The 53,071-nt window shown below is 54.7% G+C and carries 50 protein-coding genes, 3 pseudogenes and 1 riboswitch (2 of these 54 running past the window's edge); of the genes and pseudogenes, 23 read left to right on the top strand and 30 right to left on the bottom strand.

The window, feature by feature from the left end; translation table 11 throughout:
- Positions 1–377, bottom strand: partial view of a serine hydrolase gene (locus tag BA6348_RS08625; RefSeq protein WP_122953339.1) — the beginning only. It extends 424 nt beyond the left edge of the window; the window shows 377 of its 801 coding nt (coding positions 1–377); it begins with the start codon at positions 375–377; its stop codon lies beyond the left edge, outside the window.
- A 177-nt stretch (positions 378–554) separates the two neighbouring features.
- Between BA6348_RS08625 and BA6348_RS08620 the strand changes: the two genes are divergently transcribed.
- Positions 555–1,667 carry a GerAB/ArcD/ProY family transporter gene (locus BA6348_RS08620; RefSeq protein WP_122953338.1) on the top strand — a complete coding sequence of 371 codons (1,113 nt, stop codon included), beginning with the start codon at positions 555–557 and terminating at the stop codon, positions 1,665–1,667.
- A gap of 36 nt (positions 1,668–1,703) precedes the next feature.
- Here BA6348_RS08620 and BA6348_RS08615 read toward each other — a convergent pair whose 3' ends face one another.
- The gene (locus BA6348_RS08615; RefSeq protein ID WP_007784340.1) at positions 1,704–2,399 is read right to left on the bottom strand and encodes a copper homeostasis protein CutC; all 696 of its coding nucleotides are present in this window, start codon (positions 2,397–2,399) and stop codon (positions 1,704–1,706) included.
- A gap of 79 nt (positions 2,400–2,478) precedes the next feature.
- Positions 2,479–3,486: an asparaginase gene (locus tag BA6348_RS08610; protein WP_174768835.1), complete on the bottom strand. Its 1,008-nt coding sequence runs from the start codon at positions 3,484–3,486 to the stop codon at positions 2,479–2,481.
- A 285-nt stretch (positions 3,487–3,771) separates the two neighbouring features.
- A riboswitch (PreQ1 riboswitch) is annotated at positions 3,772–3,815 on the top strand.
- Positions 3,816–3,911: 96 nt separating this feature from the next.
- Between BA6348_RS08610 and queC the strand changes: the two genes are divergently transcribed.
- The 7 genes and pseudogenes from queC to BA6348_RS08575 all read left to right on the top strand — a co-directional run bounded on the left by queC (position 3,912) and on the right by BA6348_RS08575 (position 8,781).
- Positions 3,912–4,580 carry a 7-cyano-7-deazaguanine synthase QueC gene (gene queC / locus BA6348_RS08605; protein WP_005830383.1) on the top strand — a complete coding sequence of 223 codons (669 nt, stop codon included), beginning with the start codon at positions 3,912–3,914 and terminating at the stop codon, positions 4,578–4,580.
- Positions 4,580–5,068: a 6-carboxytetrahydropterin synthase QueD gene (gene queD, locus BA6348_RS08600; RefSeq protein ID WP_007784345.1), complete on the top strand. Its 489-nt coding sequence runs from the start codon at positions 4,580–4,582 to the stop codon at positions 5,066–5,068. Before queC ends, queD begins: the two co-directional genes overlap by 1 nt.
- A gap of 47 nt (positions 5,069–5,115) precedes the next feature.
- Positions 5,116–5,787, top strand: a complete 672-nt coding sequence (queE, locus tag BA6348_RS08595; RefSeq protein WP_242507495.1) for a 7-carboxy-7-deazaguanine synthase QueE — start codon at positions 5,116–5,118, stop codon at positions 5,785–5,787.
- 72 nt (positions 5,788–5,859) lie between these two features.
- A complete protein-coding gene (gene queF / locus BA6348_RS08590) occupies positions 5,860–6,354 on the top strand; it encodes a preQ(1) synthase (RefSeq protein WP_007784349.1) in 495 nt (164 codons plus the stop codon).
- Positions 6,355–6,551: 197 nt separating this feature from the next.
- Positions 6,552–7,021, top strand: a pseudogene (locus tag BA6348_RS08585) (DinB family protein).
- Positions 7,022–7,375: 354 nt separating this feature from the next.
- On the top strand, positions 7,376–7,789 hold the full coding sequence (locus BA6348_RS08580; RefSeq protein WP_005830393.1) for a DUF6173 family protein: 414 nt from the start codon (positions 7,376–7,378) through the stop codon (positions 7,787–7,789).
- A 221-nt stretch (positions 7,790–8,010) separates the two neighbouring features.
- Entirely contained in the window at positions 8,011–8,781 is a 771-nt protein-coding gene (locus tag BA6348_RS08575) for an ANT(4')-I family aminoglycoside nucleotidyltransferase (RefSeq protein WP_122953334.1), read from the top strand.
- A 230-nt stretch (positions 8,782–9,011) separates the two neighbouring features.
- Here BA6348_RS08575 and BA6348_RS08570 read toward each other — a convergent pair whose 3' ends face one another.
- The 5 genes from BA6348_RS08570 to BA6348_RS08550 all read right to left on the bottom strand — a co-directional run bounded on the left by BA6348_RS08570 (position 9,012) and on the right by BA6348_RS08550 (position 14,857).
- Positions 9,012–9,890 (bottom strand): pentapeptide repeat-containing protein, encoded by an 879-nt coding sequence (locus BA6348_RS08570; RefSeq protein WP_122953333.1) that lies wholly within the window; start codon positions 9,888–9,890, stop codon positions 9,012–9,014.
- A gap of 362 nt (positions 9,891–10,252) precedes the next feature.
- Positions 10,253–12,001 (bottom strand): stage II sporulation protein P, encoded by a 1,749-nt coding sequence (spoIIP, locus tag BA6348_RS08565; RefSeq protein ID WP_026558176.1) that lies wholly within the window; start codon positions 11,999–12,001, stop codon positions 10,253–10,255.
- A gap of 343 nt (positions 12,002–12,344) precedes the next feature.
- On the bottom strand, positions 12,345–12,557 hold the full coding sequence (locus BA6348_RS08560) for a hypothetical protein (RefSeq protein ID WP_129552181.1): 213 nt from the start codon (positions 12,555–12,557) through the stop codon (positions 12,345–12,347).
- A 111-nt stretch (positions 12,558–12,668) separates the two neighbouring features.
- Positions 12,669–14,285, bottom strand: a complete 1,617-nt coding sequence (locus tag BA6348_RS08555; protein WP_005830400.1) for a peptide ABC transporter substrate-binding protein — start codon at positions 14,283–14,285, stop codon at positions 12,669–12,671.
- Positions 14,286–14,371: 86 nt separating this feature from the next.
- The gene (locus BA6348_RS08550) at positions 14,372–14,857 is read right to left on the bottom strand and encodes a GNAT family N-acetyltransferase (RefSeq protein WP_122953332.1); all 486 of its coding nucleotides are present in this window, start codon (positions 14,855–14,857) and stop codon (positions 14,372–14,374) included.
- Positions 14,858–14,953: 96 nt separating this feature from the next.
- On the opposite strand from BA6348_RS08550, the gene BA6348_RS26565 reads away from it, so the two are divergent.
- A complete protein-coding gene (locus tag BA6348_RS26565; RefSeq protein WP_165328981.1) occupies positions 14,954–15,130 on the top strand; it encodes a hypothetical protein in 177 nt (58 codons plus the stop codon).
- An 88-nt stretch (positions 15,131–15,218) separates the two neighbouring features.
- Here the strand turns inward: BA6348_RS26565 and BA6348_RS08545 are convergent, their stop codons facing one another.
- From BA6348_RS08545 to BA6348_RS08535, 3 genes are all read right to left on the bottom strand, one after another.
- On the bottom strand, positions 15,219–18,134 hold the full coding sequence (locus BA6348_RS08545) for a WG repeat-containing protein (protein WP_122953331.1): 2,916 nt from the start codon (positions 18,132–18,134) through the stop codon (positions 15,219–15,221).
- A gap of 68 nt (positions 18,135–18,202) precedes the next feature.
- A complete protein-coding gene (locus tag BA6348_RS08540; RefSeq protein WP_007784363.1) occupies positions 18,203–19,978 on the bottom strand; it encodes a sensor histidine kinase in 1,776 nt (591 codons plus the stop codon).
- Complete coding sequence (locus BA6348_RS08535) at positions 19,975–20,655, bottom strand: response regulator transcription factor (protein WP_005830406.1); 681 nt, start codon at positions 20,653–20,655, stop codon at positions 19,975–19,977. Before BA6348_RS08535 ends, BA6348_RS08540 begins: the two co-directional genes overlap by 4 nt.
- 130 nt (positions 20,656–20,785) lie before the next feature.
- On the opposite strand from BA6348_RS08535, the gene BA6348_RS08530 reads away from it, so the two are divergent.
- Positions 20,786–21,847 carry an AI-2E family transporter gene (locus tag BA6348_RS08530; protein WP_007784367.1) on the top strand — a complete coding sequence of 354 codons (1,062 nt, stop codon included), beginning with the start codon at positions 20,786–20,788 and terminating at the stop codon, positions 21,845–21,847.
- A 98-nt stretch (positions 21,848–21,945) separates the two neighbouring features.
- Here BA6348_RS08530 and BA6348_RS08525 read toward each other — a convergent pair whose 3' ends face one another.
- Positions 21,946–22,860 carry an NAD(P)-dependent oxidoreductase gene (locus tag BA6348_RS08525; protein WP_235694667.1) on the bottom strand — a complete coding sequence of 305 codons (915 nt, stop codon included), beginning with the start codon at positions 22,858–22,860 and terminating at the stop codon, positions 21,946–21,948.
- Positions 22,861–23,033: 173 nt separating this feature from the next.
- Here BA6348_RS08525 and BA6348_RS08520 point away from each other — a divergent pair, with 173 nt between their 5' ends.
- On the top strand, positions 23,034–23,732 hold the full coding sequence (locus tag BA6348_RS08520) for a cyclic nucleotide-binding domain-containing protein (protein ID WP_122953330.1): 699 nt from the start codon (positions 23,034–23,036) through the stop codon (positions 23,730–23,732).
- A gap of 27 nt (positions 23,733–23,759) precedes the next feature.
- Positions 23,760–24,188, top strand: coding sequence for a DMT family transporter (locus BA6348_RS08515; protein WP_007784372.1), 429 nt, complete (start codon positions 23,760–23,762; stop codon positions 24,186–24,188).
- A 23-nt stretch (positions 24,189–24,211) separates the two neighbouring features.
- Here BA6348_RS08515 and BA6348_RS08510 read toward each other — a convergent pair whose 3' ends face one another.
- Positions 24,212–25,192, bottom strand: coding sequence for an aminopeptidase (locus BA6348_RS08510; protein WP_122953329.1), 981 nt, complete (start codon positions 25,190–25,192; stop codon positions 24,212–24,214).
- Between the two features lie 121 nt (positions 25,193–25,313).
- On the opposite strand from BA6348_RS08510, the pseudogene BA6348_RS08505 reads away from it, so the two are divergent.
- From BA6348_RS08505 to BA6348_RS08495, 3 genes and pseudogenes are all read left to right on the top strand, one after another.
- Positions 25,314–25,994: pseudogene (locus tag BA6348_RS08505) on the top strand (response regulator transcription factor).
- Positions 25,991–27,352 (top strand): sensor histidine kinase, encoded by a 1,362-nt coding sequence (locus BA6348_RS08500; RefSeq protein ID WP_122953328.1) that lies wholly within the window; start codon positions 25,991–25,993, stop codon positions 27,350–27,352. Before BA6348_RS08505 ends, BA6348_RS08500 begins: the two are co-directional and overlap by 4 nt.
- Before the next feature lie 126 nt (positions 27,353–27,478).
- On the top strand, positions 27,479–28,864 hold the full coding sequence (locus tag BA6348_RS08495) for a DJ-1/PfpI family protein (RefSeq protein WP_122953327.1): 1,386 nt from the start codon (positions 27,479–27,481) through the stop codon (positions 28,862–28,864).
- Between the two features lie 217 nt (positions 28,865–29,081).
- On the opposite strand, the gene BA6348_RS08490 is transcribed toward BA6348_RS08495, so the two are convergent.
- From BA6348_RS08490 to BA6348_RS08460, 6 genes are all read right to left on the bottom strand, one after another.
- Positions 29,082–29,732 carry a VOC family protein gene (locus BA6348_RS08490; protein ID WP_025845356.1) on the bottom strand — a complete coding sequence of 217 codons (651 nt, stop codon included), beginning with the start codon at positions 29,730–29,732 and terminating at the stop codon, positions 29,082–29,084.
- 678 nt (positions 29,733–30,410) lie between these two features.
- The gene (locus BA6348_RS08480) at positions 30,411–30,947 is read right to left on the bottom strand and encodes a hypothetical protein (RefSeq protein ID WP_005830426.1); all 537 of its coding nucleotides are present in this window, start codon (positions 30,945–30,947) and stop codon (positions 30,411–30,413) included.
- A gap of 153 nt (positions 30,948–31,100) precedes the next feature.
- Positions 31,101–31,793: a DUF2306 domain-containing protein gene (locus tag BA6348_RS08475; protein ID WP_025845359.1), complete on the bottom strand. Its 693-nt coding sequence runs from the start codon at positions 31,791–31,793 to the stop codon at positions 31,101–31,103.
- A 19-nt stretch (positions 31,794–31,812) separates the two neighbouring features.
- Positions 31,813–32,403: a TetR/AcrR family transcriptional regulator gene (locus BA6348_RS08470; protein WP_005830430.1), complete on the bottom strand. Its 591-nt coding sequence runs from the start codon at positions 32,401–32,403 to the stop codon at positions 31,813–31,815.
- Between the two features lie 140 nt (positions 32,404–32,543).
- Positions 32,544–33,062, bottom strand: coding sequence for a GNAT family N-acetyltransferase (locus BA6348_RS08465; RefSeq protein ID WP_122953325.1), 519 nt, complete (start codon positions 33,060–33,062; stop codon positions 32,544–32,546).
- 142 nt (positions 33,063–33,204) lie between these two features.
- On the bottom strand, positions 33,205–33,597 hold the full coding sequence (locus BA6348_RS08460; protein WP_007784390.1) for a hypothetical protein: 393 nt from the start codon (positions 33,595–33,597) through the stop codon (positions 33,205–33,207).
- Between the two features lie 156 nt (positions 33,598–33,753).
- Here BA6348_RS08460 and BA6348_RS08455 point away from each other — a divergent pair, with 156 nt between their 5' ends.
- Complete coding sequence (locus BA6348_RS08455) at positions 33,754–34,722, top strand: MraY family glycosyltransferase (RefSeq protein WP_025845362.1); 969 nt, start codon at positions 33,754–33,756, stop codon at positions 34,720–34,722.
- A 115-nt stretch (positions 34,723–34,837) separates the two neighbouring features.
- Here the strand turns inward: BA6348_RS08455 and BA6348_RS08450 are convergent, their stop codons facing one another.
- The 3 genes from BA6348_RS08450 to BA6348_RS08440 all read right to left on the bottom strand — a co-directional run bounded on the left by BA6348_RS08450 (position 34,838) and on the right by BA6348_RS08440 (position 37,322).
- A complete protein-coding gene (locus BA6348_RS08450) occupies positions 34,838–35,704 on the bottom strand; it encodes a GNAT family N-acetyltransferase (RefSeq protein WP_005830437.1) in 867 nt (288 codons plus the stop codon).
- A gap of 36 nt (positions 35,705–35,740) precedes the next feature.
- Positions 35,741–36,460, bottom strand: coding sequence for a 3'-5' exonuclease (locus tag BA6348_RS08445; RefSeq protein WP_005830439.1), 720 nt, complete (start codon positions 36,458–36,460; stop codon positions 35,741–35,743).
- A gap of 187 nt (positions 36,461–36,647) precedes the next feature.
- On the bottom strand, positions 36,648–37,322 hold the full coding sequence (locus BA6348_RS08440; RefSeq protein ID WP_005830441.1) for a tetratricopeptide repeat protein: 675 nt from the start codon (positions 37,320–37,322) through the stop codon (positions 36,648–36,650).
- A gap of 184 nt (positions 37,323–37,506) precedes the next feature.
- On the opposite strand from BA6348_RS08440, the gene BA6348_RS08435 reads away from it, so the two are divergent.
- Together BA6348_RS08435 and deoD are read left to right on the top strand one after the other, a co-directional pair.
- Positions 37,507–38,676, top strand: coding sequence for an MFS transporter (locus BA6348_RS08435; protein ID WP_122953324.1), 1,170 nt, complete (start codon positions 37,507–37,509; stop codon positions 38,674–38,676).
- 65 nt (positions 38,677–38,741) lie between these two features.
- A complete protein-coding gene (deoD, locus tag BA6348_RS08430; protein ID WP_005830445.1) occupies positions 38,742–39,449 on the top strand; it encodes a purine-nucleoside phosphorylase in 708 nt (235 codons plus the stop codon).
- 150 nt (positions 39,450–39,599) lie between these two features.
- Here deoD and BA6348_RS08425 read toward each other — a convergent pair whose 3' ends face one another.
- The 7 genes and pseudogenes from BA6348_RS08425 to BA6348_RS26990 form a co-directional block, all read right to left on the bottom strand.
- On the bottom strand, positions 39,600–39,794 hold the full coding sequence (locus tag BA6348_RS08425) for a biotin/lipoyl-binding protein (RefSeq protein WP_479722892.1): 195 nt from the start codon (positions 39,792–39,794) through the stop codon (positions 39,600–39,602).
- 58 nt (positions 39,795–39,852) lie between these two features.
- Positions 39,853–41,916 carry a sigma 54-interacting transcriptional regulator gene (locus BA6348_RS08420; protein WP_242507464.1) on the bottom strand — a complete coding sequence of 688 codons (2,064 nt, stop codon included), beginning with the start codon at positions 41,914–41,916 and terminating at the stop codon, positions 39,853–39,855.
- 186 nt (positions 41,917–42,102) lie between these two features.
- Complete coding sequence (locus tag BA6348_RS08415) at positions 42,103–43,488, bottom strand: putrescine aminotransferase (RefSeq protein ID WP_005830451.1); 1,386 nt, start codon at positions 43,486–43,488, stop codon at positions 42,103–42,105.
- Between the two features lie 24 nt (positions 43,489–43,512).
- Positions 43,513–44,985: an aldehyde dehydrogenase family protein gene (locus BA6348_RS08410; RefSeq protein WP_005830453.1), complete on the bottom strand. Its 1,473-nt coding sequence runs from the start codon at positions 44,983–44,985 to the stop codon at positions 43,513–43,515.
- Positions 44,986–45,144: 159 nt separating this feature from the next.
- The gene (gene speB, locus BA6348_RS08405; RefSeq protein WP_007784404.1) at positions 45,145–46,089 is read right to left on the bottom strand and encodes an agmatinase; all 945 of its coding nucleotides are present in this window, start codon (positions 46,087–46,089) and stop codon (positions 45,145–45,147) included.
- 115 nt (positions 46,090–46,204) lie between these two features.
- Complete coding sequence (locus BA6348_RS27665; RefSeq protein ID WP_255320452.1) at positions 46,205–46,327, bottom strand: hypothetical protein; 123 nt, start codon at positions 46,325–46,327, stop codon at positions 46,205–46,207.
- A 231-nt stretch (positions 46,328–46,558) separates the two neighbouring features.
- Positions 46,559–47,031 (bottom strand): annotated as a pseudogene (locus tag BA6348_RS26990) (Glu/Leu/Phe/Val dehydrogenase); the annotation flags it as partial.
- A gap of 422 nt (positions 47,032–47,453) precedes the next feature.
- Here BA6348_RS26990 and BA6348_RS08390 point away from each other — a divergent pair.
- The 5 genes from BA6348_RS08390 (at position 47,454) to BA6348_RS08365 (ending at position 52,380) form a co-directional block, all read left to right on the top strand.
- Positions 47,454–48,815, top strand: a complete 1,362-nt coding sequence (locus BA6348_RS08390; RefSeq protein ID WP_025845372.1) for an APC family permease — start codon at positions 47,454–47,456, stop codon at positions 48,813–48,815.
- 71 nt (positions 48,816–48,886) lie between these two features.
- Complete coding sequence (locus BA6348_RS08385) at positions 48,887–49,180, top strand: SAV0927 family protein (RefSeq protein WP_007784416.1); 294 nt, start codon at positions 48,887–48,889, stop codon at positions 49,178–49,180.
- A gap of 309 nt (positions 49,181–49,489) precedes the next feature.
- A complete protein-coding gene (locus tag BA6348_RS08380) occupies positions 49,490–50,377 on the top strand; it encodes a hypothetical protein (protein ID WP_051353959.1) in 888 nt (295 codons plus the stop codon).
- A gap of 78 nt (positions 50,378–50,455) precedes the next feature.
- Positions 50,456–51,520: a hypothetical protein gene (locus BA6348_RS27230; RefSeq protein ID WP_025845376.1), complete on the top strand. Its 1,065-nt coding sequence runs from the start codon at positions 50,456–50,458 to the stop codon at positions 51,518–51,520.
- 305 nt (positions 51,521–51,825) lie between these two features.
- The gene (locus tag BA6348_RS08365) at positions 51,826–52,380 is read left to right on the top strand and encodes a cupin domain-containing protein (protein WP_025845377.1); all 555 of its coding nucleotides are present in this window, start codon (positions 51,826–51,828) and stop codon (positions 52,378–52,380) included.
- A gap of 82 nt (positions 52,381–52,462) precedes the next feature.
- Here BA6348_RS08365 and BA6348_RS08360 read toward each other — a convergent pair whose 3' ends face one another.
- On the bottom strand, positions 52,463–53,071 hold the 3' portion of the coding sequence (locus tag BA6348_RS08360; protein ID WP_122953320.1) for an amidohydrolase. The gene runs 1,023 nt beyond the window's last position; only the last 609 of its 1,632 coding nucleotides appear in the window; the start codon falls outside the window, past its right edge; it ends in the stop codon at positions 52,463–52,465.

Genomic DNA, 53,071 nt, shown 5'->3' with positions numbered 1-53,071 from the left:
GTCCTGTCAATCTGTTCCTTTCCAACTAGATCAATCAGCATGTTCGTCGCCGTATTGTCGCTCTGAATAATCATCAAGGTCACAAGGTCGCGGATCGACAGCTTCAAGCCTGGCGAAAGCGCATATAAAAAGCCCGATCCTCCCACCAAATCCTCTTTGCGCAGCGCCAACTGTGCGTCGATGCGAGCCTTTCCCTGCTCACAGGCCGCATAGACGGCTGCCATAATCGGAACCTTGATGACGCTTTCGGCAATAAACAGCTCGTCCGGCCGATGCGCAAAATACGCGCCATTTTGCACAGCCAGCTCTTTTACCACGACGCCCCATGCCCCTTTCGCTTCCTGCAAGATCGCTGACAAGCTTTTCTCCAAATCCACCGCTCCTGATCCCTCCTGTAAAAGTCCGCCTCAACCGCCTGTCTATTATCATACAATTCAAAAAACGACTGTTACAAGTTTTGGATGACCATGACTACGACCGACCGCTGCAGGATGTTTTGGCTTTGCCGCCCTTTGGAAATAATAGGGGGATAAACGTACTGTAGGTGAAGCCACATGCAAAAGCCCGGAACGATCGGCATTCGTCAATTCACCATTCTCGTTACGCTGATTACGATTGGCGATTCCATCCTGATCCTGCCCGCAGCCGTAGCGAAAGAAGCCAAATACGACGGTTGGCTGTCTGGGATCATCGGCGTGCTGATAGGTCTGGCTATCGTCTACCTTTACTGCATCATCAGCCACCTCTACCGGGAGCATACGCTGATCGGGAAAAACATGCTCATTTTCGGCCGCTGGCTCGGCACCTGCCTGTCCATTTTGTTTCTGTTCACAGTGCTGATTAACGGCTCTGTCTACGTGCGGGCCATTGGCGATTTCATGACCTCGCAAATTTTAAAAGAAACGCCAAGCGTTGCCGTCATCTTTTTGCTCGTGGCGAGCGCTCTCTTTGGTGCGCGCCTTGGGTTGGAGACGTTCGCCCGCACCAGCGAAATTTTTTATGTTTGGTTCGTCTTTACCTTTCTCTCCTTTTTCTTCTTGCTGACGCCGCAGTTTTCCATCCATAACTTGCAGCCTGTTTTGGAAAACGGCATCGGCCCGGCCATTCACGGCTCCTTTTCTGTGATCGCCTTTCCGTTTTCTGAACTCATCATTTTTTTAATGATTACCCCTTTTGTTGATCCGTCGCAAAAACTTACCCCTGCTTTCTTGCGCGGGGCGACGTACGGCGGCATCTGCCTCATCGCAATCATCATACTGACGCTGTTGGTGCTCGGGCCTTCGATGACGGCACAGGACAATTTTCCGAGCTACTCGCTTGCGAAACGGGTGCACGTCGGGGAGTTTTTTCAACGACAGGAGGCGATGATGGCGCTGATGTGGTTCGTTTCGATCTACTTCAAGGTAGTCACGTACATGTACGGCTTTTGCCTGGGAATTCAGCAGCTTTTGAAGCTGCGAGAGTACAAGCTTCTTACTTATCCGACCTGTCTGTTATTTGTCGTCGGCGCGATCATCCTTTTGCCGAACGAGACGTTTTGGCTGCAGGCTTATACGTTTTGGCCGCTCTTTGATTTCACCGTGGCGGTCTTGTACCCGCTGCTACTGGTCGCCTGCTATTACATACGGAAGCGAATCCAAAACAAGCCGACACCTCTGCAAAAGTGAGGGCGTCGGCTTGTGTCTTGGGACAAAGGCAGGGGCTTATTTTTCTGCAAGCTGGCAAGCGCGCTTGATCGCGGCGACCCGCTCGGCATCCACGTAGCGCAGAGCCTGTCCGTCTTCTCTGGCGGCAGTGCCGAAGTGCACCGCTTTCACGCCTGTTTGCCTGATGAGCTCGGGAGCGTTCGCTTCTGACAGCCCGCTTCCTGCCAAAATGCCAAGCGGCGTCTGTGCTGTCATCCGAACCAGCTCGGCAATGCAGCTTGCTCCTTCTATGGCCGTCCGTTTTCCGCCTGAAGTGAGAATCGTGCGCACCTGCGGGTATTGCAACAAAATGCGGGCCGCCTCCCGTTGATCTGCTGCTTCGTCAAAAGCCCGGTGAAAGGTCACGGCCAAGCCATCCGCTTCCGTAAGCAGCAGCTCCAGACCGTGCCGATCAAGCTGCTTTTCCGGCGTCAGCATGCCAAAAACAACGCCTGCCGCCCCAAGCCCGCGAATGACGCGCACGTCTTCCTTCATCACGCGCAGCTCGTCTGCGGTATAGCAAAAAGATTGACTGTGCGGCCGCACCATGACATAGACCGGGATGGACACCGCCTTGACCACCGCCTCAATCAAGCCCCAGCTCGGCGTGAGGCCGCCCTCCAAAATGCCGGAAATCAGCTCCAGCCGATCTGCGCCTCCTTGCTCTGCGCGTCTGGCATCCTCTACCGAAGTCGCAATTACTTCCACAAGCATGTCGCACTCTCCCTTCGTCCGCAAACATTTACGGACATTGTACGAAGTGTTTCCGCCCCGGCGCAAGCGCGGCGCGCGGTCACTGTTTTTCCAATACAAAAACGGGCCGTTTCTCCCCGACGATCAGTCGGTTGTCGTTGGCGATTTCCTTTGACGACAGGGCGTGCAGTCTTGCGATCGTTTCTTTGTTGCTGTAAGCAATCTGTTCCAATATCCCGGCAATGACGAGCGGCCAGACTGCTTCAGAGCCGTCCAGCACCTTCAGCGAAAAGCTGATCCGCTCCTTTTTCAGCGCAAAGCCATATACGCCCATCGCTCCGCCTTTGGCAATGATGTTCGGATCGGTCAACAGCGCTGTACAAATGAAACGATGGCTGGCGATCATTTCCGGATGGGCCGTCATCCAGCCTGTAATTTTCTGAACAGCCTCCCGCGTCGGCTGGTCGGCGATCAGATCCGGGCAAGCGAGCTTCATGTACGCCACCGCCAAATGCTTGAGCGGCAAGGCGTAGACAGGAAAGCCGCAGCCATCGACGGCAAGGCGGATTTTCTCTTTCGGATAGTCCGCCAGGCTCGCAAAAGCGGCGAGCGCCTCCTGCTGGGCCGGATGCTCCTGCTTGTAGTAATCGTCGGTCGAAAAGCCGCGCTCTTTGGACAACGCCAAAAAACCCAGATGCTTTCCTGCGCAGTTGTGAAACAGCCTGCGCTTCGCTACGCCCCGGGACAAGCAGGCAAACTTCGGTTCTTCATTTAACGGGTACGTCGGGCACGTAAGCAGCTCGTCTTCCCGAATGCCTGTTTTGGACAAAATCGACTCCAAAGCTTCCAGATGATAGACCTCACCGCGGTGCGAAGCCGCAAACAGCGCCGCCTCCCGACTTGTCAGTCCGAATGTTTCGGCAATGTTTTGTCTGGCTACCGGAATCGCTTGAAACGGCTTGGCCGCCGAGCGCAATAAAGCGACGTGCTCCACATCTCCCGCCGCATAGATCACCTGTCCGTCTTCGCCCACCCCGCAGATCATGCCCGAATGAACGTTTTCCAAAATACCGCCGCGATACTCCTCCACTAATGGGACCTCTCGCATCTGAATCACCCGTTCCGCTCTAATCTTTTTGCTAATTATTCCATCGACAGGATAATATCGTGAATCACAATTGAAAAAACAGGAGTGAACCTGCGTAATTATAAATTCGAACCAGAGGATAATGGGAAATTTTCTCCATTGGTGTTATTAAAAAATACTAGCAGTACCACCATATTCCGTCAATCGTTTTTTCGCTCACCGTTTCCCATGACGAGCCGATCTGTAGTATAATGGCTCAGGGCGACAGCATGCCGCCCAACTGCATACGAAATCCGCGCGACTTGCGCGGGAGAGGTTCGCGAACTCCCTCTATAAAAAACTAAGGTGGACAACAGTACCGATCCCTTGGTATTGTTTTGTTTTTTTACAGGAGCAGGTTCAAGAACTCTCTTTCTTCCATGACTACGAATAAGGAGATGGAGAGCATGAAAAAGGAAAAAGCCGTCGTTGTGTTCAGCGGAGGTCAGGACAGCACTACATGCCTGTTCTGGGCCAAGCAGCAATTCGGCGAAGTAGAAACGATCACGTTTGACTACGGGCAACGGCACAAGCTGGAGATCGAATGCGCCCAGCAAATCGCCCGCGAGTTGGGCGTGGCCAACACCGTATTGGACATGAGCTTGTTGAACCAGCTCGCCCCCAATGCCCTAACCCGCACAGACATCGACATCACCCAGGAGGAAGGCCAGTTGCCTTCTACGTTTGTCGACGGGCGCAATTTGCTGTTCCTGTCTTTTGCCGGCGTGTTTGCCAAGCAAAAAGGAGCGCGGCATCTGGTCACGGGCGTTTGCGAAACGGATTTCAGCGGCTATCCCGACTGCCGCGACGCATTTATCAAATCGCTCAATGTGACGCTCAACCTGTCGATGGACTATCCGTTTGTGATCCATACGCCGCTCATGTGGCTCGACAAGGCACAAACGTGGAAGCTGGCCGATGAACTGGGTGCCTTCACCTATATTCGCGAGAAAACCCTCACCTGCTACAACGGCATCAAAGGCGACGGCTGCGGCGAATGCCCTGCCTGCCGCCTGCGCAAAGCCGGACTGGACGCGTATCTTTCCGAAAAAAATGAACAAGGAGCGCACGCCTGATGAGCGCCAACTTTGACTTTCGCATCGTTGACCGCATGCAGGAACTGGGCACCCATATTCAAAAATCGCAACTGCGTTACCATAACAAACGCGTGCTGGTGAGCAAAGAGTTTACGTTTGACGCCGCGCACCATCTGCACGCCTACGAAGGCAAATGCAAAAACTTGCACGGCCACACGTACCACGTCGTGTTCGGGATCAGCGGCTACCCGGATGAAATCGGGCTCGTCATCGACTTTGGCGACATTAAGCAAATCTGGAAGGAGCATATCGAAATCTACCTCGACCACCGCTACCTGAACGAAATGCTGCCTCCGATGAATACGACCGCTGAAAACATGGTGGTCTGGCTGTTTGAACAAATGGAAGAGCAGCTCCAGTCTGACGCCTATCGCGACCGCTACCGCGGCGCTCGCGTCGAATTTGTCCGCCTGTTTGAAACGCCGACAAGCTATGCCGAGGCGAGACGGGAGTGGATGATGGAGTGAGCATTCCCGTTCTGGAAATTTTCGGCCCGACGATTCAGGGGGAAGGCATGGTCATCGGCCAAAAGACGATGTTCGTCCGCACGGCAGGCTGCGACTACCGTTGTAGCTGGTGCGACTCCGCCTTTACCTGGGACGGCTCGGCGCAGGATGAAATCAGGCAGATGACGCCGGAGCAAATTTGGGCGGAGCTGGAGCGTCTGGGGAAGAACCGTTTTTCCCACGTCACGATCTCCGGCGGCAACCCGGCGCTGCTCGCAGGCATGGGCGAGCTTGTCTCGTTTTTAAAGGAACGCGGCATTCGCACGGCGCTGGAAACGCAAGGAAGCCGCTGGCAGGAATGGCTGCCCCTGATCGACGACATCACCCTTTCGCCGAAGCCGCCAAGCTCCGGCATGAACACCGACTACGCCGTGCTCGACCGCATCGTCCACGCTTTGCTTGAGCAAAAGCATCCGGGGCTGAACCTAAAGGTCGTCGTGTTTGACGACGCCGACTTCGCCTATGCGCGCGACATTCATCGGCGGTATCCGGCGGTTCCTTTTTTCCTCCAGCCGGGAAATAGCGATCTCGTCAGCGCAGACACGCAGGAACTGAGAGAAAAGCTATTGGAAAGCTTTGAATGGCTGATCGACCAGGCGATGGCCGCCCCCGATTTGAACGACGCCAAGGTGCTCCCGCAGCTCCACGCGCTGGTCTGGGGAAACAAGCGCGGCGTGTAGAGGTGTACGTGCAAGCGTGTAGATGAAAGGACAAACCAGGAACAGATAAACAGAAACGAGGAGGAAACATCCATGAGCGAACAACAACGCGATCTGTCTTCCCTCACCCTTTTGGGCAACCAGGGAACGACTTACAGCTATTCCTACGATCCGAGCGTGCTGGAGTCTTTTGATAACAAGCACCCGTACCGCGATTACTTCGTCAAATTCAACTGTCCGGAATTCACCAGCCTGTGCCCGATTACCGGACAGCCGGATTTTGCCACCATCTACATCAGCTACATCCCGGACATCAAAATGGTCGAGAGCAAGTCGCTGAAGCTGTACCTGTTCAGCTTCCGCAACCACGGCGATTTCCACGAGGACTGCGTGAACATCATCATGAACGACCTGATTAAACTGATGGACCCGAAATATATCGAGGTCTGGGGCAAATTCACCCCGCGCGGCGGCATCTCGATCGACCCGTACTGCAACTACGGCCGTCCAGGGACGAAGTATGAGGAGATGGCGAGCTATCGGCTGATGAATCATGATATGTATCCGGAGAAGGTGGATAATCGGTAAAAGGTATGTAAGTACCTATGCAAAAACCCTTATTTTATAAGGGTTTTTTCTTGTTTGCAGATGTAGCGATTTTCTGAAGCAATCACTTTTGGAAGACTGACTATGGATGAAAGCCGGTAAGGTACTTGTTCTTTACCGAAGAATACTACTATCAATCATGGCCAGCCACATGCATGATGCAAAAGGGAGAGTATCGAATGGAAAAGTTGATCGAAGAGTACCGCCAAGGCTGTGAGCTGTTGCGAGAAGCCGTGGAAGGATTGTCTGAGGAAGAGCTGCGTTTCCAGCCTGCACCGGACAAATGGAGCATCCACCAGCTTCTGATTCATGTAACAGATTCCGAGATTTTGTCTACGCATCGGCTGAGAAAAGTGTTGGCGGAGGAAGAACCGCTTCTGCTATCGTTTAATCAGGAAGCCTGGGTGGATCACCTTGGCTATGAGCGGTTGGACCGCGAGCAGCACATGCTCCTGTTCAAATGCTGCGGGCCAGCATGCTGCCGCTTCTGGAAAATCTGACTTCCGCGCAGCTTGATCGGGTCGGGCAATATCCCGATGGAGCGCGATTCACGTTCAAAGAGCTGCTGGAATATCGCGTCCAGCATGTCCGCGACCACCTCGCCCAAATTGCGCGGGTAAAGCAGGCATTTCGCGAGGATAAGGTGTAACTGACGAAGAAGCCAATCGTTGAATAAATGAACGAACACAAGCGGCATTCCAGGACGTCTTTCTCAATCCTGATTGCCGCTCTTTTTTGCTGTTTGCCCCAAAACAAGAACGTTCGTTTGTATTTTGTGCGAACGATCTGCCAACATGAAACTACATTTTTTGCTATCTCTTACAAATCCTTCAAACCCAAGAGCGCAGGCGTTGTAATCTTTGTCTGCTTTGGTCCAAGTGCCAATCCCCTCCCCGGATTAATCCGCAGGAGGGGATTGGCACTTATGCCTCTTCCCGTACCCACTTCCCCCTTTTTCAAAGCTTTTTCATAGTTTATAATTATCTGAAAAGGGGGTATGGCCATGGCAGTCAACGAATACAGCTTACCAACATCCCCACAGGCAGTAAAACTGAAAGACAATGAGCTTCCGGTATTCGAAGTGCAGCCGGATCAAAACCTCGCGAGCGAGTTTCACAAGCGATTGATCCAGATGATTGCGGAATTTGAGCTTGCGCTGGATGAACAGCACGAGGTCGGGATGCGGCTAGTCTCGTTTGGACAAAACGTCACACTGCGCGTCGAAGGGATCGGCTACTACAATCCGAGCCTGATCCGCTTCTTCGGAACGACAGAGACCGGCGCGCCGGTGGAGCTGATCCAGCATGTTACGCAAATCAGCTTTTTGTTAATGGCCGTCAAAAAAGCCGATCCAGCTAATCCTCCCAAGCGAATTGGGTTCAAGGCCCCAGAAGAAGATGAAAAAGAAGACGTGTGACAGCGTCTTCTTTTTTTGTCTGAATCAAGGCCATATAAAACGGATGGTAAAGAAGCGGAAAACTCGCTAAACTGAAAGAAATGAGAAACCGAACCCCCAACACATTACGAGGAGGAGCCTATTCATGCATCCAAAACACGTCCCCCGTTAATCCCGTGGCCCTCCGTTCCTGTCCGTTTGACCACTCACCCACCAACCACTGCAAAGGGAGATGTGTACAAATGAACATGAATGGACCTGAAAACATAACGCGCAACGAGCGACTGCAAACGTGCCAGGAAATCGCCGCCAGGCTGCATGAGGTGTACGGCGCGAAAATTTTGGCGCTCGGCGTCTACGGCTCGGTTGCCCGCGGGACAGACGGCCCTTTTTCCGATATCGAAATGTTTTGCGTGCTGGAGGAGTCGGACGAAGACGTCGATTTCAGCCATGAATGGTCAGCCGGGCCATGGAAGGCCGAAGTGAACGTGCTGAGCGCCAACGTGCTTTTGCACATGGCCGCCACGGTTGACGAAGGCTGGCCGCTGTCGCACGGCGCGTTTTTTGCTCCGCTCGCTCTGTACGATCCAAAGGACTTTTTTCCCACGCTGAAAAAGGCGGCGCAATCGCCTACCCAGGAAGCGTTCACAGAGGCGATCAACGGCGTGCTCGTCGGGGAAATGTACGAGTTTATCGGCAAGCTGCGCAATGCCCACCTGAACGGCCCGCACACCTACTTGCCCTATCTAGCCATGCAGTTTGCCCAATACGGAGCGATGCTGCTCGGGCTGCACCATCGCACCTGCTATTCGACAGGCGCCCAGGTGTTGCCGGAGTCGCTCCTGCTGACGGACCGACCGGATGGCTACGAGCAAGTGGCAAAGCTGGTGATGTCGGGCGAGTTGGCTGATCCGGCAAAAATCGTCGCGGCGTGCGAGCAGTTTTGGAGCGGACTGCACGTCTGGGCAGCCAAGCACCATTATGTGATTCATACGAAGCGCATTCCTTTTTAATCCGATCGGAAAAAGACCTCTTTTGGCGAGAGGTCTGCCCTGTCGGCAAAAGCGCAAAAGCCCCGCTATCACGCGGGGTTTTTCGTTTCGTTTTCGCTGGCTGACGGATGTCAAGCGGACAAGCCCGGCGATTGCTAGGCCGACAAGCCCGACGACTGCGAGACCGACAAGCCCGGCGGCTACTAGGCCGACAAGCCCGGCCGCTATTAGACCGACAACCCCGGCCGCTGCTAGGCCGAAGAGCCAGCCCAATGCGGCGGGCGCGTAAACGACGGGGGTATTTTCGTGGAGGCGTCCCCCTTTGCCGCGTTGAGCTGTGCCTGAGTGAGAAACAGGCTGTCGGTCAAATCGGCCCCGCGCAGATCGGTATCGCGGAAGTCTGCGCCGATCAGGTCGGCCCACCTGAGGTTCGCTCCGCGCAGATCAGCCGCGATGAGATACGCTCCGCGCAAATTGGCTCCCCTGAGGTCGGCGCCTCTGAGCTTCGCCCCCATGAGATCAGCGCCCCGGCCAACATGGTTCGCTTTTCCCCGCCCCCCTTTTTGCTGGCGACAGGCTTCTGTCCGGACGAGCTCGCTCACCTGCCGCAGCAGTTCGCCCACTTTTGCCCGCTGAGCGGCAACATCCACTTGCAACAGCGCTTCCGGGGCCAGCTCCGTAAAGCTCTCCGTCTCGCGCAGGACGCGCTTGATCTTTGCGTGCAGCGGACGGGCTGGCTGCAAAGTCGACGCTTCGGTCAAATACCAGAGCAGCTCATGCAGTTGCCACATGAGCGGAAACACCTCGTACATTTGCTTGGCCAGCTCCGGCGCCTGCCGCCAGTCGCGTCCGGCGTACGTTTCCTGTGAAACCTTTTGCCCTGCGCCAAAGCAATCGTACACGGTACAGCCGCGAAAGCCGAGCTGGCGCAAGCTCTGGTGAACCGCGCAGCGAAAATCGTCCTGCAAGTTGCGACAGGGGGTGCCTTTGTCCTTGGTTGCGGCAAAGTCGGAGGAAGCGGCAAAAGGCAGCGCCACACAGCACAGCCCGAAGCATTTTTCGCAGTCCCCGCGCAAGTCATGGCGCAACCTCCCCAGGCTCGACTCGCCTTGTTCTTGATGAGCAGTCATGTATGCCCTCCTGACAAATTCTCTTTTTTCCTATTGGCGTAAAGGCGATGAGCGCCCGATGAAGCCTGGCTGCTTGCCAAAGCCATTCCTGTTTCTTTTCGCACCGCGTGCAACTCCGAGCTCGCGGTGCGGCGGCATTGTCTCGCCCATGCACTGGTGTTCGCCTCAAAACAAGCCGTCCGCCAGCAGTACGAAAACTTGGATGCGCGCAAAACCAAGGCCCAAGCCAATTGGCAAAAGCCTCCGCCCCCAGGCGCACACGTCTTTGCTTTTCGCTTCGTTCATCGTCTCGCTATGCGCTTTCGCACGCAAAAGCCCGATCCGCTTTGCGCTGCGAGCGACACGGAACGGGCTGTCTGTCGTTACTTGAAGGCGATTTGCGATTCGAGCATGTGCTGCACGAACACCTCGGCAAAAGCCTCAGCGGTATTGTAGCATTCTTCCAGCGTATTGTTTGTTCCGCCAAATTCCAGCAGCAGGCTGCCCGAAGAAATCGACTGGTTGTACACGCCATTTCCTTCGTTTTTCCCTTTCAAAATGACGCCGCGCGACAAGCCGGGATAATATGCCTCGAGGCGCGCATGCAGGGCGTCGGCCAGCTTTTTGTTTTCCAGATAACCCGGGTTGGCTGTGCCGATCACGAACAAAATGCGTGAGTACGTCTTGCCGTTGATCGTGATTGCCACCTTGCTGCGCGGCTCGTCGCTGTCGCGGTGGATGTCGAAAATGTACTTCAGGTTCGGACTGGTCGTCGCCGCTGCCGCCACCGCCTTGTACGACTCAGTGTACGACATCGCATAGCTTTTCTTCTGCTCGGCCAGCTTCTGGGCGAAGTCATCCTGGTTGACCATCGCCGGGATGCCTTTTGCTTGCAAAATTTCCCCCAGCCGCTTGCCGACCAGCGTAATGTTGATTTCAGGGTCGTCGACGGAGCTGCCCTGGGTGTTGCGCGCGACGTTGCGCCACGACTCGCGGTTGTGCGTGTGGTAAATATAGACGGTTTCATTGCCGATCATGCCCTGGTTATAGCCGACGCCTGGTGTCCCTGCACCGACTGGCGACAGGTTGCCCGCCGCAGGGATGCGGTCGACGATCCAGCCTGCGATGTAGGCGAGCGAGTTGTCAGGCATGCGGATGACGTACCAGTCTCCCACGATTTGCACAATCGGGAAAGTCTGGCCCGGCTGCACGTTGCCCACCACAGGGTAGTTCGTGCCGGGACCGCTGCGCAGATTGGTATCGGCGTTTCTGACGCGAATCGACTCTTCTGCGGGAGCAGGTGCAGGCTGCACCGGATTCGCCGCGACGGGCGGTGTCGTCACCTGGCCTGTCTCATCCGGGACGATTGGCTTGAAAATATAGGCGTACGTGCCGTAGTAGTCAATCGTGTACCAGCCGTCCGCATAGCCGTAATGGGTAATCGTCGAGCCGCCATTGACCTGTCCGATCACAGTGCCCAAAAAGTCGGGAGCGGCGTACACCTCGTAGCTCTCGTTCAGTACGAGCGAGCCTGCGCCCAGCTCGATCGGCATTTCCGGCACGGTCGGAACGGGAGTCGGCTGCGGAACTGGCGCGGGGGCGGGAGTCGGTACTGGCGTTGGGGCTGGCGCAGGAGCTGGAGCTGGAGCGGGCTGTGGCGCCGTCGTTTCCACCAAAAAGCGTGCGTTGACCCAGCCGCTTGTTGTGTTGGACAGCTTGATCTGCGCCCACTCGCCTTGTTTTTTCACTTGCAGGAAAACTCCGTTCTTGTCGATGACTTGCAAGATTTGCGAAGTGGCATTTGGCTCTGCCCGCACGTTCAACATATCCACGTTGCTCTTGACGTATTTCAGTTGAGGAATCTCAAGCATTTTGACGTACTTGTTGTTGACCCAGCCTGTCTTGCCGTTGCTGAGCCTGACTTGCGTCCAATCTTTTTGTCCCTGCACGATCGGCAGCCGTGTCGCTTTCGAAATCGTGCCGACAATCTGGGAGGTTGTTCCGGGTGTACTGCGAATATTCAACTGATCGACTGTTACCTCGACATGTGTGGCTGCTTCCGCGAAGGAAGCCGGCAGCAGAAAAATCAGGCAGCAGGCAGCGATAACGCTGTTTTTTACGCGTGCAAGCAAGATTCTCTTTCCCCTTTTGTATAGAGATCGTCAGCAAGATTGGAAAATCCAGCCTATTCGTTAAAAATTCGCGACTCGCCAGCATTTTCCTTCATCTTCCGACATCTTTTCCTGTCAAAAAGGCACAGAATAAAAGCCGCTCGTCAGTGAGCACAAGGCTCCCTCGCGCTTCGCATAGCCAAAGCACTCGCGCCATTCCAACATTTTTGCACACAAAAAAACACTACAAGGGCGCGGCCTGTGGCGTTTTTTCTGCTGTCTCGCTCGAAAAAACCGATTATCTCACAGGGTCCCAGTCGCTATATCCGTTTTTGGACACACTTCTCCCTTGAGACTCCCACGGCTAAAGCCGCAAGCGCAGCAAGCATCTCGCGGATTTGCTCGGAACGGGGCGCCCGTGGGAGCCGTAGCTGACGGACGCTCGGACGCGCGACTGCAACGCCGCGAGCGTCTCTCCTGATTCGCTCGGCACGGAGCGCCCGTGGGAGCCGTAGCTGACGGACGCTCGGACGCGCGACTGCAACGCCGCGAACGTCTCTCCTGATTCGCTCGGCACGGGGCCGCCCTTGGGAACCGTAAGCTGCCACGCGATCCTTTTGCCCAGACAAAAGCTCCCCTTTCCAGCCGTCGAAAAGGGGAGCTTGCTCGTTTTATCAGCCTTCCTATGTTATTCCTTCGTGGCCCATTTGAAATCAAGGTAGCCCAACTCATCCATGACGACGCCCTTCAGCTTCTCGTCCTGCACCCAGTTGCTCGAATAAAAATAAATCGGAAGCACGGGCATTTCTTCCGTCAGGATGGCTTCTGCCTCCGCCAGCAATTGCTTGCGCTTGGCCGGGTCCGCTTCTGTCGCCGCTTTGTCGAGGAGCGACTGGTACTGCTTGTTTTCCCAGTTCGTATTGTTGTTACCGCCCTTTTTGTCGTAGAACAGTCCCAAAAAATTCGCAGGATCGCCGTAGTCCGCCAGCCAGCCCATCCGTCCAATTTGGTAATTGCCCTCGGTTATATGATCCAAAAAGACCTTCCATTCCTCTTCCACCAGCTTCACGTCAACACCCAGCGCCTCTTTCCACTGCTTTTGAACTTCAAGCGCAATCTTTCGATGGTTTTCCGAGCGATTCATGGACAGGGAGATCGGCGGGAGCTTGCCGATTCCCAGCTCCTTCATCCCTTCTGCCAAAAGCTTTTTCGCTGTCTCGCGATCATTGTCCTTGAAGTAGCCAGACTGCTTCTCGCCATTGGTCACAGGCACGATTGCCGTAGCGGGCACCTGGCTTCCCTTGGTCACCGTGTCGACAATCGCCTGGCGGTTCATCGCGTAGGCGAACGCTTTGCGGATTTTCGCATTGGTAAAAGGAGCCTGCTCCGTATTGAACTTGTACCAGTAGACACCCGCGATCGGCTTCGTGTGCAGAAGCCCTTTCTCCTTCAGCACTGGCAGAGCATCTGCCGGAAGCTGCCCGGGAGCACCCGCCCAGTCCAGCTCACCCGTATCGAACAAGGCCAGCTCCGTCTCTTCGTCCTCAACCATCGAAAAGGCGAGCTTGTCCAGCTTCACGGCTGCCTGATCCCAGTACGACGCATTTTTCACCAGCGTCATCTGTTCAGCGCGCGTCCAGGAAGCGAGCTTGTAAGGGCCATTTCCTACATGCGTCGAGACGGCATTGGCCCATTTCGGATTCGCGGCCACGACCTTCTGGTTGACCGGATAAAAGGTCGGGAAGGCTGTCAGTTGGGCAAAATAAGGAGTCGGCTCCTCCAGCACGACGCGCAACGTCTTCGCATCAACCGCCTTCACCCCTACGGCGTCCAGCTTCTCCTTGCCGCTGTTGGCTGCTTCGGCATTTTCGATCACGTAGAGCTGATGGGAGTAGATGCTGTCCGTTTTCGGATCGAGCACCCGCTTCCATGCGTATTCAAAATCGTAGGCCGTGACGGGATCGCCGTTGCTCCATTTGGCATCGCGCAAGTGGAAGGTGTACGTCTTCAAATCGTCAGACACCTCGATCTTGTGCGCCATGGATGGCTGCAGCTTTCCATCCGGGCCAACGCGAACCAGGCCGTCGTACATCGCCCTGGTCAACATGAACGATACTTCATCCTCTGCCAGCGCCGGGTCGACCGTGAGCGGCTCCGCGACCAAATTGAGCCGCAGTACTTTTTCCGTAGCGGCCGGACTGGCTGCCTTTGGCTTTGCTTCATTGGCTGCCGCGTAGCCAGCGCAAGAGGCAATCACTCCAGCGGCTACCAACACATTCAAAACGCTTTTGCTGCGTGATTTCATCGCGATTCTCCTTTGATTTCTAGTTTTCGAACTTTACATATAATACCAAATAACTAAAATAAACACAAACAAGCCACTATCCACCGCTACCGCGTCCAGCAGTAGTGCCAAAATCCCGCAGCGTCAGTCTCGCGAAAAACAAAGCCGTTTTTGAGCAGCACTTTTTGCGAGGCGATATTTTCGGCTGTCGTCTTGGCCTGTACTTCACGGATACCGAGCGGCTGTATGTATTCGGTAAGCAGGAGCTTGAGCGCCTGAGACGCCACTCCTTTGCCTGCGGCATCCGCTCCGACCCGGTAGCCGAGTTCGGCGCTTCCTCGTTCGTGATCGAGGTCGACCAGATTCATCCGGCCCAAAATGTCTCCCGCCGCATTTTTGATGAGCGTAAAGCAGGAAATACGCTGCTCTTGCTCTGCCAACAAAGCTTGCAGACTGTTTTGAAAATAATCGCAGTGATAGTACGCCTCCCCGCGGCTGGGGACTGTCCGCTCGAAAAACTCCCGATTTTTGCACTCGAAGGCAAAAAGCGCCGGGGCATCCTGCTGCTTCAACGGCTCGATATGGATGGACATGAAAACGACACTCCTTCACAAACATGATTGGTTCTTCATCCGCGGCCGAAATCCGCTAGAATAGGAGACAGGTACAAAAACGAGGTGAATGCGCAAATGGCTTATTTGGAAGAAGGCACGTTCATTGCCTTTCTCGCCTTTTCGATTTTTTTCCTGGTCGCCTACAAGCTGGATCAGATTTCGTTCGTCGCCTTCGTTGTTTCATTGATCGCGACAGCGGCGGTGCACGCTGCCTTTTACCTGCTCATGCTAAAATATTGGCCGATCTTTTAAACGCGCCGCCTGCTTGCTACAGCAGCAGATCACGCACCTGCGAAAACAAGCGCGGGCTTGATGCTCCCGCGCTTGTCTTTCGGCACGCTCAATTTCCGGCTTGCTTTTCGTAGGCGGCAAGAAGTCCGGCTGCCTGTTTTTGGTATGCTGTCAAAAATCCTTGAACGCCCCGGTTCCACTCCGCCTGCGGCAACGGCAGCGGCAACTGGTTCGCCTGCTTTCCGTTGACCAGCAGCATCGTCTCGACCAGCGCCTTCTGCTCAGGCGACAGCTCTCCAGCCTTCAGCACTTTCGGCTTCGCGAGCTTTTTCCCCGCCACCGATCGTAACAGCTCCGCAAAAAACATCTGGTGATACTCTTTGTACAAATCCATCGACATATAGTAGCTCATGCCTCCACGCTGCGGCACGATGCCCCGCTTTTGCGCCCATTCCGTCAACTCCTTGGCGGTCAGCGACTGGCTGCTTTTGCCTGTCGGCATGAAGTAGGCGAGGCTGTACATGTCTTCGTCGCTCATGTCAGCGCGTTTCGCATCGGGCTTGATCGCGCCTTTTGCTTCCAGTGCCGCGAACACCTCTGCTTTTCCTGCGCCCTGTGGCAGTCCCACATACAGCGCGAGATTCGCGTAAAACTTGCTCTCGCTGCTGCCCTTCCCGGACCAGCTATACGGCTTGCCGAAGTCGACAAGCTCCAGCGGGTTTTGTTTCATCAGTGTCGTATATGCCTCGAAGCTTTGCAACTGGAGCGGGCGATACGTAATCACAGGCTTTTTCGTCAGGAACTTGGTCGTAAACAGCTCTTTGCCGTCCTGATCGAGATAGCCGAACTGGTCCTTCGTCGCAAACGCAAATGGCGGCTGTGTGTCGTCGTGCAGCCAAAGTCCGGGAAAGACTTCGCCGGACGGCTTGATCGCTTCGTACCTGGGAGCAGTCAACTGTCTGCCGTCTGCTGCCAAAAGCCCGTACAAGCCCGTCTGCTTATCCTGGTAGACGACAACGCCTGGTCTTTTGTCGCTTTGCGGCAGCGGCTTCAACGACTGGTAGTTCCCTGTGGTGATGCGCTCCAGCGAAGAGGAGTACACATCCCAGCCATCTTTCGTTTGCACCAGCAGCTTGTCGAAAGTAGAGGCTGTCTCGTATCCGGTTGCGTTCGCCAGCTTTTGCACGAGCCGGCTGCCTTCCTGCGCCCAAACATCGAGCGTCCCGTCCGCCCGCATCGCAACGGCCGCTTTTTTCTCGCCCATCGCTATTTCCGCAGCCTCCCGATACGCAAACTCGCCTGCGACCTGCAACTGCCCGTCTGCGATCCGGATGAATGCCCGCTTGTTTGTGCCCTCCTTCACGCCCAATGTGTAGAAGGCGTCGCCCACCTGCATGATGGTGACGGGCGGAGCGTCGTAGCGCCCCTTCCACCGCGCCAGCTTGATCTCTGTCGTGAGCAGCGTGCCGTCTGGCGTGTACAGGTCAGCCGTCTGCCCATCTGCTGCGACGATCAGCTTGGAGGCATCGTCTGCGTAAAGCTGTTCATAATGCTTGCTGATCGGTTTATCGGTCGAACGGTCGACGATTACGCTCCCTTTGCCCGCTTCGTACACCGCATTCAACTGCTCGGACAACGGCTGGACGTCGTGTTCGCTCTCCGGCTTGCCACTAATGCCACCGAAGCGTAGCACTTTTCCATCCGGCTCGGTTACCACCACCTGTCCCGAAGCTTCCTCATAGCGAATGACCCGATTTTCTGCTGGTGTGAGCAGCAAACCTTCGCGCTCCGAATACAGCCCGATTTTGCTGCCGTCCTTGACGCTCTGCAGACCGTAACTGCCTAACGGCGTCAACGAATCGAACCAGAAGTCCGGTTCGCGGATCGGCTTTTCCCAACCGGGGAGAATCGTCTTTTTCCCGTCGCTGCGCACCAGCAGACGGGAGGCAGGCGCCCCTTCCACGCGCGGATGCACGAACGGGATCACCACTCCTGCGTCTACCTGCACAACGCCGTACATGCCCGTCTTCGGGTCCTGTCCCAGCACGTAGCTGTCGCGCAAATAGTCCGCGCCCTTTTTCAACGAATGAGCCGTTCCTTTGGCGATGGAATGGTAGGTCACAATATCTTTGGAGACGGTCCAGTACAAATCCGGGTTGCTATGCGCAAATCCCACCTCGGCATAGAGCGGCTCCGCCAAAAGCTGTCCGTCCTTCCACAAACCGACTCCGTTTGGCCCCACCAGTTGAAAATATCCATGGTTCCAGGTGTAGATCGCCTTGTATTGCGCAGGCAGCACGTACTGTCCATTCACATCGACCAGACCTTCCTTGCCGCCCGAGCGCACCTTGAGATAGGCAGTCTTTGGCCCGCCTTCATTGGGAATCAGCGCGGCCCCCGGCAAGGAAAATCTCGGCTTGAACGTCACCAGATCGTACAAGGTCATCGCCTTCGCGGTCGTCGCCACAACGTAGCGCGTCGCGTCTGCTTCCTGATCGCCCTTTACCTCTGGGGGAATCAGCGAGACGATGGACAGCTTGCCTGCCACGGGAGGAATCAGCACCTTGCCCGTTTTGTCCAGCAGCATGGAAGTCTGTCCGCCCAGCACAATGACTGGGTCATGGTCAGAAGACAGATAGTAGCTGTGCGCCCCTGCAAACTTCGTGGCTGACAGCTTTTTCGTCGTCAGGTCGATGTATTGAAACCAGCCGCCTTTTTGCACGATGGCGATGTTATTCGAGCCGGGAATTTCGATCTCGTCCCAGACGGCGGGAGTGATTTCCTTGCCGGTACGCACGTCGAGCAATCCTTTTTTTCCGGCCTTGGTGACGATCACCGCGTGCGCAGAGTAGTCGAATGCATCGTACTGGGCTTTCGTTACCAGCTCGTTGCCATTGGTGAAACCGATCTTGTAATCCGTCAAGTACGGCTGAACGGTTGCAAACGAAGCCGCTTGCACCGGAGCTGTCCATGCGCTCGCGCAGAGCAGCGCAGCCGCCATCAGACTGATCGCTTTATGTTTCATGGGCTTGTTGGCCTCCCCCTGTGCTTTTTGCTTGCTATCAGTCAGACGCGCAAACGGCCACGTTGGTTTCACTTTCCTTTTCCATGGGTGGGCAGCGAAAAGGAAAAAGCGACGCCTGTCTTCGTATTTCGCACACTGTAGGAGGCTTCATGCAGTTCCAGAATGTGCCGGACGATGGCAAGTCCGAGCCCGGTCCCGCCTGTCTTGCGGTTTCGCGAGCGCTCAATCCGGTAAAAGCGGTCCCAGACAAAAGCGAGTTGCTCCTGCGGGATTTGCTCGCCTTCATTTTCAATCGTGACGCGCAGCGCTTGCGCCTCGCCTTCGATCCGCACGGTAATCTCGCTGCCCGGATTCGCATGGCGGATGGCGTTGACCAGCATGTTGAGCAACACTTGCTCGATTTTCTCCTGATCGGCGTACAGCGCTTCCTCGTTGGCCAAAATCGTCACGGCCCGCAGCTCTTTTTCGCGGAAATGATGCATCAGCCGCTCGACGATTTCCTCCGTCAGCTCGCTTAAGAAAAACCAGCTCTTTTTCAGCTTGATCGTCTTCGACTCCAGCTTGGCCAGCTCCAGCAAATCGCGGACGAGTTCCTCCATTTTTTCCGTCTCGTCGAGGATGACCTCGATGTAGCGCTCGCGCTTGTTCTCGCCGACGCCGTCCCGCAGCCCTTCCGCGAAGCTTTTCACGATGCTCAGCGGCGTTTTCAGCTCGTGCGAGGCATTGGAGACAAACTCCTTCTGGATCAGCTCCATCCGCTGCTTGTGGTCCATCTCGCTGCGCAGTTGTTCGTTGGCTTGCTGCAACTCCCGCAGCGTCACATCCAGCTTTTCCGCCATCGTGTTCAGACTGCGCGCCAGGCTGCCGAACTCGTCGTTGCGGATAATCGGCGACTTGACCGAGAAGTCGAGCCGCGCCATGCGCAGGGCGCTTTTGTTTAAGGAAAGTAGCGGCTTGGTGACGATTTTGGACAAAAGCAGGGACAACAGCAGGATCAGCGCGAAGCCGCCGATTCCGATGTAGACGTAAAACAGCCGCAGTGCATCGTTTGCCTCGCTGATCTGCTGCAAGGAGGTGAGGGCGACGACCAGTTCACTGAGCCGCCCGTCCTGTACGATCGGGTGAATCGCAACCAGGCTGCGCACGCCGCTCCACGGCTCCACCCATTCCTCCTCCAGCACGCTTCCGCCCTCCAGCGCGCGTTTGCGTTCCTCCGATAACGGGAATAAGTCCTTCAGCACATGAAACAGAATCCCTTGCCGCAAATTCCACTGGTTGGGCGCAGGCAAAAACAGCTCGGTAATTTCGCCGGAGACAGTCGACAGCGTCAGAGTCGTGTCGCTCCCTCGCAACGTGCCGATATCGGCTGCCCCCGCTTTTTTAATGACGCGCGGATAAAACATCTCCTGCAGCAGCCCTTCCTCAAAGACGCCGATCGCTTCAATCCGGTCGCCTTTGTGCAGATTCGCGCTCAAAAGGGCGCTGCGGTCTTCCTCCGGGAGCAGGGACAGCGAGATTTTCACGTTTTTGCCTTCGCGATCGCGAATGACGATGCGAAACGGATTGTCGTACTTCACCTGGCCGTTTGGGCTGACAATCGCCAGTTGCGTCTTGTTGCGGCTGATAAAAACGGACAACTCCCGGGCCATGCTCTCTGCGTCCCATTCCCGCGAGACGTACTCTTTGGCAAACGCTTCGAGCTTCTTCTCCAGGTCGTCCAGCTTTTTCGATTGATAAAATTGCTCAAAAAAAAGTAACTGACCGATCATGATAATCGTATAAAACAACAGGAAACACGATGAAGTGATGGCAAACAGCTTGAGTGTGACGCCCCATTTTTTCATCGCTCTTCCTCGAACGTATAGCCTGCCTTGATAACTGTCCGGATGTGTCGCGCTTCGCTGCCGAGCTTGCTGCGAAGCTTCTTGATATGGGTGTCGACGACGCGCAAATCGCCAAAGTAGTCGAAGCCCCAGACGTGATCCATGATCGTTTCCCGCGACAGCACGATCCCGGCATTTTTGATAAGATAGACGAGCAACTCATACTCTTTCGGGGCGAGGTCGATTTCTTCGCCCCTGATCTTCATGCGCCGGGCATGCCGATTAATGACGACCTGGCCGAAGCGCAGCAGATGGTCGGTTCCTCTGACCGTGCCCTCAACCCGCTTCATCAAGGAGTTGGCCCTGGCGACCAGCACTCGCGGGCTGAACGGCTTCGTGACGTAATCGTCGGCGCCAAGCTCAAAGCCTTGCATCTTGTCGTCTTCTTCGGACTTGGCGGTGAGGATGATGATCGGCACATCAGAGGTTGTGCGGATTTCTTTGCAAACCGTCCAGCCATCCATCTCCGGCATCAAAATGTCGAGAATGACCAGATCGACCCGGAGGCTTTCCAGCATCTGAATGGCTTGCTTTCCGTTTTCCGCTTCGTGTACAATCCATTGCTCCTGCTCGAAGTAGTCCGCGACGATTTCGCGGATGCGGCTCTCGTCTTCGACAAGCAGCACCTGTCGCTTCATGGATGGCTCTCCCTTCCTTGGATGGTGTGATAATTACAGCATTCGCCAAAAAAAGACACAGGAAATACACATCGTTACGGTAAGCTTAGCATAGAAAATAGCGCGTCTCGAAATTGGAAAGGATGTTCCCATGAACTTGCTCACCGTCTTGCAAAATAAGGATTTCAGACGTTTCGGTATTTTGGCGTTGTTTTGTTTCCTGCTCTACTCGCTCGGAAGCATGCTCAATGTCGTTTTGCTCACGTTTCTCGTCACATTTTTGATGGATCGGCTGCACCTGTTTCTCACCAGGGCGACTCACAAGCTCGTGCCCGTCCATCCCAAATTGATTCTCATAGCCCTCTACGCACTGTTGACGGCCTTTCTGGTTGGCGGAGGGATGAAAGCTTTCCCGGCCCTGATTCATCAAACCGGGCAATTGATCCACCTCATCGAGCAGGTGGTGCGGGAAAACCAGCATAACGAATTTGCGCCTTATCTCATGTCCGCCCTAGACAAGCTTGACATGAAAGGGCTTGTCAAAGGGAGTCTTGACTTTTTGACGGTCGTCAAGGACATGGGCTTCAACCTGTTTCTGGCGCTGCTGCTCAGCCTGTTTTTCCTGCTGGGCAAGGACAACGTGATCGCGTTTACCGCGCAGTTCCGCACCAGCAAGCTGTCGTGGCTGTACAACGAGATTGAATATTTCAGCCAAAAGTTTATTTTGACCTTTGGAAAAGTCATTGAAACCCAGTTGCTGATCGCCCTGTTCAACACTGTGTTCACGGTCATCGGCCTGTGGATTCTCGGCTTCCCGAACTTGTTTGGCCTGGCGCTGATGGTGTTCGTGCTCGGGCTGATCCCCGTGGCCGGCGTCATCATTTCCCTGATTCCGCTCAGCGCCATCGCCTTTAGCATCGGCGGCTTGCCTACGGTGATCTACCTGCTGGTGTTCATCATGCTGATTCACGCCATGGAAGCTTACGTCCTCAACCCTCGCCTGATGGCGTCGAAGACCCATCTGCCGATTTTTTACACGTTCGTCGTCCTGATCTTCTCCGAACACTTCTTCGGCGTCTGGGGACTGATCGTGGGGATTCCGTCGTTTGTATTTTTGCTCGACATTTTGGAAGTAAAAAAAATGGGAACCCCGATGTCCAAAAACAGACCTGTTTCCAAAGAAGTGCTGGACGTGCGGGTCAATGCCAAATAGGAAAACGGACAGCCGCCTCAATCCTCGACATAACCAAGCAAAAGGAGCCCTTCTCGTGCGGGCTCCTTTTTTGTTTGCTTTACTCTTTCCAAATTGTGCTACTCGCGTTCAAACCATTTAATCAGCGCCTGTGTCCCGCTGTCTGCCTCGCCTTTTTCCGCAAGCTCCTCATAGAGCGACTTGGACAGCGCGAGCCCAGGCGTCAACAGTCCCATCTCCTCGGCCGCTTCCAGGGCGATGCCCATGTCCTTGATAAAATGCTTGATGTAAAAGCCGGGCGCGTAATTGCCCGCAATCATCCGCGGAGCCAGATTGGACAAAGACCAACTGCCCGCCGCTCCCGCTTCGATGCTCGTCAGCACGCGCGCCGGGTCCAATCCCGCTTTTTTCGCGTAGGCGATCGCTTCGCACACGCCGATCATATTGGTCGCGATGCAGATTTGGTTGCACATTTTCGTATGCTGTCCGGCACCAGGGCCGCCCTGGAGAACGACGTTTTTGCCCATGACCGCAAGCAGCGGCTCCACCGCGTCGAACGCTTCCTGATCGCCGCCGACCATGATCGCAAGCCGCGCTTCCCGCGCTCCGACATCTCCGCCGGACACCGGGGCGTCCAGCGCATGCAGCGCATGCTTTTTCGCTTCCTCGTATATTTTTTGGGCGAGCGAAGGCTTCGACGTTGTCATATCGATCAAAAAAGTACCCGGCTTCGCATGCGAAATGATGCCCTCAGGCCCAAGGTACACTTCTTCCACATCAGACGGGTATCCGACCATCGTAATGATGACATTGGCTTCAGCAGCCAGCTCGCTTACCCGTTCCTTCCAGACTGCTCCTGCCGCCAGCAGTTCCTCGGCTTTTGCCTTCGTGCGCGTATAAACGAGCACCCGATACCCTGCCCGCAAAAAATGTCCCGCCATGCTTTTGCCCATGACGCCCGTTCCTACAAACCCGATAACCGTTTCTTCTGCACGTACAGTCACGCTACCAGCTCCCTCGTTTCTCTCTGTAATACCTACCCGTATAGTTCTGGAACAAAGCGGGATATTCCTGCTACTCTCTGGCAAAGCGAGCGCCTGCACGGCCACACTTTCAGCCAACAGGACATATGTCCTTTTTTCTCGCCCCCCAGTCTTTTACTATAGAAGATGCCGTCTGCCCCATCCTTTTTTCTCGGAGGATTGCCATGAAGGAAATACACGATCGAGCTGTGCTCCACGCTTTTATCGAAAACAGTTGTCTGCACGAGCTGTTCGACGCTGCCGCCATCCGCGAAATGCATCTGTACCAGGCGGAAAAAGGCGAGCTGTTGTGCGCCAAAGGCGACGTGCTCCAGCACATGTACTTCGTCGTCGAAGGCAAAATCAAAATTTTCACGACGCTCCCCAACGGCAAGTCGCTGCTGCTGCGCTTCAACAACCCGCTGGCGATCATCGGTGACGTGGAGTTCGTCACGCGGCTGGAGGCGCGCAACACGGTTGAATTTGTCCATCCGGGCAAGCTGATTGCCTTGCCCTTCAAAGTATTGTACGAGCGCTATCAGAACCATCCGGGCTTTTTACAGTTCATCCTGCAAAAAATCAGCCACAAGCTGTACACCTCGTCCAACTCGACGAGCCTGAATTTGCTGTATCCGGTGGAAAACCGCTTCGCAAGCTACCTGCTCTCCACCCTCGAAGGCGGCACGCAGCCGACTGCCTCGGACGAATTGAAGACGGCGAAGCTCACAGAAGTAGCGGAGCTGCTCGGCACGAGCTACCGTCATCTGAACCGGGTCATTCAGAGCATGAGCGCGTCCGGCATCATCGAGCGGAAAAGAGGGGCGTTGCACATTCGCAATCGAAAAAAAGTCGTGGAGCTTGCGAGCGGCAACATTTACGAATAAATGGCCGCATAGGAGGGCGTGAAAAGCATGCAAGGCATTCTGTTTTCGCTGCTCGCAGGCGTGTTCATCTGCTTGCAGAGCGTCTTCAATGCCCAGGCGAGCGACAAGCTGGGCCTGTGGCAAACGAACGCCATCGTCCACGGGCTGGGCTTCCTCGTCTCGCTCGCCGTCTTCGCCATCGTCCGCGACGGGGACTGGCAAAAAATCGAGGAAGTGAACAAGCTGTACTTGCTCGGAGGCGTATTCGGGGCGCTGATCGTTTTCAGCGTCATGAAAGGCATCACCTTGATCGGCCCGGCCTACTCCGTCTCCATCCTGCTCATCTCCCAGTTGCTCGTCGCCCTGCTCATCGACTCTCTCGGCTTGTTCGGCGTGGAAAAAGTCCCGCTTGGCGCAAACAAACTGCTGGGAATCGGCATCATGATCGCAGGCGTGCTCGTCTTTAAGCTGAAATAAAAAAGGAGGGCGCATCTGCCCTCCTACAAAATCAACTGCTCCGGATTCAGCCCCAGTAAAGCCTCGTGCACGAACCTTCCGTCTTTGCGGATCAACACGTCGTCAAACCAGATTTCCCCGCCGCCGTACTCCGGCCTTTGAATCGCGATCAAATCCCAGTGAATCGTGCTGCGATTGCCGTTGTCCGCCGAATCGTACGCCTGTCCCGGCGTCAGGTGGAAGCTCCCGGCGATTTTTTCATCGAACAAAATGTCGCCGATCGGGTGCAAAATGTGCGGATGAAACGCAATCGCAAACTCTCCGATGTAGCGCGCTCCCTCATCCGTATCCAGTATTTCGTTCAGCTTCTCGGTATGATTCGCCGTCGCCTCGACGATCTTGCCCTCGCGAAACGTGAAGCGCACGTTGTCAAAAGCCGTCCCTCTGTAGCGGCTTGGCGCGTTGTACTGGATCGTTCCGTGGAGCGAGCCGCGCACGGGCGCTGTGTACACTTCCCCGTCCGGCATATTCCGCTTGCCGACCGCCACCTGTTTGCCGATTCCTTTGATGGAAAAAGCCAGGTCGGTTCCCGGCCCCACTATCCGCACCTGATCCGTTTTGTCCATCAGCTCAAGCAGCGGCGTGCTTGCCTTGGCCATTTTCCGGTAGTCAAACGAGCAGACGTCGAAGAAAAAGTCCTCGAAAGCGTCTGTGCTCATGTTTGCCTTTTGCGCGGTTGCCGCCGTCGGGTAATGAATACGGATTCCTTTGATTTCATTGTCGACGCGGTGCGCCATGGGTTGAAAAGCTTCGGCAAGCAGCCGCTGCTTTTCCTCTGGCACGTCTTTATACTCGCTGTCATTCGTCTCACCGTGAATGCCGATGTAGCCGTGGATGCCGTTCCACATGTCTTTTTCCCATTCGGCGACTTGCGCAAGCTGTGCCGCTGTCAGCCCGAGCATCCACTCCCGCTCGACGCGTGGCCTGATAAAACGCAGGTGCGGGTAAGCTCCTTTTGCATACAAACGTTTGACCGCCAGTGGGCAAGACTTGCTACTTGTTCCCAAAAACAGAAGGCCCTATAGTAAATGGTAAAAATGCAGTAATGACGGTCCTGATATGCAGAACGGAAAGGAGCGGATGAGCGTGCCAAGGGCATTAGTGGTCGATGACGACCCGCACATTCGGGAATTGGTCGCATTGTACTTAAAAGACGAGGGGTTTGACATTGTAGAAAAAACAAATGGAGCAGACGCATTGGCATACGCGGAAAATCATGCCGTGGATTTGGCGGTTATCGACATCATGATGCCGCAAATGGACGGCTGGGAGCTATGCTCCAAACTGCGTGAGTTTGGCGATATGCCGATCATCATGATTACCGCCAAAGGCGAGGCGCAGGACCGCATCCATGGATTCAAGCTGGGGACCGATGATTATCTGGTAAAGCCGTTTGATCCCGTAGAACTGGTTCTGCGCGTAAAGGCACTGCTCAAGCGGTATCGCATTTCGGTATCCAACATCATTACGCTTGGCCATCTTTCGTTGGACCGTTCACGCTATCTGGTGGTATACGCAGACGGACAGACCAAAACGATCCCCATGAAAGAATTTGAACTGCTGTACAAACTGGGCAACTATGCCGGGCAATTATTTACTCGCGAAACATTGATCTAACAAATTTGGGGGCTCGATTATGAAGGGGACGAACGAACGGTAGATGTGCATATCAAGCGGCTTCGCGAGCGGTTCCCCGAAGCCGAATCCGGATTTCGCATCGTGACGATTCGCGGTTTGGGCTATCGACTGGAGGTAACAGCGCAATGAAATCGCTCTATACACGGGTCGTGCTCGTATTCGTCGGAATCGTCATGCTCAGCCTGGTGACGGCTTTTTTCATTACGACCTGGCTGTATGAAGAACGCGCCAAAGGCATCGTCCGAGACATGCTCATCGAAAACGGAAGCCAAATGATCGCCACCTACCAATCCACTCCCACCGCAGAGCTGGTTCCGCTCATGCAGCACTTGTCGGGCCTTTCCCTAACCCATACGCAGCTTTACAATGCAGAGGGCGTTCCGCTCCTCGCCGAGAAAGGAACCTCGTTGCAGGTGGAGCCTCGTGATGTCGCGCGTGTCCTCGCTGGTGAAAAGCTAACTGATCTGCTGCGAATCGACACTTCTGCTTCCCATGAAGCTGCACTGCCTGTAATTGGCCTGCCTTTTCAGGTGGACGGACAGCCTTATGCCTTGTTCGTGACGCTGACACGAAACAGCGCTGACGAAGAATTGATGAATTCGATTCATTTGCTGTACGGTTTAATCCTGTTCATCGGAAGCTTTTTGATTCTCATCGCCGCCCGTTACCTGGTCAAGCCGATTGTTCAATTGACCGAAGCCACCCGGCGAATGGCGGAAGGAGAGTTCGCAGTAGAAGTACCTATCAAGCGCAAAGACGAGATCGGAATCTTGAGCGCCAGCTTCAACCAGATGGCCAAAAAGCTCGGAATGCTGGATCAAATGCGGCGGGATTTCGTCTCCAACGTCTCGCATGAGATCGGTTCCCCTTTAACTTCGATTTCCGGTTTCACAAAGGCGTTGAAGCACAAGGAAGTAAGCGAGGAAAACCGCCTTCGCTATTTGACCATTATCGAGGAAGAGAGCGAGAGACTGTCTCGGTTGAGCCAAAATTTGCTGCAATTATCCCAACTGCAGCAAGAGAACATGCCGCTGCGCACCAAGACGTATCGTCTCGACGAGCAGATTCGCAAGGTCGTGATTGCGCTTGCTCCACACTGGGAAACCAAACAGATCGACTTCGACCTTCATCTGGAGCCGCTCATGATAGAAGCAGACGAGGACCAGTTCAGCCAGGTGTGGATCAATCTGCTGAGCAATAGCATCAAATTCACACCTATAAACGGCACGATTCAAATCACGGCTGTCAAGAAAGGCAATCAGTGCATCGTTTCCATTTCCGATAACGGAATCGGGATTCCTGAAGAAGAAAGGGCTCACATTTTCAAGCCTTTTTACAAAGTAGACAAAGCTCGCAATTCTGCCGTAAAAGGAAACGGCCTTGGGTTGTCCATCGTGAAGCAAATCATTGACGGGCATCGGGGAAACATTCGGGTTTTAGGTGAAGCAGGAAAAGGAGCGACGTTTGAAGTTACCTTGCCGCAGTGAAAAACCGCCAGCGTGCGGTTTTTTTCTTGTTTTGTTTCCCGTTCATATTCAGTTCACATAGCTGCTTTATATTCCTCTTAGAAGCTAATTACCCTACGGTGGTATAGTAAACAGGAGGAATCAAAAGTGAAAAAAGTTTTGTTGCGTTTGGCGGTGTATCTGCTTAGTCTGGTTGTATTTGTAGGCGGTCTTGGCTTTCTTGGATATTCCCATACGCAGAAGGAATTTTACAACGCGCTCCGCGAAGAGGCCGTCCCTTCCCTGGAGGGAGTCACCATTCCCCCTCATGATCCGGCGAAACCTACCGTTGCAGTCGTCTTGGGAGATTCTTCGATTACAACAGAGGATTTCGATTTTCTCATTCCGTACACGCTGCTCTCGATGACAGAAGCGTATAATGTCTATGCTGTCGCACCCGACAAAGACCTCAAAGCTCTGTCAGGCGGACTCGATGTCGTCCCGCACTACACGTATGCAGAGTTGGATGCTCTGTTGGGGAAAGACCCTGACGTAATCGTAGTCCCGTTTATGCCCATTATCGCTGAAGCGACATATGCCCCTACCCGCGAGTGGATTCAGAAACACGCTAACAGCGATACCACTTTCCTGAGCATTTGCGGGGGGTCAGGCAACCTGGCTGATGCCGGTCTGCTGAAAGGAAAATCGGCTGCGTCTCACTGGCAAGCGATTCCGTCATTGCGAGTATTCTACCCGGATACGACTTGGGTAGAGGATGTGAGATATGTCCACGAAGGAAATACGCTGACTTCATCCGGTCAAACGGCTGGTATCGATGCGGTGCTTCACCTCATCTCGCAGCAAGTGGGCGAGCCGACAGCAGCAAGCATTGCCAAACAAATCAGCTATCCGAATTACGAATTTGTCGCGAATCCAAAAGTGGAACCGTTTGTTCTCGACTACAAATTTTCCACCTACATTCTGAATAGCACATTCCGCTGGCAGAAAAAGCAAATGGGCGTGCTGCTCTATGACGGCATGGAAGAACTGGCCCTGTCTTCGATCTTTGACTCGTACGCGGACACAGGAACGACACGCGTTCGGACCATTTCGAGGACGATGACACCGCTTACGACCAAGCATCACCTCAACATCGTGGCACGACACACCATCGAGAATGCGCCACAATTGGATAAAATGATTATCCCTGGCGGCGACGCGCCTTCGCTGGCTCACGATGACATCAAGTTTTGGAATGAAAAAGGCAAGGCCGATGTGACTCTGCTCATTCACGCCGATTCTCCCAACCGTTATGTGTTTGAAGCTCCATTGGAAGACCTGGCCAAGCAGGAAGACCTGCTGACAGCCCGGCATGGCGTAAAGCGTTTGGAATACCGCTTCGACAATATCAAGCTGGAAGGCAGTGCGCTTCCTCTCATGACCTATGCGCACCTGCTGCTTACTCTCGCTCTTGCTTTCTTTACGGCATTTTTCATTGATCGCAAGTTCATTGCCAAGAAATCGATTTGCTGTTTGCACAAGCGCACGCTGTAATCTCTGCCGAAACTGATCCCAAGCATGTGAAACAGATGAAAACACCTTCAAGACGATCCGATCATTTCGCAAGATCGGGGACAATCTTGAAGGTGTTTTTTTATGCGTGCGTGTCTGCTCCTTGAGCCAGACGACGCCGATCAGCGTAGCAAACACGATGCTGATTTCCCGCAGCGCCACTTCTCTGTCTTTGGAACGCAGTCGGCAACCGTTCCGTTCAGCAGACGATCCGGTACGGCAACGGCGGACTCGTATGCACAAGCCCCTGCTGTCCCCGCTCAGGCTCAGGCGCAAGCTCGATCGCGATAGGATGGATGGTGGCCCCTCTGTCGGTCGGATACCACGGGCGGTTTGCTTTTACCAGCACGAGCACGCCGTCCTGATCGCCGTAAAAGCGAAAGACTTCCGATTCAGCCTCAAATTCGCTCGGGATCGGGGCGAGCGAAGCCGCGAATGCGGCGACATCGGGAACGGGCATGCCGACTTCCTGAATCGAGAGCCAATCCGTCTTCGCCTCTGTCGGAAAAGCCAGCAGCTCCAAAATGTTTCCTTCCGGGTCTGCGAAGTAGAGCTGCTTTCCTTTCCACGTGTACGACTGCATGACCTCCTGCCCGTCTTTGCTGCGTAAAACGATGCCGCGCTGTCTGATCGCTTCCGCATACGAATCGAACGCCCGCTCCGCGATGCCGCAGGCAAAATGGTAAAACGGCTTTTGCTCCGCCCGCTGAAAAGCCAGTGTGGCTTCCCCTACCGATACGGCAAACGAGCGGGGCGTGCTTTCGATCAGCGGCATGTGCAAAACTTGCGTGTAAAAAGCCAGCAGTTCTTCCGGCTTGCTCGTCGTCAACGTCACCTTTTGCAGCTTCATCGGCCGTTCACTTCCTTTTTTCTTCCATAGTAGCATAAGTAGCGCCCGGGAAGCGGCAGCCCTTTTCGCCGCGGAAGAAAAAACAAGCGATCCCCAAACAGGAATCGCTTGCCGCTAGTCACGCGAAATGCTTGACCAGATTCAGAAACAGATCAATAGCCGTGCCGATCTCTTCCTCGTCGATATCAAATTTGGGGTGATGATGCGGATAGGCGCTCTTTTTTTTCCGCACAAAAACACGATGTTTGGCTTGACCGCTTCCCGGTTTTCAGCCATCCATTTCGCGACGGCGAGCAAGAGCGCCGTATGTCCGTCGTGTCCCAGGGGAATTGTAGCGTGGCGGCATAAAAAAACCTTCTCTGCCGAAAGAGAAGGAGTTGGATTTTCAGAATAAGGCACAGGAAACGGGACGAAATAGGGAGGTTGGTGTTCGCGGTTGTCCAGCCGAATCGAACGAGTAACCGATGAACCGAATAGGCGTCTGGCGATTCGTTCTACCCATACAAATTAGGATTAGCACGTATGCTCTGTCATACATTTCTACGAGCGACCAGCGCTCATAGGGGTCCTTGTCTCGCACAAGGATAGGCGTTGTCCGCGATTTCCTGTGGCTGAGATGTACTCAGCTTACAAAACGCAATCCGTTACGTTTTCTAAGCTAAGCACATGAAGCTGTGCCTAGTCTTCCAGCTCGATATATTTTTCGGCCTGCGGAAACTCCAGAAAAATGTTGTGGCATTCGTCTTCAATCAACTGGGACAAGCGCTTGACTTTTCTCTCCAGCTTCAAGCCGCTTTCCCGCGCTTTTTCAATGTCGTACATGGCGCGCGTGATCGTCTTGTCCCCGCCATTGAAGTAGCCACCCGTATTCAGTTCCTCTTTTTTCATCGAACCGTATCGCTTCAGCGAGGCAGCTTCCTTGCGCATATGCTTCGCAATCTGCATCGCAGTAAAAAGGCTGATCTCCTGATTGTTCCAGGTGATTTTGTGGGCGAGATTGGCGCTGTGGATCAGCTCGTCAATGACGCGGAAGTCTTCGCGCGCTTCCTCCAGCTCTTCCGTGATGAGCGCAAACGAACGAGTCGGCTCCTCCGCTTGCTCGCCTTTCACATAGACGCAGAAGGCGTTTTTTTCGCGCTCCTGATCGAGCTCGCTGACCTTGTGGGCAATATCTGAACGCAACGGAACAAGTGCTGCCAAAGACAGTTTCGCCATTTCCAACCTTCCTTTCTCTCGGGACGAAATTTACTCTTTCAATGAGACGAGCCAATAGCTGGAAAGTTTCGTTTTTTCCAGAAAACTTTTGGCACTGGCTTTTAGAAAAATAGCAAAGCCCCCTCATTCATCGAGGAAGCTTTGCCGATGCAGTCATGCGCTTTTGGATGAGTTGAATTTTTTGTGGTAATAGCGGGAAAATCCGATGATACAGGGGACGAGGACGATCGTCGGCATAAACCAGACGAGCGGGTGAACAGAGCTTAGGCCGAGCAGGCGCGGCGCACCGAATACGGTAAAGGCCGTAATCGTCGCGATACAGCAGCCGAGCATTCCTCCCAGATGCTCAAACCACCAGTGGAGCTTTCGCCCCGGCGGCCGCAGCCAGTACACAAGCTGCGTCGTGCCGAGGAAAATCCCGATGAACGGAAACCAGGTCAGCAGGGTAAAGTCGATCGTCGCCCCGTACAGGCTCATGGCTGCGCCCGAGGCGACCAGCAAAGCGGGAAATAGCAGGTCGACCGGTTGGCGATGCGCCGCTTTGCGGTTTTTGTACCGCAGCACGCGAATCCCGTACCAGGCTGTCGCCGAGCTCAAAATCGAGATGAAAATGAGGAACCAGGCGAAGGCGACGGACTCGACCGTTTTGTCCGGATCGAATCCGATCCGCCAGATGCCCATGACGAGGGCCGAGATCGCGACTGTTCCCATCGCGATCACGTAGACCCAGCCTGAGCGCACGTGCGCCTTTCCGCCCTTTTTGGTGACGATTGGCAGCCAGAATACGAGCAAGGCGGTAAATCCGGCGATGATGTGAATCACTTTGAAAATCGAGAAAAGAAGCATGGCGCTGTTTCCCCCTCTGCTAACCATTGGTCAGCGTCTGATACATGATCTGATGCACTTCATCGACAGTCAGTCCGCTCGCATTCGGCGCGATTTGCGTCTTCATCCGGATGCCGTACGTAATCATCGTGAAAAAAATCGCGACCTTCTCCGCATCGAGCGTGGCCGGGATCACTCCAGCCCGCTGCCCAACCTCGATCCATTCCTTCGACGTCTGGATGCTCTCCTCGTGCAGCTTGGCAAGCATCTCGCCAATCACCGGGTCTTCTCTTTTGCTCAGCAAGTAAATCAGGATCAGATTCGTCACATCGCGCGGGTTGTGAATGTGGCGCAAGCCCTGCGAGATACTCCCGAGTGCCCCCGTCAATTCGCTTCCCCCTTCTTTTACGGTTTGGTAAAACCGCTGGCTGATGGCGGCAAAACGTCTTTGCAACAGCAAGCCGAGCAGTTCATCCTTGCTTTTTACGTAATGGTAGATCGCTCCCTTGGACAAGCCTGAACGCTTCATGATGTCCTGCAACGTCGTCTGCTGGCATCCTTTTTCCAAAATCAATTCCTCTGTCGCCGTCAGCAGCAATTGGAAGCTGGGGTTTTGATGAATCGATGACATAGTATCCTCCTGTAGAAAATGGACATGGAAGTCGGTTCCTTACGACCACTATACAAACCGTCGGTCGGTTTGTCAAGCGAAAGAAAAAACACGGACGTCACTTCGTCCGCTTGGCGCTGCTTTTCGCTGCTGCTTACGTTTTACTGCGAGCCGATGAGTTTGTAGTAGATCACCGTGTCGTGCAGGCTGCCGTCAGCAGACATGGCGTAGTGCGGGATTCTCCCGCCCTCTTGGTACCCCATCGCCTGATACAGCCGATTGGACGGATCTTCGGCGCGCGTATCCAAAACGAGCAGGCTGCGGTTCTCGGCCAGCGCCCGCGCCTGTGCAAGCAGCATCAGCGTGCGGCCAATGCCTTGCCGCTGCGCGGAAGGATGCACCATCAGCTTGGCGATTTCCGCCCGATGCCGTCCGTTTGGCCGCTCAGCCAGGTGGAGCTGGACTGTCCCGACGATGCCGTTTTCATTGGCTGCCACCCAGACTACCACCTGCTCGCCCGTTACCGAGGCCCAGTAGGCGTATGCTTCTTCCCAGGCCAGTGGCGGCAAAAACCCGACGGAAGCCCCATCCGCTACGACATCCACCAGCAGCCCGGCCAGCTCGCGAAGCTCCTGCTCCGTTGGCTGGATCACTTCTCGATACGATAAACCTGGCGTCATGCTTTGTCCCCTCCGTTACGTTTCGCTATGTGCGTGATTATTCTGTATCCTTTAGCACCACTATAACCGAGAAACGGAGCGCTGTCAGTTAAAACGGAACATTTTATGTAAGGAAAATTAACATACATATATCACCGATCCGTTATGGACGATACCCGTACATGCTAAAGATGAAAAAAAGACACGCATACACAACCCCTGCCGGAACAATCGAGAGCGCGATCCAAAATTTTTGCGCCGTTCCACGGGCAGCCTTGAACCAACCGTAGTAGTTGAACAGCAGCACGAGCAGAAACGGAACAAAGAAAAATCCGAGCATGGACTCGACCCACGCCGAATTGTTGTCCCAAAATTGCTCCGGCACCGGCAGCGTATGATACTCCGCGTAAATTGCTTCCTTGCGTGAGATGAACACGTACGACAGAACGATATAATAGACGATTACAGCGGCCTTGACCCAGCCCTTTATCCCTTTTGTCGTCCATAACAGCATAAAAATGATGCCCAAGATGAACCATAAGGCCATGTATTCCATCCCGATCCCTCCTAGAAGGGATTATATTTTTTCGCGCTGCATGAAATAAGTACCAACTTTTTTTGGTACCTCCCCGGCTTTCCCGGCAAGAGTCGACAAAATTTGGAATCCTTCCTATAATAGACTTGTCAAAAAAAAGCTGTCTTTTCGTAGGAGATGGTCATGATTACATACGCGATTTCGTTTTTGCTGTCGTTTGCTATCGTCATGGTGCTGATTCCACCGCTGGCCAAATTGGCGTTTCGCCTTGATTTTGTGGACAAGCCCCGGAAAGACGTCGAGCGCAAGATTCATCGGGAGCCGATCCCGCTAACCGCCAGCTATGCGATCTTCGTCGGCTTCGCTACATCGTTTCTGCTGTTTTCCAAAGAATCGCCGGAACAGACGATTGCCGTTTTGATCGGCTCGCTGCTCCTTCTTACCATCGGCACGATTGACGACTGGTACAAGACGCAGGGCAAAGACTTCTCCGCTCTGCCAAAAATGATTGTCCAGCTTTCCGCCGCCGTGATCGTGTACTTGTCCGGAATCAACTTCTCCGGCTTTTACAATCCGCTGAGCGGGGAGTACATCCTGCTGCCGGAATGGCTGCAGTTCATCCTCACGATCTTGTGGATTTTCGGTGTGACGACGGTCATCAACTTTTCGGACGGCATGGACGGCCTCGCCGGAGGGCTGACCGCCATTTCTGCCGGTACGCTGTTCGTCGTCGCCCTTGTCAAAGGACAGACGACCTCCGCCATCATGGCGATCAGCCTGATCGGGGTCGCTCTCGCTTACTTGCGCTACAACAAGCCGCCCGCGAAAATTTTCATGGGAGACGCAGGGGCGACTTTTCTCGGCTTTATCCTCGCCGTGATCGCGCTGGACGGAGCCTTCAAACAGGCAACGGTCCTGTCGCTGTTCATCCCGATTTTGGCGCTGGGTGTGCCGATCTTCGACAACCTGTTCGTCGTAGCAAAACGGTTCATGCAAGGCAAGCCGATCTACCAGGCAGACGCCAGCCAGGTGCATTACCGCTTGCTGCGCACGGGGCTTAATCCCAAGCAGGTCGTGGCGTTTCTATGCTTAATCAGCATGTGCTTCTCGCTGACCTCGATTATCCTGCTTTTGCTGGGTGTATAGAACGAAAAAATGCCGCTTCGGTCCTCCCACGGACCTGCGGCATTTTTTTATGCTGAACAGGCTGGCTGGCGCTGCCGTTTTCGCTTGTCGCCCAGGCCAGGCGAGGCCCGCTTCTCTACAGGAGCGCTCGCTTCGCCGTCAGCATCGTCTGGGTAATCCGAAAGCCTGTCCCTTCGTACAAAGCAATCGCAGGCTTGTTGTGCGTTCCTGTCACGAGGTACGGCTGCAAGCCTTTTTCCAGCGTCCGGTTTATGAAAAACCGGGCAAGCTGTTTGCCGTAGCCTTTTTTCTGGTGCTTGGGGTCGACGAAAACATCGTAGGCTTCGCCGTGCGGGGTCACGATCAACGAGCCGACAAACTCGCCCTGTTCCTCGTAGAACATGTAGATGTCGTCCTTCATTTCCGTGAGCAGCCACTTTTGCCAGGAGTCCATCGTTTGTTCGCAGTAGTCGGTCAGACGGTACGGCTTCAGATCAATGCTTTTGCGCACCTCATAGTAGGCGTCGCTTTGGGACTGGATGTAGCAGGGCAGCTCCTGCTCGGCAAAAGGCTTGACCGCAAGCGTCGGCTCCGGCACCATCCCGCCTGTGTACTTCATCGTATGCTGTCCCCACAACGGCGCGAAGCCTTTTTTGGCAAAAAACCCCCCGGCATCGCCCTCGTCGATGCGATACGTGGCGACGACCGCCGTCGGCTTCTGTTCGTGCGCAAGCAACTGTGTCCAGACGAGGTCGAACAGCCGGGAGCCGATCCCTTTTTTGCGCTGCTCGGGACGTGTGTACACGTACATTTCCGCCGTCCCCTCTTCGCCAAAAGAGGTTAAATCGTACAAGCTGCAAGCGACGATCTCCCCTTGCTCCTCACAGAGAAACACCGTGGCCGATTTCAGGATTGCCGCGAGTTCCACCGGGCGCCATTGCACCTCTTTTTGCAGCATCGCCACGACCGTGCCCAGGTCGCGCTCCTTCAGGTTGCGAATCATTTCTCTTCTCTCCCTCTGCTGCTCATCGCCTGCGCGCTAGCTCTGCTTCGTGGCTGTCGCTTCCGCCGTCTGCTCCAGTTGCTTTTTATGTTGCAGGCACGCCTGGCATCTTCTGCTTTTTCTGCCAAAAGCGGTGTAGTATTTGAGCTTTTTGCAGGAGCGGCACGTCACGTACAGCGAGCTGGACAAATTGTAGTTTTGCTCGGGCGTGTTTTGCGAAAGGTGGACGGTCTTGTTGTATTTGATTAAAAGGTGCGCCGTATGTATGGCATCGACCAAAGCCGAGTGCAGCCTTCCTTCCTGAACGATGCCGGCTGCATCAATCGCGTCTTTCAGACTCATCTGCTTGCGGTCGGCGAGCAGCATGCTGATCGCGGGCTGGATGTCGTTGTAGTTGCGCAGCCAGTTGAAATCAAGTCCGAAGCGGGCGCAATGCTCGATCATCAGCCGTTTGTCGTCCTGGCCCCACGAGCACAAATAGTAGTCCTCGTCCGTGCCGATCCAGTCGAGAAAAGCGTCGAAGGCTTTGCGAAACGGAATAAACGTCGGCATGTTTTCTTTGTCCAGGCCGATAAATTTGCGGGTGCGCTCCGTAATTCTGCGCTCGATGGCCGGAAACGTGTAGCGCTGGAAGGTGTCGACCTCCACGCCGTTTTTTCCGGTCACGACTTTTGCCGCACCGATCTCGATGATTTCCGGGATCTTGTCCCGTTGATGGGTAAGGGTTGTTTCCAGGTCATAGACAATGATTTGCAAGCAGTATCACATCCTGAATGTATTGGTTCTATTATGAACGGTTGCGGGCATGGATTGCAAAAAGCAGCAGGCAAACGCTTTCCTTATTTAATGGATAATTGTATAGGAGCGCGGACAAAAAACAAAGCAAAAAATGGCTGCCGTACATGGCAGCCACGAAAAGCCTCTATCTGGTTGTGCCGGATTTTCAAAACGTTTTCCGCAGCCACGCGAGCAGCGCCCAGCGCCTTTCTGTCCGGCGCTTGTAGGCGGGCAGTCCCCGGTACACTTCTGTCGCTTCGCGAAAAGATGCCTTCGCCTTGTCTTTTTGCTGCAGCTCGTCGTACACGACGCCAAGCTTGAAGTACACCTCGCACGACGACATGTTCATTTTCGCCAGCTCCTCCAGGTATTCCAGCGCTTTTTCCCGCTGCTGGCGCTTCGCGTACTCTTCCCCGACAATCAGGCGCGGCTCCCCGTATCTGACGCGCGGATTGAGCTTCAACGCCTGCCCGATCAGCTCCAGCCCCTCTTCCATCCGCCCTGTCTTCAGCAAGCAAATGCCTTTGTCACACAAATATTCGGACGAATCCTGCATCGTGGCGGCGATCCCTTCCAAGTAAGCCAGTGCTTCTGCATATTGCCGCTTTTCCATGTGCAGACGGGCCGCCTCCAGCTTGGCTGGCGTGTCGTGCGGGTTCAGCCGCAACTGCGTGCGTAACGCCGACAGCCTTCTCCAACGGCGATACGGCTTGGTAATGTCAGGCAGCAGCCGGACAAAGCGGCGATCCAGGAAATACAGGACGAGCAAAATAATCAGCATGGCGATAAACGGATTGCCTGTCAGCCACCACAGGATTGAGAACAAGAACAGTTTCCCCAAAGATTTCCCCTCGATCCTCTCTTTTTTCTTTTTTTACTATAAGAGTCTGCCAACTCTATTGTCAAATATTGTTACCTCAAGATAAAAGGTTACTACGATAGTGGTTGTTATCCACCGCGATATAGGTTACTATAATCGTAGTAACCTATAATAAACTATTTCAAAAGGAGGTTTGCTCGCCACCGTGAACATGAAAGTGTACCTCCTGGCTATCGCTGCCTTTGTCGTAGGAACGGTAGAGCTGATTATCGGCGGCATCTTGGACATCATCGCGGGGGATTTGCAAGTCTCCATCAGCACCGCAGGCTGGCTGATTACGATGTTCTCTGTTGTTTTTGCGCTTTCCGCTCCGATTTTGCTGACCGTAACGGCAAAGGCCGAGCGAAAAGCGCTGTATTTGTGGGCGCTGGCCGTTTTTTTCGTCGGCAACGTCATTTCTTGGCTCAGTCCTCATTATTCGATCTTGATGCTTGGGCGGATTTTTTCCGCAGCGAGCGGTTCGCTGATTATCGTGCTGTCCATCACCATCGCTTCCTCGATCGTCCAGGAGGCGTACCGGGCGAGAGCAATCGGCGTCATTTTCATGGGCGTGAGCGGTTCGCTCGTGCTGGGTGTGCCGCTTGGCCTTGTCATCGGCAATTCGTTTGGCTGGCGCGCGCCGTTTTTGCTTATTTCCGTTTTGACGCTCGTCTCCATGATCGGGATTTCCGCCTTTTTGCCGAAAATCCCGGCAAGGCCGACGATTCCGCTCAGAGAGCAGCTTTTGACGCTGAAAAAGCCGAAGATCATCAGCGCGCAACTGACGTCCGTGTTCATGCTGACCGGACATTTGACGTTGTACGCCTATTTCACTCCGTTTTTGAAAACGGCTTTGCACCTGTCTTCCGGCTGGGTCAGCATCGTCTACTTTATTTTCGGCATCTCCGCTGTGCTCGGCGGCGGCGTTGGCGGCTGGGCGGCAGACAAGCTCGGTTCGACGAAAAGCATTTTGGTCATTATCGCCTCGTTCGCTGTCGTGATGTTCCTCATTCCGGCAGTGACGTTTTCGCTCTATTTGTTCCTCGTCGTGATGATTGTCTGGAGCATGCTCAGTTGGGCGATCACGCCCGCGCAGCAAAACTACCTGATCGAAACGGCCCCCGAGTCGTACGAGATTCAGCAAGGCTTGAACACGTCCGCGTTGCACGTCGGCATTGCGCTCGGCTCGGCCGTCGGCGGCTTTGTCATTGAGCATCACTCTGTCGTGGACACGGCCTGGGTAGGCGGCATCTTCGTGCTGATTGCCTTTGTCTGCGCTGTTTTTTCTATTACAAGACCTGCTACGTCCAAGCTTGGTCAGTCCTTTACCATTTAAGGAGGTGAATGCCGTCGCGCCGAGAGCGAGCCTGTGCGTTCCGCTCGGTGCGCGACGGCCTTATCATGAGCACACATATTCAAGCCAAACCAGGTGAAATCGCAGAAAGCATCCTGCTGCCAGGCGATCCGCTGCGGGCCAAGTACATTGCTGAGACGTTTCTCACAGACGTGACCTGCTACAACCAGGTGCGCGGCATGCTCGGCTTCACGGGCACTTATCAAGGCAAACGAGTGTCTGTGCAAGGGACAGGCATGGGCGTTCCGTCGATTTCGATTTACGTCAACGAGCTGATCCGCGACTACGGCGTGAAAAATTTGGTTCGCGTCGGAACGTGCGGCGGCATCCAGAAAGACGTGCATGTGCGCGACGTCATTATCGCCATGACGGCATGCACGGACTCGAACATGAACCGCCTGACATTCCCGGGCTTCGACTACGCGCCTTGCGCCAATTTCGAGCTGTTGCAAAAAGCGTACAACGCAGGCGTTGCCAAAGGCTTGCCGGTGCGGGTCGGCAACGTGCTGACGGCCGATGTGTTTTACCGCGAAAGCATGGAGCCGGTGAAAAAGCTCGGCGACTACGGGGTGCTCGCCGTAGAGATGGAGACGACGGCGCTCTATACGCTTGCCGCGAAGTACGGCGTCAACGGTTTGTCGATCCTGACCGTCAGCGACCATATTTTCACGGGCGAGGAAACGACGGCCGAAGAGCGGCAGACGACGTTCAACGACATGATCGTCATGGCGCTGGAGGCCGTTATCGCCGAGTAAGCATCATCGGCGTACGCGAGAAAGCTTACAACAAAAAGGGATCTGCGCTCGCTGGCAGATCCCTTTTTGCTGTACGTATTTGACGCAGCATGAACCATTTTGCTTGCTTCGGGCATTCGCCCGCTTTTTGCCCAGGCGAAACGATCCGGGTTACGCCTTGCTTTCGCATTCGTCCCGCTTGCTCGACTCTTCGCTGCAGAGCATGATCGACGCCAAAATCATCCCCGCAATTACCAGCTCGCCTTGCTCGACTTCAATCGCCTCCACACTCCCTGTAACCGGAGAGAGGATGTCGATGCTCCGGCTGCCGTCTGCGAGCGTGAACAGCACTTCTCCCTCCTGCACAGAATCACTCAATCGAAAAAAGATTCGCGCAATGGTTCCGGCAAATGGCGATACTACGTCATACTTTAAACCCAATCTGCTCACCTCGACTTATCTTCTCTTGGATTTCCTGATATTTGCGACTGATCGTGGACTGGCTGACGCCGAGCACCTTGGCTGCCATGGACGTCGTCTTGAACTCGTCCATCGCCATCTTGATAAGCTGCTCCTCCATCGCTCTCGTCGCTTCCTTCAGCGGCATGATCTTGGTCAAACGCTGCCGCATATACTGCTTTTTCTTCGTCTTCAACAGCGGCGTAATGTGGTGCGCTTCGATGAGATCCTCGTCTGCGGTGACCACGATTCGCTCGATGATGTTTTGCAATTCGCGCACGTTGCCTGGCCAGGAATACGATTCCAGCAGGTCGAGGGCGTCTTGGGACAGTTGGGTGGAACGGTCGTATTTTTCATTGAAGGTTTGCAAAAAGTGCAGGCTGATGAGCGGGATGTCCTCCGGGCGGTCGCGCAGCGGCGGAATCACGACAGGAATGACGTTCAGCCGATAGTAAAGGTCCTCGCGAAACGTGCCTTCCTCGACCATTTTTTCGAGATTTTTGTTCGTCGCGGCGATGATTTGCACATCGACCTCGACGATCTCCGAGCCGCCTACCGGGATGATCTCTCGCTCCTGGAGGACGCGCAGCAGCTTGACCTGCAGATTGAGCGGCATTTCTCCGATCTCGTCGAGAAACAGCACGCCTTTGTGGGCCATGCGGAAATACCCCGGCTTGCCGTTCGTATTCGCGCCTGTAAACGCGCCCTTTTCATAGCCGAACAGCTCGCTCTCCAACAGCGTCTCCGGGATCGCCCCGCAGTTGACCTTGACGAACGGGTGGTTGTAGCGCGGCCCCAACTCGTAAATCGTGCGAGCGAACACTTCTTTGCCGACGCCGGATTCCCCGGTGAGCAGCACGGTCGACGAAGTGTTGGCGATCTTGTGAATGTACTTCATCACTCTTTCCATCGGCTCGCTGGCGTAGATCAACTGGCGGTTTTTCGCGTACTGCTTCTGGTCGCGCAAATGCTCCAGTTCCTTTTTGTATTTCTCCGATATTTTTTTGACCTGGAGCAGCTCTTCCTTCAGCATGACCGTCTCCGTAATATCCCGCAGCGCAATGACGATCCGCTCCAGCTTGCCTTTGCCGTCAAAAATCGGGTTGCCGACCGCGAGCACATTTTTGCCCGAGCGGCTCTCCTGGGTGACGGACACTTTTCGTTTTCGCTCCATCACCATCCGGACGATCGCGGAGAAAAACAGCCCCTCCTGCTCCAGCTCCATCAGATTGATGCCGACGAGCTGCTCCTTGTTGATCTCCCAAAAGTCTTCGATCAGGTTGCCGCTGTAGCGCAACAGCACGCCTTTTTCATCGAGGACGAGAATCTCGTCGTAGATCGAGGAAAGAATCCCTTGCAGGTCGGTGTTGAGGTTTTTGACGTATTCCATCTCCATCGCCATTTTTTCGATGTACGGCAAATCTTGCAGGACGATCGTCGCCCCGGTTACCGTGCCGTCCTGGCTGCGAATCGGGCAAAAATCGGCCAGCACCCCGATCCGTTCGTTGACAATGATGTAGTTGAGCACCTTTTCCCCGTACTCGATCACTTTGTGAAAAACGTCCGGGTCGAGCAACTCGCCGACCCGTTGCTGGCGCAGCTCCTCCGGGGTCACGCGAACCATCCGCAACACTTCCGAGCTGAAGTTCTCGATCCGCCCCTTCTCGTCCACAATCAAAATGCCCATCGGGATCGAGTTGAGCAGCGAGCGAATCCAGTCGGGGTGCCCGGACTGGCTGGTCAGGACGTAGTACAGCACATCTTCGCGGCGCAAGTAGCCTTCGGGCTGTCCGGCCGGACCGGAAACCACGACGACTTCTTCTCCGCATACTTTGAAAAAATCCGGGACGTCTTCTCCCTGTTGCAAAAAAGAAAGGTTCGTTTGATAGGGCAACTCGCGCACGGGCCTGTCCATCCAGTCCGCGTCCGTCATCCGTTGCAGCAGATCGGTGTTGCGTATATAGGCAACGAGCTTTTGTTCATTGTTCGGATCGGTTACAAACACATAGCGTTCGTTGAACCGTGACATGATGTTCCGGACTTCATTTACTGAAGATTCAAACGATACAGTCAACGCTTTTCTGACAAAACGATTTGAAACCATAGGTCCTCCCAATATTGCTTGGCGTGTGACTTCTATTATACTCAGGGCTCCCATGGAGAAGAAAGGGGAAAAGAAGACTGGGGTGGGCAGTCTTCTTTTCCGGTAAACGATTTAGATTTGGACTTGCGGCAGTACGTTTTTGAACGTCTCGATCACTTTGTCCGCTTCCTCGTAGGTGATGGTGAGCGGCGGCTCGATGCGGATTGTCTTCGCGTTAATCAAAGTTCCGGCGACCAGCACGCCGTTGTCGAACAAGCCTTTGGACACTTCGTAGCCGATCTCGTCGCTGTGGAACTCGATCCCGATCAACAGCCCTTTGCCGCGCACTTCCTGCACCTTGTCGCTGTGCGCTGCCGCTGCTTCGCGCAGCCCTTTGAGCATGTACTCGCCCATTTCCACGCAGCGGTCGAGCAAGTTTTCCTCGATCAGCACGTTGAAGGTCGCAATCGCCGCCGCGCACGCCAGCGGGTTGCCGCCAAACGTCGTCGTCTGCACGAACGGATTCGGGAAAAAGCTTTTGAACACTTCCTCTGTCGCGACCACGGCTCCCGCTGGCATGATGCCGCCGCCGAACGCTTTGGCCAGGCACAAAATGTCCGGAACGACGTTGTAATGCTCGCAGCAAAACATTTTTCCGGTGCGGCCCATGCCCGTCTGCACTTCGTCGAGAATCAGGAGAGCGCCGTACTGATCGCACAGCTCGCGCACCTGCTGCAAATAGTCGTCCGGCGGCAGGTTGACGCCGCCTTCGCCCTGGATCGGCTCGAGGATGACCCCGGCGATCTCTTCGCCGACGAGCGCGCACGCTTCAAACGTCTTGCGCAGCATCTCGATGTCGCCGAAGTGCACGTGGCGGAAGCCCGGGATCATCGGCAGAAACGGCTTGCGGAATACCCCTTTGGCGGTAGCGGACAGAGCGCCCAAGCTTTTGCCGTGGAACGCTTTCGTCGTCGCGATAAAAGTCGTGCGGCCCGTGTGCATTTTCGCCAGCTTGATCGCCGCTTCCACCGTTTCTGTCCCGCTGTTGGCGAAGTAGGCGTATTTCAGGTTGCCTGGCGTCACGTCAGCCAAAATTTTGGCGAGCATGGCGCGCAGCGGGTCGAGCAAGTCCTGGCTGTGCAGCGGCTGGCGGTTGAGCTGGTTGATGACGGCCTCCACGACTTTTGGATGGCGGTGGCCGACGTTGTAGATGCCGAAGCCGCCCAGGCAGTCGATGTACACTTTTCCGTTGACGTCCATGAACGAGTTCGGGCCTGCGTCTTTCCATTCCACAGCGGCGAACTGGCCGTCCTTGGTCACGGATTTGCGGTAGCCAAGAAAGCCCGGATTGACGTGGTCGCGGAAGTTTTCCACCGTCTGGCGGGTGACCCACTCCGCTTCGTCTTTCGTGATTTCGCTTTTGGCGATCAGGTCGAGCACCTGGCTCGTATAGGCGTAGACGTCTTTGTACTGTTCTTTTACTTGTGCATGCTGATTGCTCTCCACTGTCTTGTTCATCGTGCTGTCCTCCTGATTGTCGTATTAGTTTTCAAACCAGCCGGTTGGCTGTACGTGCAGGTTGATGTTGATCTGCTTGACTTCTGTGTACTCCTCGAAGCCATACGTGCCCAGACCGCGGCCGATGCCGCTCTGCTTGTAGCCGCCCCACGGCGCTTCGTTGTACGTCGGATGGTAACAGTTGATCCACGTAATCCCGGCGCGCAGCTTCTTGATGACGCGCATCGCCTTGGCGCCGTCCTGAGTGAACACGCCGCCCGCCAGTCCGTAGACGGTATCGTTGGCGATGCGGATGGCGTCTGCTTCGTCCCGGAAGCGCTGGATCGCCAGCACAGGACCGAAAATTTCCTCCTGGACGATCTTCATGGACGGGGTCGTATCGGTGAAAATCGTCGGCTCGATGAAGTAGCCTTTTTCCAGGCCGTTTGCCGTCAAGCGGTTGCCTCCGCACACCAGACGGGCGCCTTCTGCTTTTCCAAGCTCGATGTAGTGCAAGATTTTTTCCATGTGCGCCTGGCTGACGACTGGCCCCATCTCGGTAGCGGGATCGTCGCCGCGGCCTACGCGTATTTTTTTCGCCCGTTCCACCAGCCGCTCGACGAAGCGGTCGTGGATGCTGTCCTCAAGCAGCAGGCGCGATCCGGCGGAGCAGACCTGGCCTTGATTCGCGAAAATTCCGAATAGCGCGTAATCGACAGCCGTCTCGAAGTCGGCATCGGCAAACACGATGTTCGGCGACTTGCCGCCAAGCTCGAGGGAAATTTTTTTGATGTTGCCTGTAGCGGCCCGCATGATGCTGCGTCCGGTAGCCGTGCCGCCTGTAAACGAGATTTTGTCCACCAGGTGGCTCTCCGCCAGCTCGTTGCCTACCGTAGCTCCCGCGCCCAGCACCATGTTGGCTACGCCTTTCGGGATGCCTACTTCTTCTATGATTTCAAACAGCTTTTGCGCAGTGACCGGGGTGACCTCAGACGGCTTGAAGACGATCGTGTTCCCGGCGGCCAAGGCAGGCGCGATCTTCCACACGCCCATGAGCAGCGGGTAGTTCCACGGCACGATCAGGCCGCATACGCCGACAGGCTCGCGCACGACCATCGCCTGCACAGGGTCTGCCACGTGATAGGTCTGCCCGTCCGGCTTGGTAACGAGGCCCGCGTAATAGCGGAAGCACGCAGCCGCGTCGGCAACGTCAAAAGCGGTCTCGCGCAGCGGCTTGCCGTTGTCCAGCGTCTCCAGCCTGCCGATTTCTTCCGCGCGCTCCTCGAGCTTGTCGGCGATCTTAAACAGGTAGCGGGCGCGCTCTGCTGCCGGAAGCTCCGACCAGATGCCGCTGTCGAATGCTTCGCGAGCGACCTGAATGGCATGGCGGGCGTCTTCCACGTCCCCTTCTGCCGAGAGGGCAATCACTTCCCCCGTAGCGGGATTCACAATCTCGCGGGTCTTTTTGCTTTGCGCGTCTACCCATTCCCCGTTGATGTACATCTTCAGGTTCATCATGCAACGAATCCTCTCCTTCCGCTGTATCCATTTACGTAAACTACCTAAAGCAACTCTCGTGCCAATCCGGGATGCGCCCGTGCACATGCGCAAACCCGGATCACCTGCACGAATGATCTATTCAAAAATTCATAGATTATGCAAAAATGAATAGCTGGATTACTTGCTCACAGCCTGCTTTTGTTGCAGGGCGACCAGGGCGGCAAAGTCGTGAATCAGCGTAGCTGCCAACAGCGACGTGATCTGTGCCGGGTCGTACGGAGGCAGCACCTCGACCAGATCGAAGCCGATGTAGTTCAGGCCGGTCAAGGAGCGAATCATTTGCAGCGCCTCGTGGCTGGTGAAGCCGCCTACTTCGAGCGTGCCTGTTCCCGGAGCAAAAGCCGGATCGACAAAGTCGATGTCAAAGGTCAAAAAGCACGGCGTGTCCCCGATTTTTGCCTTGATCTCGCCAAGCACGTCATCCCAGCCGCGGTTGCGCAGCTCTTGCGTCGTGACGACGTTGTAGCCAAGCTCGTAGCTCGCTTCGAGATCGCCGGGGTGGTTGAGCGTCCCGCGAATGCCGACCTGAAACACTTTGTCCGGCAAAAGCAGCCCTTCCTCATGCGCCCGGATAAACGGCGAGCCGTGCCAATATTTTTCGTCGTAATACGTATCCCACGTGTCCGTGTGCGAGTCGAACTGAATCATCGCGACCTGGCCGTACACTTTTTTGGCGGCCCGCAGCGAGGCCAGCGTAATCGAGTGATCCCCGCCCAAGCCGATCGGCACGATTCCTTTTTGCATCAGGTCGAGCATGGCTTCCTCCATCAGCTCGTAGCTGCGGTGGATATTGTGCGGGATGACCGGGACGTCCCCGATGTCGATCGCCTTGGTGTCTTCAAACGGGTACACTTTGTGCGTCGGATGGTACGGGAACAGCGTCATCGAAGCCTGGCGAATCGCTTGCGGCGCAAAGCGCGCTCCGACGCGGAAGGACGCCGCCGTGTCAAACGGCTGTCCGATGATCGCTACCTTGGCATTTTCTCGCGCGGACGGCAGACGCATGAAAGTGCCTGTCGTGCAAAACTCCGGTTTTACATCTGGGGAAAGTGGATATTGCATGAGTTTCAGTCCTCCGTTTGTAGGTTGTCGGGTATGAATCGTCTGTTTCTTCTCTACAGCGTTGGACTTTTTGGCAAAGATGACGGGCAGTTGGCTTTGTTACCGTAGTGCCTCTCTATCCCTCAGCTCCTGCCCAACGCTGCCTGTATCCTTTTGCAAACAAGCTCGCCGGATGGGCGAAAGCCGGCAACAGGATCATGGACAGCAGGACAGCGATGAGGAAAAGCTTGTTTCGCATCGCTTGTAACCACTCCTTGTTTCCTTCCTTGCGCGTTCATTGAAATATTATTGCAAAAATTATGCCAATTTATCTTTCGTGAAAACGTTGAAAGGCAGGCTGTTTTCTATTCGTTTTTTCATGATCTATCCATTTTTGCATAACCGCTTTTGCCTGGTCTGATCGCGAAAAAGGAGCGCCGCCCGAATGAGCAACGCTCCTGCCGCTGTTTTTATGCCCGTGTTTCCCCGCTTAGTTCGCCCAGCCCCGCACACGTGCCGCTTCCGCCAGCCTTTTGACGGCGACCATGTACACGGCCTTGCGCATGTCGATGCTGTATTGCTCTGCTGTCTCGTACGCCTTGCGGAAGCTTCCCTCCATCTTCTCGCGCAGCATCTTGTCGACCGTCGCCTCATCCCAGTAGTAGCCCTGGTTGTTTTGCACCCATTCAAAATAAGAAACGATCACGCCGCCGGAATGAGGATGTCGCACGGCCGCTCCAACAGCTCCTGGTTGGTGATCCGGTCGGCAAACAACTGGGTGACCGCGCCAAACGAATCGCGGCGCTCCAGCAAGTACGGAATGTCGAGGCCAGCTTCGTCGTAGATCGCGCCATTGGCGTCCCCGATCCCGACGATTTTTACTCCTTGTTCATGTAAAAACTTCGCCAGGTAGCTGCCGACGTTTCCAACCCCTTGAATGATGACCCGGGCGTCCTGCGTTTTGCTGCTACACCTCTGCTGTTTTAGCAAGTCGTGTGCCAAACGGCGATCCTCGTGCCTTCTTATTGGCATGCGCTTTCTCGCTTTATGCATTTTTGGGTAAACGATGAATTTTTGCATGGATCATTGTCTTCGATTAGGCTTGCTCGTGAGCGAAAAAGCCGGACTGCGGGCTGCTTTCGCTTTTGGCACATCCCTTGCTTACAGTTGCTGATGCAAACAGTCGCATCACCACCGATTTGGCAAGGGGGGCAAATGACATGAGGAGAAACGATGCGACCAGACTCCGCAGCCGGGCGGCGGGAGGACTGGATCGAATAGGAACTGGCTTTTGCTCGTAACAGGCCGTTGATCGAAGCTTGCTTTTGGACGAAGCGACTTCTGAATGTTAAACGCTCTCATTTCACTCGCAAAGGGGATTGGTCATGGAAAAAAGCCTGAATTATTCAACTTCAGCACCCACGTTAAAAAGAAGCTTGAAGCTGTGGCAAGTCATCGTATTGGGGCTTGGCTATTTGACGCCTCTGACTGTGTTTGACACGTACGGGATCGTCAGCCAGGAAACCGGGGGCCACGTCCCGACCGCGTACATTCTCGCGCTGGCAGCGATGCTGTTTACCGCATCCAGCTACGGAAAAATGGTGCGGGTGTTCCCTGTCGCCGGCTCGGCTTACTCGTATGCGCGCCAGGCGATCAATCCGCACATCGGCTTTCTGGTCGGCTGGGTGTCGCTTTTGGACTACGTGTTTCTGCCCGTCATCAATGTGCTTTTGGGCAAAATTTATTTATCCGCCGCCTTCCCGATGGTTCCCGGCTGGATTTTGGGCATTTTGCTTGCTGCGGTGACTACTTTTATCAATTTTCGCGGTATTCAGTCTACGGCCAACTTCAACACGCTGCTGGTCGTGTTTCAGGTGATCGTGGTCGTCGTCTTTATCGGCTTGAGCATCTCGCACATCAGTGCGGCAGCAAACGGGGAGAGCGCCTTCACGATCCAGCCATTTTACGGCGAAGCGATTTCTTTTCCCACCTTGCTGACCGGAGCGGCCATTCTCTGCTTTTCGTTTCTCGGCTTTGACGCGGTCACCACTTATACGGAAGAAGCGGTCGATCCAATGAAGACGATTCCGCGCGGCATTTTTCTCGTCGCATTGATTGGCGGCGTCATTTTCATTACTACCTCCTATTTCACGCAGCTCGCTTTTCCGGTTGTCGACCAGTTCCAAAACCCGGAGTCCCCCTCGCCGGAGATGTCGATGATTCTCGGACAAGACTTGTTTTATGCGTTTTTCGTGGCAGGCAGCATTACCGCCGCTCTCGCCTCCGGGATCGCTTCCCACACGAGCGCTTCCCGCCTGCTGTACGTAATGGGCAGGGAAAACGTCTTGCCGAAAAAGTTGTTCGGCCACTTGCATCCAACGAGAGGAATCCCGGTTCGCAACGTGTTTTTCGTCGGGGCGGTGTCGCTTGCTGCGCTGTTCCTCGATCTGGAGACGGCGCTCGCCTTCATTAATTTTGGGGCATTGACCGCCTTTACTGCCGTCAACGCTTCCGTCATCGCCCATTACTATATTCGCAACCAACGGCGTTCCCTGGCGGATACGTATCGCTACTTGCTTGCCCCGTTGTGCGGGACCAGCTTCGTCGCGTTTCTCTGGTACAACCTGGACAGCCATGCCCTGACGCTCGGGCTGCTCTGGACGCTGGCGGGCATCGGCTACTTGCTGATCGGCACCAAGTTTTTCACGAAAAAGCCGCCTGTCATCGACTTTGAGGAAGCGATTTGATTTCGCTCTGCGCTGACCGTCAGCCAGCCAGTGCGCTTTAGCCAAAACTATTATCAGGAGTTGAGCTGCTCATGAAATTCGAATATTTGTACGATCAATCGGAAAATTTGCTCTCGCGCTTTGTCACCTTCGCCACGGAGCACCATCGCTACGACTTTGCCTTTTTCTACTCCCAGCACTTCGACGGCAAAAGCATTGTCATGTCGCTGCAAAACATGCGCGCCGCCCTGATCTCTTCCGACGACCTTGCGCACAATCATAGCTGGGTGCAGCCGCTTGCGGTGCATGCAGAAGACGAGGACGTCGTCACGAGCTTTTTGCAGAAAGCGCTCTCTTCTTTGTTTCGGCATGATGATCTTGATTGAATGAGGGGTGAATCTGTAAGCAAGTCTTTAGGTGGATGATTGATCTTTGGGCTGATGCCGGGATGTTGGGCATCGGCTTTTTGGGGTTGGGCAGGGTTTTTGAGGGCTGGTTGGCATTCTTGGTAACAGCGCGGTCTTCCCCTGTTTTTAGCAAGGGACAACTTCTCTATTAGCTGAATAGGACAGAGAACCATCGGGAACAAGCAACATTCCAAGCGTATGACATTTTTATGAACGACAAATTGCGACACGTTTTCAACAAATTTTGTTATTAAATGTAATTAATTACAAAAAAGGAGGGTTAAAGATATGAACCAGTACAAATGTCATTCGCTCAAAATTGTATTGCCCGTCGTATTCGCCGTCTCTGTTCTCGCTGTGCCATTCGTAGACGAACTCTCTACCGTTTCGGCTGCCAAAACAGACAGCGAAGCCCCGGCGGAAAAAATCCCGGAAACGATGGAACCGGGCACCATCATTACTTTTGATGAAAACAACAAGATGATCGTCCACCCTTATGAATATAAGGAAGAAGCAGAGAGGCCAAGAGCCAAAGCAGTGCAGAAACAGAAGCCGGATAAAGAAGAGAAAGCCGTTCTTGCCCATATCGAACAGGAGAGAGTGTCGCTGCCCGTCTACTATGATACGGAGCCGGAATTGCCTGCGCCGCACCCCGGCATGACCGTCTACTACGATGGGATGGGATATCCGACCAAGATCGTAGCCGCGGATGGAAAGCTGGTTGATTACGACTCCGCAAGCATCGGTACAAGCAATGCCAAAGCGCTCTCGACAAGTCATGCTGCCGCTGCTGGCTGGACTCCTCCTAAAAACGGTGAGTACGTCTATGGCAAAAACAACGAGAACAAAATTACGATAACCGATAACTATGTGATGGGTGAAGGCTGGGTTACTTGGTACGATGGCGAAGGAAAAACAGGGTCTGATAACAAAAAATTAAAAAACAATAACTGCGCGACAAAGATGAAATACGACCGACCACCCTACAATACGGAAATCAGAGTTAGAAACCTTGAAAACGACATCGTCAAGGAAACTTACAAGGGAGATATTGGTGGGCTTCCCCACGCCGTCCTAGATATTATGCCTGACTTCATGGAGCAGGAGTTCGAAACGAAAGTCGACAAAAAGAAAGGGACTGGCCGTTTCAAAGGCAGAACCTATCATGAAAAATAAGCAGAAGCATCTCTGCCATATGCGTCTGCTAGTTCGGGACGCTTATCTTCATCATGTTATGAAAAAGGAGCACACCCAATGAACGGCTTGTTCCGCAGCATCCTTGTATTGGCGACAGGCTTGTTGGCGCTAACCGCGTGTTCGCAAACGACAGGTCCCGCGTCGGAGACTGTCTCTGTGCCCCTGCCGCCACCGCCACCCGTCTCTCCCTACCTGTCGATCACGGCGACAACCGAGCAGGGCAAAAATTTGTATTTTACCTACCAGTTCGATACCAAGACCGTACAGCACGTAATCGAAACGCCCGATACCGCCCAATACCCGCTCGGCGCCGTCGACCTGCAAAACGGGGCGCTGTTTTATGCGGAACGCGATGCCACCGGGTCAGACCAACTGGTGAAGCTCGACCTGGCGACGCAGCGGAAAGAAACGTTGACCACCGATCTGTTTGCGATCAATTCCATCATTCCGACGGGCGACAAGGTGATTTTGGCGACCGCGGAAAAAAGGAAAGACGTTGTCCAGCTCGCCTCCTATGACTTGCGCGCCAACACGCTTACGTACTGGATGAAGCCCGAAGATCACGATACGTCCGTCCGATCGTTGTCCTATAATCCGTTTACTCGCAAGCTGTACGCGACGTTGTATTCTTTTGCAGAAAGCAGCCAAAACATGGAAAAGGCAAACGAAACACAGGCAGATGACGTCGTGGCCGCCACGCACCGCGTTGTCGAGTACGATCTGAACGGAAATGCCTTGCGGGAATTGTACAAGGCCCGAGAAGTGATTCCTTCCTTTTCCGTCTCAAAGGATGCGAAGCTAGCGCTGGTCAGAAGTGCGCCCATGGTCCATAAACAGCGGGAGAACTACTTGCACTACCTGGGTTCAGGCAAAAAAGAGAAGCTGGACCTTCCCGAGTTGGGGAGAATCGAGGAAATGTACTTGTCTGTTGACAAACAAGGGTTTTACTTCGCTGGAACTGTGAAAAACCCGCCCAAGCATCTGGCCCCTGTCGCCGGAGCATTGAACGGCCTGTATTACTACGACTTTGCCACCCGCACGATCACCCTGCTCTTTTCCAGGCCAGATACTTACATCAACAATTTTGTGCTGCTGGACGGCGCTTCGGCGGCGGCGCAATAAATGCGGGAGGGCAGCTTGATAGCGTTCCCTTCGGCAAAAATACAGCGGCTTTTTTGCGACAGATAGCGAGCAAGCTTCCATAGGAATAGCGTGGGAATGGCAAGCGATGGGGTGGCAACTTTCTCAAGCGAGGGGACAGCGACTTTCTCAAGCGATGAGGCAACGACTTTCGCAAACGCCAGGCGGTGACGAACAGGCGGCGATCGCCTGTGCGCTCTGCTCTGTTTTCGATTTTTGGGCTTTCACACACATGGGCATCCGCATATGGTAATCGGGAGAGCAAAACCCGCGAAAGGAGCAACACGATGTACCCATCGTATTATCACCATCCATGGCATCCCACCGCCATGCCGGTCAACTGGAATCAGCCGTATTGGGAGCACTACTGGCTTCCGGCCTACTCCCATTGGCATGCAAGCTGGGAGGGCGGCTGGAATCGCGTTGAGCTGAAAGACTACGGCCCTCATCCACTGGCGATCAACATTGATGAAGCTGCGAAGCAAAATACAAACTATCGCACCGCCCTGTGGACAGGGAAGCATTTGCAGGTGACGCTGATGAGTATTCCCGTGGGCGGAGACATTGGCTTGGAAATCCATCCGGACACCGATCAGTTCCTCCGCATCGAAGAGGGCCACGGGCTTGTGCAAATGGGGCCGCGAAGAGACAGGCTGGACTATCAGGCCAGACTGAATGACGACTATGCCGTGATGGTCCCGGCAGGAACGTGGCACAACATCATCAACACCGGAAACGAGCCGTTGAAACTGTACACGATCTACGCGCCGCCCCATCATCCGCACGGAACGGTGCACCGAACAAAAGCGCAGGCCGCAGCAGAAGAACGCCACCACTCCTGAATGTGAATGCATCAGCCCGAAAAAAATCCCAATCTCTCGCGTGGATAACGAGAAATTGGGATTTTGTGTTGGGGATGGCCGCCTACTTTTCGACGAGTGTTTCCGCCTGCTCAAAAACTACCTTTCCATCGAAAATCGTCAGCCGCACTTTCGTATCCAGAATTTCCTCCACCGGGATGGCAAACAGATTGCGCTCCAGGACGGCGATGTCAGCGAGCTTGCCCGCCTCCAAAGTCCCCAGCTCGTGCTCGCGGAACGTCCCATATGCCGATCCGGCTGTGTACGCCTTGAGCGCATCGGCGAGCGAGATCCGTTCATGCGAATGCCAGACGTTTTCCCCGCTGCTGTCGATGCGGGTGACGGCGCGATACACTTGCAAGAGCGGCTGCAATATGTCGATCGGGAAGTCTGTGCCAAACGCCAGTCTCGCTCCGGCCTGCTGCAGCGTGTTGATGGAGAACACATGCGGTTCCCGCGCCAAACCGATGCGCTCGGTGTACACGCCCCGCTCGGACATGGCAAAATGGTCGGGTTGCATCGAAGCGGTCACATCCAGCTCCTTGAACCGGGGAATGTCGTCCGGGTGGATGACTTCCACGTGCTCGATGGAGTGGCGAGAGTCGCGCTTGCCGTTTGTTTTTTGCGCTTCCTCGTAGGCGTCAAAGGCAAGCCGGATCGCCCCGTCTCCGAT

The organism is Brevibacillus agri, from assembly GCF_004117055.1.
Taxonomy (GTDB): domain Bacteria; phylum Bacillota; class Bacilli; order Brevibacillales; family Brevibacillaceae; genus Brevibacillus; species Brevibacillus agri.
Note: the sequence above shows the minus strand (reverse complement) of the source record. Positions and strands in the feature narration are given on the sequence as shown.

Bases quoted from the DNA above. Each gene is read 5' to 3' on its own strand.
- BA6348_RS08620 (WP_122953338.1), top strand. From the start codon at position 555: ATGCAAAAGCCCGGAACGATCGGCATTCGTCAATTCACCATTCTCGTT.
- BA6348_RS08615 (WP_007784340.1), bottom strand. From the start codon at position 2,399: ATGCTTGTGGAAGTAATTGCGACTTCGGTAGAGGATGCCAGACGCGCA.
- BA6348_RS08610 (WP_174768835.1), bottom strand. From the start codon at position 3,486: ATGCGAGAGGTCCCATTAGTGGAGGAGTATCGCGGCGGTATTTTGGAA.
- queC (WP_005830383.1), top strand. From the start codon at position 3,912: ATGAAAAAGGAAAAAGCCGTCGTTGTGTTCAGCGGAGGTCAGGACAGC.
- queD (WP_007784345.1), top strand. From the start codon at position 4,580: ATGAGCGCCAACTTTGACTTTCGCATCGTTGACCGCATGCAGGAACTG.
- queE (WP_242507495.1), top strand. From the start codon at position 5,116: ATGGTCATCGGCCAAAAGACGATGTTCGTCCGCACGGCAGGCTGCGAC.
- queF (WP_007784349.1), top strand. From the start codon at position 5,860: ATGAGCGAACAACAACGCGATCTGTCTTCCCTCACCCTTTTGGGCAAC.
- BA6348_RS08580 (WP_005830393.1), top strand. From the start codon at position 7,376: ATGGCAGTCAACGAATACAGCTTACCAACATCCCCACAGGCAGTAAAA.
- BA6348_RS08575 (WP_122953334.1), top strand. From the start codon at position 8,011: ATGAACATGAATGGACCTGAAAACATAACGCGCAACGAGCGACTGCAA.
- BA6348_RS08570 (WP_122953333.1), bottom strand. From the start codon at position 9,890: ATGACTGCTCATCAAGAACAAGGCGAGTCGAGCCTGGGGAGGTTGCGC.
- BA6348_RS08555 (WP_005830400.1), bottom strand. From the start codon at position 14,285: ATGAAATCACGCAGCAAAAGCGTTTTGAATGTGTTGGTAGCCGCTGGA.
- BA6348_RS08550 (WP_122953332.1), bottom strand. From the start codon at position 14,857: ATGTCCATCCATATCGAGCCGTTGAAGCAGCAGGATGCCCCGGCGCTT.
- BA6348_RS26565 (WP_165328981.1), top strand. From the start codon at position 14,954: ATGGCTTATTTGGAAGAAGGCACGTTCATTGCCTTTCTCGCCTTTTCG.
- BA6348_RS08545 (WP_122953331.1), bottom strand. From the start codon at position 18,134: ATGAAACATAAAGCGATCAGTCTGATGGCGGCTGCGCTGCTCTGCGCG.
- BA6348_RS08540 (WP_007784363.1), bottom strand. From the start codon at position 19,978: ATGAAAAAATGGGGCGTCACACTCAAGCTGTTTGCCATCACTTCATCG.
- BA6348_RS08535 (WP_005830406.1), bottom strand. From the start codon at position 20,655: ATGAAGCGACAGGTGCTGCTTGTCGAAGACGAGAGCCGCATCCGCGAA.
- BA6348_RS08530 (WP_007784367.1), top strand. From the start codon at position 20,786: ATGAACTTGCTCACCGTCTTGCAAAATAAGGATTTCAGACGTTTCGGT.
- BA6348_RS08520 (WP_122953330.1), top strand. From the start codon at position 23,034: ATGAAGGAAATACACGATCGAGCTGTGCTCCACGCTTTTATCGAAAAC.
- BA6348_RS08515 (WP_007784372.1), top strand. From the start codon at position 23,760: ATGCAAGGCATTCTGTTTTCGCTGCTCGCAGGCGTGTTCATCTGCTTG.
- BA6348_RS08500 (WP_122953328.1), top strand. From the start codon at position 25,991: ATGAAATCGCTCTATACACGGGTCGTGCTCGTATTCGTCGGAATCGTC.
- BA6348_RS08490 (WP_025845356.1), bottom strand. From the start codon at position 29,732: ATGAAGCTGCAAAAGGTGACGTTGACGACGAGCAAGCCGGAAGAACTG.
- BA6348_RS08480 (WP_005830426.1), bottom strand. From the start codon at position 30,947: ATGGCGAAACTGTCTTTGGCAGCACTTGTTCCGTTGCGTTCAGATATT.
- BA6348_RS08475 (WP_025845359.1), bottom strand. From the start codon at position 31,793: ATGCTTCTTTTCTCGATTTTCAAAGTGATTCACATCATCGCCGGATTT.
- BA6348_RS08470 (WP_005830430.1), bottom strand. From the start codon at position 32,403: ATGTCATCGATTCATCAAAACCCCAGCTTCCAATTGCTGCTGACGGCG.
- BA6348_RS08465 (WP_122953325.1), bottom strand. From the start codon at position 33,062: ATGACGCCAGGTTTATCGTATCGAGAAGTGATCCAGCCAACGGAGCAG.
- BA6348_RS08460 (WP_007784390.1), bottom strand. From the start codon at position 33,597: ATGGAATACATGGCCTTATGGTTCATCTTGGGCATCATTTTTATGCTG.
- BA6348_RS08455 (WP_025845362.1), top strand. From the start codon at position 33,754: ATGGTCATGATTACATACGCGATTTCGTTTTTGCTGTCGTTTGCTATC.
- BA6348_RS08450 (WP_005830437.1), bottom strand. From the start codon at position 35,704: ATGATTCGCAACCTGAAGGAGCGCGACCTGGGCACGGTCGTGGCGATG.
- deoD (WP_005830445.1), top strand. From the start codon at position 38,742: ATGAGCACACATATTCAAGCCAAACCAGGTGAAATCGCAGAAAGCATC.
- BA6348_RS08420 (WP_242507464.1), bottom strand. From the start codon at position 41,916: ATGTCACGGTTCAACGAACGCTATGTGTTTGTAACCGATCCGAACAAT.
- BA6348_RS08415 (WP_005830451.1), bottom strand. From the start codon at position 43,488: ATGAACAAGACAGTGGAGAGCAATCAGCATGCACAAGTAAAAGAACAG.
- BA6348_RS08410 (WP_005830453.1), bottom strand. From the start codon at position 44,985: ATGATGAACCTGAAGATGTACATCAACGGGGAATGGGTAGACGCGCAA.
- speB (WP_007784404.1), bottom strand. From the start codon at position 46,089: ATGCAATATCCACTTTCCCCAGATGTAAAACCGGAGTTTTGCACGACA.
- BA6348_RS27665 (WP_255320452.1), bottom strand. From the start codon at position 46,327: ATGCGAAACAAGCTTTTCCTCATCGCTGTCCTGCTGTCCATGATCCTG.
- BA6348_RS08390 (WP_025845372.1), top strand. From the start codon at position 47,454: ATGGAAAAAAGCCTGAATTATTCAACTTCAGCACCCACGTTAAAAAGA.
- BA6348_RS08385 (WP_007784416.1), top strand. From the start codon at position 48,887: ATGAAATTCGAATATTTGTACGATCAATCGGAAAATTTGCTCTCGCGC.
- BA6348_RS08380 (WP_051353959.1), top strand. From the start codon at position 49,490: ATGAACCAGTACAAATGTCATTCGCTCAAAATTGTATTGCCCGTCGTA.
- BA6348_RS27230 (WP_025845376.1), top strand. From the start codon at position 50,456: ATGAACGGCTTGTTCCGCAGCATCCTTGTATTGGCGACAGGCTTGTTG.
- BA6348_RS08365 (WP_025845377.1), top strand. From the start codon at position 51,826: ATGTACCCATCGTATTATCACCATCCATGGCATCCCACCGCCATGCCG.